Annotated in this window: 61 protein-coding genes, 1 other RNA gene and 1 other annotated feature (2 of these 63 running past the window's edge); of the genes, 12 read left to right on the forward strand and 50 right to left on the reverse strand. The window is 44.5% G+C overall.

All coding sequences use genetic code 11. The features are described from left to right. The 12 genes from QF06_RS11845 to QF06_RS11900 form a co-directional block, all read right to left on the reverse strand. On the reverse strand, positions 1-654 hold the beginning of the coding sequence (locus tag QF06_RS11845) for a peptidoglycan D,D-transpeptidase FtsI family protein (protein ID WP_004398903.1). 1,101 nt of this gene lie to the left of the window's left edge; only the first 654 of its 1,755 coding nucleotides appear in the window; it begins with the start codon at positions 652-654; the stop codon falls past the left edge of the window. Between the two features lie 53 nt (positions 655-707). After that, positions 708-1,181 carry a transcription elongation factor GreA gene (greA, locus tag QF06_RS11850; protein ID WP_004399078.1) on the reverse strand — a complete coding sequence of 158 codons (474 nt, stop codon included), beginning with the start codon at positions 1,179-1,181 and terminating at the stop codon, positions 708-710. Positions 1,182-1,431: 250 nt separating this feature from the next. Beyond that, positions 1,432-2,067 carry a uridine kinase gene (gene udk, locus QF06_RS11855; protein WP_003225916.1) on the reverse strand — a complete coding sequence of 212 codons (636 nt, stop codon included), beginning with the start codon at positions 2,065-2,067 and terminating at the stop codon, positions 1,432-1,434. Between the two features lie 6 nt (positions 2,068-2,073). Further along, on the reverse strand, positions 2,074-3,342 hold the full coding sequence (locus QF06_RS11860; protein WP_003229802.1) for a peptidase U32 family protein: 1,269 nt from the start codon (positions 3,340-3,342) through the stop codon (positions 2,074-2,076). 18 nt (positions 3,343-3,360) lie between these two features. Further along, the gene (locus QF06_RS11865) at positions 3,361-4,290 is read right to left on the reverse strand and encodes a peptidase U32 family protein (RefSeq protein ID WP_004399094.1); all 930 of its coding nucleotides are present in this window, start codon (positions 4,288-4,290) and stop codon (positions 3,361-3,363) included. Between the two features lie 5 nt (positions 4,291-4,295). Then, a complete protein-coding gene (locus QF06_RS11870; RefSeq protein ID WP_003229800.1) occupies positions 4,296-4,949 on the reverse strand; it encodes an O-methyltransferase in 654 nt (217 codons plus the stop codon). A 151-nt stretch (positions 4,950-5,100) separates the two neighbouring features. Further along, on the reverse strand, positions 5,101-6,183 hold the full coding sequence (gene mltG, locus QF06_RS11875) for an endolytic transglycosylase MltG (protein ID WP_003229799.1): 1,083 nt from the start codon (positions 6,181-6,183) through the stop codon (positions 5,101-5,103). Positions 6,184-6,313: 130 nt separating this feature from the next. Further along, complete coding sequence (locus QF06_RS11880) at positions 6,314-6,595, reverse strand: DUF1292 domain-containing protein (protein WP_003246199.1); 282 nt, start codon at positions 6,593-6,595, stop codon at positions 6,314-6,316. Positions 6,596-6,612: 17 nt separating this feature from the next. Continuing rightward, on the reverse strand, positions 6,613-7,029 hold the full coding sequence (gene ruvX, locus QF06_RS11885; RefSeq protein WP_003229795.1) for a Holliday junction resolvase RuvX: 417 nt from the start codon (positions 7,027-7,029) through the stop codon (positions 6,613-6,615). A 7-nt stretch (positions 7,030-7,036) separates the two neighbouring features. After that, entirely contained in the window at positions 7,037-7,303 is a 267-nt protein-coding gene (locus QF06_RS11890) for an IreB family regulatory phosphoprotein (RefSeq protein ID WP_003225903.1), read from the reverse strand. 84 nt (positions 7,304-7,387) lie between these two features. Then, positions 7,388-10,024, reverse strand: a complete 2,637-nt coding sequence (alaS, locus tag QF06_RS11895) for an alanine--tRNA ligase (protein WP_003246158.1) — start codon at positions 10,022-10,024, stop codon at positions 7,388-7,390. A 330-nt stretch (positions 10,025-10,354) separates the two neighbouring features. Beyond that, the gene (locus QF06_RS11900) at positions 10,355-11,416 is read right to left on the reverse strand and encodes an AI-2E family transporter (RefSeq protein ID WP_009967889.1); all 1,062 of its coding nucleotides are present in this window, start codon (positions 11,414-11,416) and stop codon (positions 10,355-10,357) included. 155 nt (positions 11,417-11,571) lie between these two features. Between QF06_RS11900 and QF06_RS11905 the strand changes: the two genes are divergently transcribed. Genes QF06_RS11905 through QF06_RS11920 form a run of 4 tightly spaced genes read left to right on the forward strand, consistent with a single transcriptional unit; the run spans position 11,572 to position 14,527 of the window. After that, a complete protein-coding gene (locus QF06_RS11905; RefSeq protein ID WP_003246180.1) occupies positions 11,572-12,300 on the forward strand; it encodes an amino acid ABC transporter ATP-binding protein in 729 nt (242 codons plus the stop codon). A 21-nt stretch (positions 12,301-12,321) separates the two neighbouring features. After that, positions 12,322-13,143 (forward strand): glutamine ABC transporter substrate-binding protein GlnH, encoded by an 822-nt coding sequence (glnH, locus tag QF06_RS11910; RefSeq protein ID WP_003245954.1) that lies wholly within the window; start codon positions 12,322-12,324, stop codon positions 13,141-13,143. Between the two features lie 60 nt (positions 13,144-13,203). Further along, positions 13,204-13,854, forward strand: coding sequence for an amino acid ABC transporter permease (locus QF06_RS11915; RefSeq protein WP_004398664.1), 651 nt, complete (start codon positions 13,204-13,206; stop codon positions 13,852-13,854). A gap of 16 nt (positions 13,855-13,870) precedes the next feature. Next, positions 13,871-14,527: an amino acid ABC transporter permease gene (locus QF06_RS11920; RefSeq protein WP_003229784.1), complete on the forward strand. Its 657-nt coding sequence runs from the start codon at positions 13,871-13,873 to the stop codon at positions 14,525-14,527. A gap of 34 nt (positions 14,528-14,561) precedes the next feature. On the opposite strand, the gene QF06_RS21360 is transcribed toward QF06_RS11920, so the two are convergent. From QF06_RS21360 to cymR, 8 genes are all read right to left on the reverse strand, one after another. Continuing rightward, complete coding sequence (locus QF06_RS21360) at positions 14,562-14,693, reverse strand: YrzQ family protein (RefSeq protein WP_003229780.1); 132 nt, start codon at positions 14,691-14,693, stop codon at positions 14,562-14,564. Between the two features lie 21 nt (positions 14,694-14,714). Next, a complete protein-coding gene (locus tag QF06_RS11925; protein WP_003225893.1) occupies positions 14,715-14,906 on the reverse strand; it encodes a hypothetical protein in 192 nt (63 codons plus the stop codon). A gap of 11 nt (positions 14,907-14,917) precedes the next feature. Next, entirely contained in the window at positions 14,918-15,442 is a 525-nt protein-coding gene (locus tag QF06_RS11930; RefSeq protein WP_010886583.1) for a PRC-barrel domain-containing protein, read from the reverse strand. Between the two features lie 57 nt (positions 15,443-15,499). Beyond that, positions 15,500-17,896, reverse strand: coding sequence for an SF1B family DNA helicase RecD2 (gene recD2, locus QF06_RS11935; protein WP_004398511.1), 2,397 nt, complete (start codon positions 17,894-17,896; stop codon positions 15,500-15,502). A 24-nt stretch (positions 17,897-17,920) separates the two neighbouring features. Continuing rightward, positions 17,921-18,541, reverse strand: a complete 621-nt coding sequence (locus QF06_RS11940; protein ID WP_010886584.1) for a tetratricopeptide repeat protein — start codon at positions 18,539-18,541, stop codon at positions 17,921-17,923. An 85-nt stretch (positions 18,542-18,626) separates the two neighbouring features. Continuing rightward, positions 18,627-19,742, reverse strand: a complete 1,116-nt coding sequence (gene mnmA / locus QF06_RS11945) for a tRNA 2-thiouridine(34) synthase MnmA (protein ID WP_014480424.1) — start codon at positions 19,740-19,742, stop codon at positions 18,627-18,629. Positions 19,743-19,772: 30 nt separating this feature from the next. Next, the gene (locus QF06_RS11950; RefSeq protein ID WP_041850172.1) at positions 19,773-20,912 is read right to left on the reverse strand and encodes a cysteine desulfurase family protein; all 1,140 of its coding nucleotides are present in this window, start codon (positions 20,910-20,912) and stop codon (positions 19,773-19,775) included. 18 nt (positions 20,913-20,930) lie between these two features. After that, entirely contained in the window at positions 20,931-21,347 is a 417-nt protein-coding gene (cymR, locus tag QF06_RS11955) for a cysteine metabolism transcriptional regulator CymR (protein ID WP_003225879.1), read from the reverse strand. Positions 21,348-21,549: 202 nt separating this feature from the next. Here cymR and QF06_RS11960 point away from each other — a divergent pair, with 202 nt between their 5' ends. Then, the gene (locus QF06_RS11960; protein ID WP_014480427.1) at positions 21,550-22,815 is read left to right on the forward strand and encodes a replication-associated recombination protein A; all 1,266 of its coding nucleotides are present in this window, start codon (positions 21,550-21,552) and stop codon (positions 22,813-22,815) included. A 39-nt stretch (positions 22,816-22,854) separates the two neighbouring features. Here the strand turns inward: QF06_RS11960 and QF06_RS11965 are convergent, their stop codons facing one another. The 5 genes from QF06_RS11965 to QF06_RS21370 all read right to left on the reverse strand — a co-directional run bounded on the left by QF06_RS11965 (position 22,855) and on the right by QF06_RS21370 (position 27,572). Next, positions 22,855-23,619, reverse strand: a complete 765-nt coding sequence (locus QF06_RS11965) for a tRNA threonylcarbamoyladenosine dehydratase (protein WP_014480428.1) — start codon at positions 23,617-23,619, stop codon at positions 22,855-22,857. A gap of 81 nt (positions 23,620-23,700) precedes the next feature. After that, positions 23,701-23,893: non-coding RNA, 6S RNA (gene ssrS, locus QF06_RS21365), on the reverse strand. Positions 23,894-23,953: 60 nt separating this feature from the next. Then, positions 23,954-25,732 carry an aspartate--tRNA ligase gene (gene aspS, locus QF06_RS11970; RefSeq protein WP_015714438.1) on the reverse strand — a complete coding sequence of 593 codons (1,779 nt, stop codon included), beginning with the start codon at positions 25,730-25,732 and terminating at the stop codon, positions 23,954-23,956. 13 nt (positions 25,733-25,745) lie between these two features. Next, on the reverse strand, positions 25,746-27,020 hold the full coding sequence (hisS, locus tag QF06_RS11975; protein WP_014480430.1) for a histidine--tRNA ligase: 1,275 nt from the start codon (positions 27,018-27,020) through the stop codon (positions 25,746-25,748). Between the two features lie 89 nt (positions 27,021-27,109). Further along, positions 27,110-27,342: a binding site (T-box leader), on the reverse strand. Between the two features lie 59 nt (positions 27,343-27,401). Then, on the reverse strand, positions 27,402-27,572 hold the full coding sequence (locus QF06_RS21370; protein WP_004399157.1) for a YrzK family protein: 171 nt from the start codon (positions 27,570-27,572) through the stop codon (positions 27,402-27,404). Between the two features lie 132 nt (positions 27,573-27,704). Here QF06_RS21370 and QF06_RS11980 point away from each other — a divergent pair, with 132 nt between their 5' ends. Next, positions 27,705-29,261, forward strand: coding sequence for an N-acetylmuramoyl-L-alanine amidase family protein (locus QF06_RS11980; protein ID WP_029727135.1), 1,557 nt, complete (start codon positions 27,705-27,707; stop codon positions 29,259-29,261). A 26-nt stretch (positions 29,262-29,287) separates the two neighbouring features. Here the strand turns inward: QF06_RS11980 and dtd are convergent, their stop codons facing one another. From dtd to comN, 8 genes are all read right to left on the reverse strand, one after another. Continuing rightward, on the reverse strand, positions 29,288-29,728 hold the full coding sequence (gene dtd, locus QF06_RS11985) for a D-aminoacyl-tRNA deacylase (RefSeq protein ID WP_004398689.1): 441 nt from the start codon (positions 29,726-29,728) through the stop codon (positions 29,288-29,290). 12 nt (positions 29,729-29,740) lie between these two features. Further along, on the reverse strand, positions 29,741-31,945 hold the full coding sequence (gene relA / locus QF06_RS11990) for a GTP diphosphokinase (RefSeq protein ID WP_003229747.1): 2,205 nt from the start codon (positions 31,943-31,945) through the stop codon (positions 29,741-29,743). A 167-nt stretch (positions 31,946-32,112) separates the two neighbouring features. Continuing rightward, the gene (locus tag QF06_RS11995; protein ID WP_003229745.1) at positions 32,113-32,625 is read right to left on the reverse strand and encodes an adenine phosphoribosyltransferase; all 513 of its coding nucleotides are present in this window, start codon (positions 32,623-32,625) and stop codon (positions 32,113-32,115) included. Positions 32,626-32,630: 5 nt separating this feature from the next. Next, positions 32,631-34,991 (reverse strand): single-stranded-DNA-specific exonuclease RecJ, encoded by a 2,361-nt coding sequence (recJ, locus tag QF06_RS12000; RefSeq protein WP_015714440.1) that lies wholly within the window; start codon positions 34,989-34,991, stop codon positions 32,631-32,633. 66 nt (positions 34,992-35,057) lie between these two features. Next, a complete protein-coding gene (locus QF06_RS12005) occupies positions 35,058-35,381 on the reverse strand; it encodes a LapA family protein (protein ID WP_003229740.1) in 324 nt (107 codons plus the stop codon). Positions 35,382-35,456: 75 nt separating this feature from the next. Next, positions 35,457-35,954, reverse strand: a complete 498-nt coding sequence (locus QF06_RS12010) for a cation:proton antiporter regulatory subunit (RefSeq protein ID WP_003229739.1) — start codon at positions 35,952-35,954, stop codon at positions 35,457-35,459. Between the two features lie 157 nt (positions 35,955-36,111). Next, positions 36,112-38,325: a protein translocase subunit SecDF gene (gene secDF / locus QF06_RS12015; protein WP_015714442.1), complete on the reverse strand. Its 2,214-nt coding sequence runs from the start codon at positions 38,323-38,325 to the stop codon at positions 36,112-36,114. Between the two features lie 38 nt (positions 38,326-38,363). After that, positions 38,364-38,660, reverse strand: a complete 297-nt coding sequence (gene comN / locus QF06_RS12020) for a post-transcriptional regulator ComN (RefSeq protein WP_003229735.1) — start codon at positions 38,658-38,660, stop codon at positions 38,364-38,366. A 115-nt stretch (positions 38,661-38,775) separates the two neighbouring features. On the opposite strand from comN, the gene spoVB reads away from it, so the two are divergent. Further along, positions 38,776-40,332, forward strand: coding sequence for a stage V sporulation protein B (spoVB, locus tag QF06_RS12025; protein WP_015251562.1), 1,557 nt, complete (start codon positions 38,776-38,778; stop codon positions 40,330-40,332). Positions 40,333-40,335: 3 nt separating this feature from the next. On the opposite strand, the gene QF06_RS12030 is transcribed toward spoVB, so the two are convergent. Beyond that, a complete protein-coding gene (locus QF06_RS12030) occupies positions 40,336-40,992 on the reverse strand; it encodes a DUF421 domain-containing protein (protein ID WP_015483509.1) in 657 nt (218 codons plus the stop codon). A gap of 197 nt (positions 40,993-41,189) precedes the next feature. Here QF06_RS12030 and QF06_RS12035 point away from each other — a divergent pair, with 197 nt between their 5' ends. Continuing rightward, entirely contained in the window at positions 41,190-41,579 is a 390-nt protein-coding gene (locus QF06_RS12035; RefSeq protein ID WP_031315243.1) for a TIGR04086 family membrane protein, read from the forward strand. 56 nt (positions 41,580-41,635) lie between these two features. Here QF06_RS12035 and yajC read toward each other — a convergent pair whose 3' ends face one another. The 9 genes from yajC to iolG all read right to left on the reverse strand — a co-directional run bounded on the left by yajC (position 41,636) and on the right by iolG (position 49,084). Then, positions 41,636-41,902, reverse strand: a complete 267-nt coding sequence (gene yajC / locus QF06_RS12040) for a preprotein translocase subunit YajC (RefSeq protein WP_004398708.1) — start codon at positions 41,900-41,902, stop codon at positions 41,636-41,638. Positions 41,903-41,938: 36 nt separating this feature from the next. Beyond that, positions 41,939-43,084 carry a tRNA guanosine(34) transglycosylase Tgt gene (tgt, locus tag QF06_RS12045; RefSeq protein ID WP_003229725.1) on the reverse strand — a complete coding sequence of 382 codons (1,146 nt, stop codon included), beginning with the start codon at positions 43,082-43,084 and terminating at the stop codon, positions 41,939-41,941. 26 nt (positions 43,085-43,110) lie between these two features. Further along, positions 43,111-44,139, reverse strand: a complete 1,029-nt coding sequence (gene queA, locus QF06_RS12050; protein WP_041850173.1) for a tRNA preQ1(34) S-adenosylmethionine ribosyltransferase-isomerase QueA — start codon at positions 44,137-44,139, stop codon at positions 43,111-43,113. 29 nt (positions 44,140-44,168) lie between these two features. Further along, positions 44,169-44,369 carry a DUF2905 domain-containing protein gene (locus QF06_RS12055; RefSeq protein ID WP_003222669.1) on the reverse strand — a complete coding sequence of 67 codons (201 nt, stop codon included), beginning with the start codon at positions 44,367-44,369 and terminating at the stop codon, positions 44,169-44,171. Further along, positions 44,362-45,366 (reverse strand): Holliday junction branch migration DNA helicase RuvB, encoded by a 1,005-nt coding sequence (ruvB, locus tag QF06_RS12060; protein WP_003229718.1) that lies wholly within the window; start codon positions 45,364-45,366, stop codon positions 44,362-44,364. Before ruvB ends, QF06_RS12055 begins: the two co-directional genes overlap by 8 nt. A gap of 10 nt (positions 45,367-45,376) precedes the next feature. Then, positions 45,377-45,982 carry a Holliday junction branch migration protein RuvA gene (gene ruvA, locus QF06_RS12065; protein ID WP_003229717.1) on the reverse strand — a complete coding sequence of 202 codons (606 nt, stop codon included), beginning with the start codon at positions 45,980-45,982 and terminating at the stop codon, positions 45,377-45,379. Between the two features lie 138 nt (positions 45,983-46,120). Further along, the gene (bofC, locus tag QF06_RS12070) at positions 46,121-46,633 is read right to left on the reverse strand and encodes a sporulation cell-cell signaling protein BofC (RefSeq protein ID WP_003229715.1); all 513 of its coding nucleotides are present in this window, start codon (positions 46,631-46,633) and stop codon (positions 46,121-46,123) included. 47 nt (positions 46,634-46,680) lie between these two features. Beyond that, positions 46,681-47,988, reverse strand: coding sequence for an MFS transporter (locus QF06_RS12075; RefSeq protein WP_015483512.1), 1,308 nt, complete (start codon positions 47,986-47,988; stop codon positions 46,681-46,683). 70 nt (positions 47,989-48,058) lie between these two features. Continuing rightward, positions 48,059-49,084 carry an inositol 2-dehydrogenase gene (gene iolG / locus QF06_RS12080; RefSeq protein ID WP_032726305.1) on the reverse strand — a complete coding sequence of 342 codons (1,026 nt, stop codon included), beginning with the start codon at positions 49,082-49,084 and terminating at the stop codon, positions 48,059-48,061. A 237-nt stretch (positions 49,085-49,321) separates the two neighbouring features. On the opposite strand from iolG, the gene QF06_RS12085 reads away from it, so the two are divergent. Then, positions 49,322-49,969: a phosphotransferase gene (locus tag QF06_RS12085; protein WP_003246159.1), complete on the forward strand. Its 648-nt coding sequence runs from the start codon at positions 49,322-49,324 to the stop codon at positions 49,967-49,969. A 45-nt stretch (positions 49,970-50,014) separates the two neighbouring features. Here the strand turns inward: QF06_RS12085 and QF06_RS21870 are convergent, their stop codons facing one another. Further along, complete coding sequence (locus QF06_RS21870) at positions 50,015-50,137, reverse strand: hypothetical protein (protein WP_003229707.1); 123 nt, start codon at positions 50,135-50,137, stop codon at positions 50,015-50,017. A 204-nt stretch (positions 50,138-50,341) separates the two neighbouring features. Here QF06_RS21870 and QF06_RS21875 point away from each other — a divergent pair, with 204 nt between their 5' ends. The 3 genes from QF06_RS21875 to QF06_RS12100 all read left to right on the forward strand — a co-directional run bounded on the left by QF06_RS21875 (position 50,342) and on the right by QF06_RS12100 (position 52,433). Then, positions 50,342-50,668 (forward strand): DUF5412 family protein, encoded by a 327-nt coding sequence (locus QF06_RS21875; protein WP_176217815.1) that lies wholly within the window; start codon positions 50,342-50,344, stop codon positions 50,666-50,668. 6 nt (positions 50,669-50,674) lie between these two features. After that, positions 50,675-50,815 (forward strand): hypothetical protein, encoded by a 141-nt coding sequence (locus QF06_RS21380; protein WP_004398683.1) that lies wholly within the window; start codon positions 50,675-50,677, stop codon positions 50,813-50,815. 163 nt (positions 50,816-50,978) lie between these two features. Further along, positions 50,979-52,433, forward strand: a complete 1,455-nt coding sequence (locus tag QF06_RS12100; RefSeq protein WP_041850175.1) for an alanine/glycine:cation symporter family protein — start codon at positions 50,979-50,981, stop codon at positions 52,431-52,433. A 40-nt stretch (positions 52,434-52,473) separates the two neighbouring features. Here QF06_RS12100 and QF06_RS12105 read toward each other — a convergent pair whose 3' ends face one another. From QF06_RS12105 to nadB, 6 genes are all read right to left on the reverse strand, one after another. Next, the gene (locus QF06_RS12105) at positions 52,474-53,196 is read right to left on the reverse strand and encodes a YebC/PmpR family DNA-binding transcriptional regulator (protein ID WP_041339264.1); all 723 of its coding nucleotides are present in this window, start codon (positions 53,194-53,196) and stop codon (positions 52,474-52,476) included. Positions 53,197-53,298: 102 nt separating this feature from the next. Beyond that, positions 53,299-53,895 carry a spore germination protein SgpA gene (sgpA, locus tag QF06_RS12110; protein ID WP_038829633.1) on the reverse strand — a complete coding sequence of 199 codons (597 nt, stop codon included), beginning with the start codon at positions 53,893-53,895 and terminating at the stop codon, positions 53,299-53,301. Positions 53,896-54,042: 147 nt separating this feature from the next. Further along, positions 54,043-55,206, reverse strand: coding sequence for a spore coat assembly protein SafA (safA, locus tag QF06_RS12115; protein WP_021480233.1), 1,164 nt, complete (start codon positions 55,204-55,206; stop codon positions 54,043-54,045). Between the two features lie 116 nt (positions 55,207-55,322). Next, a complete protein-coding gene (gene nadA, locus QF06_RS12120; protein ID WP_041850176.1) occupies positions 55,323-56,429 on the reverse strand; it encodes a quinolinate synthase NadA in 1,107 nt (368 codons plus the stop codon). Next, the gene (gene nadC, locus QF06_RS12125) at positions 56,416-57,285 is read right to left on the reverse strand and encodes a carboxylating nicotinate-nucleotide diphosphorylase (protein WP_041850177.1); all 870 of its coding nucleotides are present in this window, start codon (positions 57,283-57,285) and stop codon (positions 56,416-56,418) included. Before nadC ends, nadA begins: the two co-directional genes overlap by 14 nt. Then, positions 57,239-57,671 carry the 3' portion of an L-aspartate oxidase gene (gene nadB / locus QF06_RS12130; RefSeq protein WP_041850178.1) on the reverse strand. The gene runs 1,163 nt beyond the window's last position, so the window shows 433 of its 1,596 coding nt (coding positions 1,164-1,596); the start codon falls outside the window, past its right edge — the gene reads right to left on this strand; its stop codon occupies positions 57,239-57,241. Before nadB ends, nadC begins: the two co-directional genes overlap by 47 nt.

A 57,671-nucleotide genomic window follows, 5' to 3' on the forward strand; every position in this document is an offset into this window, starting at 1 on the left:
GTTTCCTTTTCCGTCCACATGATATAAAAGCTTTGTGTCTTGTTCCGGAAGCAAAAACTCGTCAAATGTCCGTTCTAAACCGGTTGTTCCGATTTCTGTTGTAATCGGAAGGCTCTCCTTGTCAGGATATTTCTTGCGAAGCAGCGCCGGATCTTGGTTCGTGCTCCCTATCGTATGTGAAGCAAGGCTGGGCTTGTCTTCATTCTCCATATATACGCCGTAAATGCCGGGATATTTCAAAGAATTGATTTTTGTGATAGATTGTTTTGAAAGTGTTTTGATTTTCTTTTGCTGCAAAATGACCGGTTTTTTTGCCTGACCTAGTGTCTGGCGCAAATCATCTTCAGACATGCCGAGGATGTCCGCAACTTTTTTGATCGGCCAATCCTGCGTCAGCAGAAAAGGGAACAAAACAACCGCAGGCTCGCTTTGTCCTGTCAGCGCCCGCCCGTTTCGATCTAAAAAAGAGCCTCTTCCATCTGAAATGAGCACTTCCTCCGTCCGCTGTTTCACACTTTCTTGAATCAAATTAATTTTCTTTTTAGAAAATGATTCTGTGAAAAACAGCTGGATTTCTGCAAGTCTCAGCAGAAGCAGAAAAAATACAATCAAAAAAGCGATGACTGCCAGCTTCATTCGTTTCGATATCTTCATAAAAAAACACCTCACCCACATTGTGGACGAGGTGTTTCGCTGCTAAACAGATATTATGAAATTTTCACAATTTTCACGAGCATTTCTCCGCCCGGTGTTTGTACTGTGACTTCTTCATCTACTTTTTTGCCCAAGAGGCTTTTTGCGATCGGTGAATCGTTTGAGATTTTCCCTTCAAACGGGTCAGCTTCCGCGCTTCCGACGATCGTATATGATTCTTCATCACCGTCAGGCAGTTCGACGAAAGTGACGGTTTTACCCAAACCGACAACGTTAGAGCCGCCGTCATCTTCAATGATTTTCGCATTGCGAATCATATTTTCAAGAGTCGTCACGCGGCCCTCTACAAATGCCTGCTCTTCTTTCGCTGAATCGTATTCAGAGTTCTCGGAAAGGTCTCCGAAGCTTCTCGCAATTTTGATTCGCTCTACTACTTCTTTTCGTTTAACCGTTTTCAAATATTCTAATTCTTGTTCAAGTTTTTGTTTTCCTTCTGCAGTCATAGGAAAAACTTTCTCTTGTGCCATGTCCCTTCACTCCTTCTGGTTGTCCCTCAACATCTTCGATTATGTATGAGAGCATAAACTAAAAAATACAAGAATGAGAACACAGGGCAGTCCTCGTTCTTCTCTCCCATATAGGTACTGTTTATCTTAAACTGAATCGTGTCGTTCTGCAAATATTTCGCGTTTATAAACAGGGAAAGAAGGGAATTCGCACATTCCCTTCCTGCCTATACATAATATGGTCAGAGTTATTTATGTCTATGCTATGGTATTACAAAATCGCGTTTTGTTCAAGAATGGTTTGAATTTTTGTGACCATCAGATCAATTGCGACGTGATTCTGACCGCCTTCCGGGATAATAATATCAGCGTATCGTTTCGTCGGCTCGACGAATTGGTTATGCATCGGACGGACCACTGACACATATTGTTCAATGACAGAATCAATAGAGCGTCCGCGCTCATTAATATCTCTCATAATCCGTCTGATGATACGCAAGTCAGCGTCCGTATCAACATAAAGCTTGATATCCATCAGATCACGAAGCCTTTTGTCTTCAAGAACAAGAATGCCTTCAAGGATAATAACATCCTTTGGCTCTACGTGAACCGTTTCTTCTGAACGTGTGTGAAGCTTATAGTCATAAATCGGCTTTTCAATCGGGCGGTAATTCAATAGATCTTGAATATGCTCGATTAAATAGTCATTATCAAACGCAAGCGGATGATCATAGTTTGTGTTCAGCCTTTCTTCAAACGGAAGATGGCTTTGGTCTTTATAATAAAGGTCCTGCTGGATCATTAAAATTGAGTGTCCTTTAAACTGTTCATAAATGGACCGTGTGACACTCGTTTTTCCTGAACCGGAACCTCCTGCGATTCCAATGACTACTGGATTCTTACCCATGGGCTGTTACTTCCCCTTTCTCATCATGTTGCTCGGATAAATCTTTTTGTCTAGTTTGAATTTGACAATTTGCAGGGGATGGCGGGCAGCATCTAGCTCATTTCCGTCTTCGTCCCAAATGGTTTCAATCGTATGTGTAAAGTTTTCGATTTCTGGACCGAAAAATTCCACTTCGTCGCCTTTTTTGAAGAAATTGCGCTGCTGAAGCGTGACCATTTGTGTATCTTCATCATAATTCAGCACTAAGCCGACAAAATCATATGTCGTTTTCTTGGCGTGTTCGCCGAACATTTGCTCTTCATAGCCTGGCGTTCCTTCAAAGAAAGCTGTCGCAGTGTCCCTGTTGGCGCACTTATCAAGCTCTTCAAGCCATTCTTTTTGAATCACAAAGTTTTCTGGATCAGCGCAATAAGCATCGATTACTTTGCGGTATACGCTGACAACAGTTGCTACATAGTGAATGGATTTCATGCGGCCTTCAATCTTTAAGCTGTCGATCCCCATTTCAATCATTTTTGGAATGGATTCAATCAGCTTCAAATCTTTCGGGCTCATCGCAAATGGTGCATCTTCTTCACCATACAAAGCAACGGCGTTGGCACCGTCTGTTTGGTAGAGATCATAATCCCAGCGGCATGACTGGCAGCAGCCTCCGCGGTTGGAATCCCGCGCTGTCATGTGATTGCTCAGCACGCAGCGGCCGGAATATGCAATACACATTGCGCCATGAATGAAGGATTCGATTTCGATATCTACCTTTTCTTTCATTTCTCTGATTTCAAGAGCGCTAGTTTCACGTGCCAGCACGACGCGGTCGAGACCTTCTTCCTTCCAGAACTGGACAGCCTTCCAGTTTGAAAGAGACTGCTGTGTGCTCAAGTGAACCTCAACATTCGGCGCCACTCTGCGGCATGTTTCAATAATAAGCGGATCTGCCACAATAATACCGGCAACGTTGGCGTCTCCAAGCGCTTTTAAATAGTCTTCAAGCCCGTCCATGTTTTCATTATGAGCGAAAATATTCGTTGTTACGTAGATCTTCGCGCCATATTTCTTTGCGAATTCAACGCCTTCTGCAATTTCTTCGATCGTAAAGTTATCGGCATTCGAGCGAAGCCCGTATTCCTGTCCCCCGATAAAGACCGCGTCCGCTCCGTAATGAACAGCGATTTTCAGCTTTTCAAGATTACCCGCAGGTGCGAGAAGCTCCGGCTTTTTCGTAATCACACGCTTTCCATTAACGATTGTGGATATTTTATCATTTACGGCAGTCATAGCTTAACCTCCTTTTGATTAATAAACCGTTTCCTTGAAGAAGAATCCGGTATCAATTTTTCTGTTTACTGGCTGGATGCTTTCAATGCGTTCGATCCAGTCTTCTTTTTTCGCTTCGTATTCGTCACGGTTTTCCACGCACAAATCAATTGCTTCTCTGTACATTTTGGTGACTTCTATTAGGTATTCAGGCATTTTCAAAACACCATCGATTTTGAAAGAATCAATTCCGGCATCTATCAATTCCTCGAGCTCATCAATGATGCACACATCGTTCGGGCTCATGATGTGAGTGCCGTTTTCATCTTCGAAAATCGGATATTTATTATCGCGTTCTTTATCGTGTAAAAACATGCCTGATTCTTTTTTCTTTCTTTCAATGTCCATGACTTTGCCCTGATATTCAAAATAGTTTCCAATCAAAGAACGCTTCGATTGGAACATGCACGTCATTCCATGCACCTGGATTTCAATTTCGACTTCAGCATTTTCTTTAATCTCAACAATGCTGTCCATGTTTAATTCTCTGGCAAGCACAGAACGCGCCGCACCCTTGCGTCCCCAGTAGTTGCATGTATAATAGTTGGTGCCTGTCGTTTCTGTGCTCCAATGAAGCTTCAGATCAGGCGCAGATTCACGGGCAGCCATCAGCACGGCAGGATCGCCGAATACCGCTGCATCGACACCGGCTTCTGCTAAGAAAGCCAGATATTCGCCAAGCTCACCCACTTTATCATTATGGAAAATTGCATTTACAGCAACGTATACTTTTGCCCCTTCTTTGTGAGCAATCTCTACGGCTTTTGTTACATCTTCACGAGAAAATTCTCCGGCTAATCTCAAGCCGTATCTCTGTTCCCCAACTAAAAACGCAGTTGCCCCAGCCTGTATGAGCGGCAAAATGTCCGCTGTACTCGTCGGCGTCACTAAGAGCTCTGGTTTTTTCATGACGTTCACCTCTTCTTTTTACTAATCGCAAGTCCGTCCCCGACAGGAATAATCGCAGTTTGATAATCCGGATGATTCATCAGCCAATGATTATATTCATCAATTTTGGCTACAAGCCTGCGCCTTCTCTTCGGTTCTATTTTGCTGTAATCCTCTGCCACCAGACCTTTAAACAGCACGTTGTCTGTTATAATCACCCCGTCCGGTGAAAGCATCGGTTCATATAAATGAAAAAAGTTTTGATACTGACCTTTTGCAGCGTCAATAAAAATGACATCGTAAGGCGCGGTTACATGAACGGCGTCGGCTAATTCAAGCGCATCTCCGTAAAAAACATGAATCCGGTCATCAAGCTGAAATTCCTTGATATTGTTTACCGCTTCTTCATGCCGTTTCTCATTGCGTTCAATTGTATATATTTCAGCAGACGGCAGTTCCAGAGCCATTCGAATGGCTGAATAACCAATGGCCGTTCCGATTTCTAGTATTTTTTTCGGCTGTTTCACAGACAAAATTTGAAGCAGCACCTCCATGCCCGCTTTTTCCATAATCGGGACATGATGTTCTTCTGCATATGCTTCAAGTCTCTTCACGTTATCCGGCCGAGGCTTTAATAATGCTTCTATATAGTCATTTATTTGTTCATACCGGTCAGTCACTACAAACAGCCTCCCGTTCTAAAAAGGAGTGCCCCAGTCTTATGCGCAGGACACTCTCTGAATACATCATGATACATCGGTAAACAACCCGATATATTTTATCATAAAACCTTGCGGAAAGCGAACAAAAGGAGAGCTTTTTGCTCTCCTTTTATTTCTCATTTTTTGAGGAAATGTATTTTTCTTTTGCTTTATTATGCTCTTTTAGCGTTTTTGTAAATACGACCTCACCATTTGATTTGGCCAAGAAATACAGATAGTCCGTTTTATCCGGATGCAGCGCTGCTTCCCATGATGACATGCCGGCATTGGCAATCGGCCCTGGCGTCAGCCCTGTGTTTTTATACGTATTGTATGGTGAATCGATTTCCAGATCCTTATAAAGAACCCGATCTTTATGCTTGCCTGCCGCGTACAGGACGGTCGGATCTGTTTGGAGCGGCATTTTCTTTTTCAGGCGGTTATAAAAGACGCTCGCAATTTTATGGCGGTCGGCTTTTTCAGTCGCTTCTTCTTCTATCAAAGAAGCCATTGTCAGCAGCTTATGCACAGAAACTTTGTTTTTCTTCATTTCTGATTTATATGTTTCCACATAAGAATTTGTCTGCTTAATCATTGCCTTGATAATGTCTTCAAGTGATGTGTCCGGATCGTTAAAAGGGTATGTAGCCGGGAATAGGTACCCTTCAAGCGGGTGCTTAATGTTTTTATTGAAAACATCATTTGTCACAGTGTCCGGGAATTCTTTCTTCAGCTGATTGATAAATGTTTCATCGTCCAGCTTCGCTATGACTTGTTTTTTAGAGTATTTTGTTTCATCAGCAATAGCAGCCGCGATTTGGGTCAGCTGTGCTCCCTCAGTCACTGTGATTTGAAAAGCGTAACCTGTAGCCCCGCTTGTCAGCTTCTGAATAATGGCATCTAAATCCATACCTTTATTCAGATGGTAGAATCCGGCCTGAAACCCGGAAGCACCTTTATATTTCACATAGTACTGAAACGCCTTCTCGCTTTTTATGACATCATTTTTCTTTAATATCGATGCGATGGCTGAAACAGACGAACCGCTCGGAATGTTAATATTAACTGTCGTTTTACTGTCTTTTTCAACAGGTTCAAGCAATGATTTCCCATATAAAAATGCCCCGCCAATGATGAGAAACAGCACAACAATGGAAGACAGTATGATTCTTTTTTTATTAAAAAACGATTTTTTTTGCTGATTGATATACATTAGGTCTCCTCCCATCAGCTCTTATACTACATGATTCATTGTATTTCGGCAATTTATTACAAAAAGAGGCCTGCATAAAGCAGAAAAAAGCCGGAGCAGTATAGCTCCGGCTTTGGTTTGGCGCGATGTTTTACTCTTCGTCTTCGTCCGCTAAGAATGTGTTTAGTGTTTCTTCGATCATATCCCATTCTTCGTCAGTTTCAATCGGGAATAGCTCACCGTTTTCACCGTCTTCGTTTGGCGTGAAGCTGGAAGCAAGAATTTCTACTTCTTCGTCATCTTTTGATTCGATTGGATAGTACAAGACATAAGATTTGCCAAACTCTTCATTTTCAAATGTAAACAGCACTTCACAAAGCTGTTCATTTCCTTGATCGTCAACAATTGTAATATTTTTTTCGCCGTGTTCCATTTTCTTCACCTCTGGCTTTAATTTAAGCTGTCAAGATATCCTTGTAAAATCATAACAGCCGCCATTTTATCAATGACTTTTTTTCGTTTTTGCCTGCTGACGTCAGCTGCAATCAGCATTTTTTCAGCCGCCATTGTGGTAAGACGCTCGTCCCACAGCACAACAGGAACATTGTACGTTGTTTCAAGCACTTTCGCAAATGTTTGGCTGGCTTCGCCTCTCGGGCCGACTGTTCCGTTCATGTTCTTAGGAAAGCCGAGCACGATTTTATCTATAGTATAGTCCTTTATCAGTTCAGATAAACGGGATAAACCATAATCGCCTTCTGCTTCATTTATCTTTATGGTCTCAATGCCTTGAGCAGTCCAGCCCATTTCATCGCTCAGAGCTACACCGAGTGTTTTGGTTCCTAAATCGAGTCCTAATATTCTCATTCTTTATTTACGCCTCTTTATGCTGTTCTAAATAAGACTTTACCAATTCCTCGATTAATTCGTCTCTTTCAAGTTTGCGAATTAAATTGCGAGCGTCACGATGCCTAGGAATATAAGCGGGATCACCTGACAGCAAGTATCCGACAATCTGGTTGATTGGATTGTAGCCCTTTTCCTGAAGCGCGTCATACACTGTAATCAGCACCTCATTTACGTTAGTCTCAGCAGAATCATCGGAGAAATTAAATTTCATCGTTTTATCAAACGAGCTCACCGTTTTGCACCTCTTTCCCAAATTCGCAGGCAAAGTTCAGCCTGGGGTCCTAATCTTACCATCATTCTACACTACATGGGCGAATTATAAAACGGATTTCACCCAATCTTCTACAGAAGCCAAAGCTTCTTCTAATTTTTCCGGCTGTTTACCGCCTGCCTGCGCCATGTCCGGACGGCCTCCGCCGCCTCCGCCGCAAACTTCCGCAGCTTGTTTAACCAGCTTGCCGGCGTGAAGTCCTTTCTCAATGAGGTCCTTTGTGACTCCGGCAGAGATATTAACTTTATCGTTTTGTACCGCACCAAGCACGATCACCGCAGAGCCAAGCTTTGCTTTGAGTTCATCGACCATAGTGCGGAGATGATTCATGTCTTTTGCATTTACTTTTGCCGCAAGCACGTTTACGCCGTCAACTTCTTTTACTTTCGACAGGATTGCTCCTGCTTCCACGTTGCCTAGTTTTGCAAGAAGAGATTCATTTTCTCTTTGTGCATCCTTCAGTTCAGCCTGCAGAGCCGCGACCCGTTTCGGCACTTCTTTGATATTTGTTTTCAGCTCGTCAGCGGTCTGCTTCAATACAGAAATCTGGCTGTTCATTTCGACGTAAGCGCCTTGTCCCGTTACAGCTTCAATCCGTCTTGTGCCTGCTCCGATTCCGGATTCAGAAACGATTTTAAACAAGCCGATTTCTGCTGTATTTCTGACGTGGCAGCCGCCGCACAGCTCTAAGCTGTAATCTCCAACTTGAACGACACGGACAATATCGCCATATTTTTCGCCGAACAGTGCCATCGCACCCATTTCTTTTGCTTCAGCGATCGGTTTCAAATCAATGCTGACCGGGATGCTCGCCCAGATCTTTTCGTTTACGATTCTTTCAATTTGTTCGAGCTCTTCTTTTGTCACTTGGCCAAAGTGCGAGAAGTCAAAACGAAGGCGGTTTTCCGTTACAAGAGAGCCCGCCTGATTGACATGAGTTCCAAGAACATCTTTTAGAGCCTGATGCAATAAATGCGTTGCCGTGTGGTTTTTAATGACGCCGCTTCTCATATGGTCTTCAACTTCAGCCGTAACATGCAGGCCTTTTTGAACAGTACCGCTCTCCACAACACCTTCATGCACATGCTGGCCGTTCGGCGCTTTTTGAACATCTTTAATTCTTACAACTGCCTGCTCGCTTCGGAGATAGCCTTTGTCGCCGATTTGGCCGCCGCTTTCTGCATAGAACGGTGTTTCATCAAGAATGATTTGAACGCTTTCTCCTTCATGAGCCTCTTCGATTAATTGGCCGTCCTGAAGAAGCACAATGATATTGGCATCAGCTTTGGTTTGAGAGTAGCCGACAAATGTGCTTTCAACTGTCACGTCGCGCAGTGCGCCGCCCTGCACCTGCATGCTGCCGACATCCTGGCGGGCGTTTCTTGCCCGTTCACGCTGCTGGTTCATTTCCTCCTCAAAGCCCTCATGGTCAACCGTCATGTTCTCGTCTTCTGCGTATTCTTCAGTCAATTCAACCGGGAATCCATACGTATCATACAGTTTAAACACATCAGCACCTGAGATAACGCTGCTGCCCTTGTCTTTTTCTTTTTTGATCATTTCTGACAGGATCGCAAGCCCTTCATTAAGGGTCTCATGGAAGCGTTCTTCCTCGGTTTTAATGACTTTTGCGATGAAATCCGCTTTCTCTTTCACTTCAGGATAGAAATCAGCCATGATTTCTGCGACAACCGGCACTAAATCAAACATGAACGGACGATGGATGTTGATCGTTTTGGCATAACGCACGGCACGGCGTAATAAGCGTCTTAATACATAGCCGCGGCCTTCATTTGACGGCAGCGCACCGTCACTGACAGCAAAGGCAACCGTTCTGATATGGTCAGCAATCACTTTAAACGCAGTGTCTTTCACATTGTCTTTGCCATATGTTTCACCAGAAATCGATTCTGTTGCTTTAATGATCGGAACAAACAAATCGGTGTCAAAGTTTGTCGGAACATTCTGGATGACAGACACCATTCTTTCAAGACCCATGCCTGTATCAATATTTTTCTTTGGAAGCGGTGTGTACGTGCCGTCAGGGTTATGGTTGAACTCTGAGAACACAAGGTTCCATACTTCCAGGTAACGGTCGTTTTCCCCGCCTGGGTAAAGCTCCGGATCTTCTGGATCATTACCGTATGCTTCACCGCGGTCGTAAAAGATTTCCGTATTCGGTCCGCTCGGCCCTTCACCGATATCCCAGAAGTTCCCTTCCAGACGGATAATTCTTTCTTCAGGAATACCGATTTTTTTCGCCCAAAACTCATATGCCTCTTCATCTTCAGGATGAACCGTAACAGAGAGAAGCTCTTTGTCGAAGCCAATCCACTTGTCGCTCGTTAAAAACTCCCAAGCCCATGTAATGGCTTCTTCTTTGAAATAATCGCCGATGGAAAAGTTTCCGAGCATTTCAAAGAAAGTGTGATGGCGCGCAGTTTTACCTACATTTTCTATATCGTTTGTTCTGATCGCTTTTTGAGCGTTTACGATTCTTGGATTTTCCGGCACGACACGGCCGTCAAAATATTTTTTCAGCGTCGCAACACCGCTGTTGATCCAAAGCAGTGAAGGATCCTCATGAGGCACTAATGACGCGCTTGGCTCTACCGCATGTCCTTTTTCTTTAAAGAAATCCAAAAACATTTGACGCACTTCCGCAGAAGTTAAGTGTTTCATTGTATTTCCTCCTCTATAAAAATCGAAATTCTCTTCAGTGACAGCAAAAAAGCCCTCCCCCTATGCAAACCAACGTTTACACAGGGACGAGAGCTGTCTCGCGGTACCACCCTGATTACGGGCATTCATGCGCCCGTCACCTTTAACCCTGTAACGCAGGATAAGCGGCAGTGATTAACTGCACTCAGGATTAGCTTCCTCCGATCTTCTGATAAAGCTCCTTTCAGCTTATGGAGCTTCTCTCTTTAACAGGGCTTCGGCGTACTCAGATCCGTCACTCGAGATTCGTATGTATTCTACGAGAAATTATAGACAAGCGGCACGCCGATGTCAATGCTCCGTCCTCATCCGCAAAAAATGGATCATCATTACTTTTAAAACAGCCGTCGCAGGAACAGCCAGAATCATCCCGACGATACCCGCAAGCTCCCCTCCGGCAAGGAGTGCAAGCATGATAACGACCGGATGCATTTTAAGGCTTCTGCCGACAATGAACGGACTGAGGATATTTCCTTCCATAAACTGCAGAATAAACACCGTAATCACCACAACAAGAACCGCCTTGACTGAGATCGTCATCGCAATTAACAACGCAGGAACAGCTCCGATGAAAGGGCCAAAATACGGGATGACATTCGTTACCCCAGAGATAAGGCCAAGTATCAGCGGATACGGAAGCCCAAATACCCAGAACGAAATGCCTGCAATCACGCCAAGAATCAAGCAGACCAAAAGCTGGCCGCGGATATAATCGCCAAGCGAATCATCCACATCCCGCAAAAAGGCGCTGCCCCGCTTTCTCCACGACTTCGGAGTCAAGTACCATACTGTCTTTTTCATTAACTCAATGTCCTTCACCATATAAAACACGAGAAAAGGGATTGTTGCAGCAATTAAGAAGTAATCAAGCACATTGCGGATCCCGCTGATCGCACCCTCGATCGTTCCCGCAAAAAACGCCTCCGTCTGGCGGATCATTTTATCTATACGGTGATGCATACCATCAGGCCAGTCATCCGTATGGTTATGCACATGAAGAAGAAGCCCGTTATACGTTTCGGCAAACATGGGTATATTTTCTGACAAATCCGTCAGCTGCACGATTAAAACAGGCACCCCTTTATACAACGCCCAGCCAATCCCGCCAAAAAAAAGAACATAAATGACCAAGATGCTCAAAGTCCTAGGCAATCCTTTGCCATGCAGCCATTCTGTGACCGGAAGCAATAAATAAGATATAAAAATAGAAATGATCAAGGGAATAAAGATCGTTTTTATGACGAGCCAAAAGGGTGACCATAACATATCAAGCATAAAAAAGACATAGACTGTTAACAGAACCAGCAAACAAATAGCCACCCACAACAAAAGCTGCACCGGTTTTTGGAGCATCTGCTTTCACCTCACCTATATCTTTTGAGGTTTACAAGGAATTATTCTTTATGTTTCTTTAGTCAGTCAGAAGTCATGGACATTTTTTCACTTTTAATTTTCAGAAAAGTTTGATCATTTACTTTTTGGTCAAATTTTCTGATAGGAGGATTGCGATGATCACATTTCAAAATGTAAACAAGCATTACGGAGATTTTCACGTGTTAAAACAAATTAATCTTCAAATCGAAAAAGGTGAAGTCGTTGTTATCATCGGCCCATCCGGTTCCGGTAAAAGCACATTGCTCAGATGCATCAACAGACTTGAGTCGATCAATGAGGGAGTGCTTACAGTAAACGGCACCGCCATTAACGACAGAAAAACTGATATCAATCAAGTGCGGCAAAATATCGGGATGGTGTTTCAGCACTTTCATTTATATCCGCATAAAACAGTGCTGCAGAACATCATGCTGGCTCCGGTAAAAGTGCTTAGACAATCACCTGAACAAGCAAAGGAAACGGCGCGGTACTATCTTGAAAAAGTCGGCATCCCAGACAAGGCTGACGCCTATCCTTCCCAGCTTTCCGGCGGGCAGCAGCAGCGTGTTGCCATCGCAAGAGGACTGGCGATGAAGCCGGAGGTCATGCTGTTTGACGAGCCGACATCAGCACTTGATCCTGAAATGATCGGTGAGGTGCTAGATGTCATGAAAACACTCGCCAAAGAAGGCATGACAATGGTTGTCGTGACACACGAAATGGGGTTTGCCAAAGAAGTTGCCGACCGGATTGTCTTCATTGACGAAGGAAAAATTTTAGAAGAAGCAGTGCCGGCTGAATTTTACGCGAACCCGAAGGAAGAACGGGCCCGCTTATTCTTAAGCCGTATTTTAAATCATTAAAACAGAAATGGGGGAGCTTGTATGAAAAAGATTTTTTCTTTAGCATTGATTTCTTTATTCGCTGTCATCTTGCTTGCCGCTTGCGGCAGCAAGGGATCAAACGGAGAAGCCTCAAAGGAGAGCAAAAAAGATACGCTAGCCGCCATTAAAGACAATGACAAAATTGTCTTCGGCGTAAAAACGGACACTCGACTGTTCGGTCTTAAAAATCCAAGCTCAGGTGAGATTGAGGGTTTTGATATTGATATTGCTAAACAAATCGCTAAAGACATTTTAGGTGATGAGAAAAAAGCTCAATTTAAAGAGGTCACCTCAAAAACAAGGATTCCTATGCTGCAAAACGGGGATATCGACGCCATTGTCGCCACAATGACGATCACTGAAGAACGAAAAAAGGAAGTTGACTTTTCTGATGTCTATTTCGAGGCCGGGCAATCGCTTCTCGTGAAAAAAGGCAGCAAAATCAAGAGTGTCGAGAATCTTGGCAAAGGCTCAAAAGTTCTTGCAGTAAAAGGCTCCACCTCCTCTCAAAACATTCGTGAAAAGGCGCCTGAAGCATCTGTTTTAGAATTTGAAAACTACGCAGAAGCCTTTACAGCCCTTAAATCGGGGCAAGGCGATGCCCTCACCACAGATAATGCAATTTTATATGGAATGGCTGATGAAAATAAAAATTATCAATTAACAGGAAAGCCTTTTACAGATGAGCCTTACGGGATCGCCGTGAAAAAAGGGCAATCTGCTCTCGCGAAAGAAATCAACGCTTCACTTAAAAAGATGAAGTCGGATGGCAGATACGATGAAATTTATAAAAAATGGATCAAAGAAGACCCAGCTGAATAACAACCATCCCGGGATGAGCAGGCGATGCTCATCCCAATTTGATAAGGAGTGAATAGGCAGATGAATGTGTCAATTCTTTTCGATAACTTCAGCATGTATATGGACGGTTTTTACCATACCTTGCTCGCAAGTGTTATCGCGCTGGCCGGCAGTTTTGTCCTCGGCGTTGCTGTAGCGGTTATGAGAATAACAGTCTTTAAGCCGCTGCAATGGCTCGGGACCGCATATGTAGAATTCATCCGCAACATCCCTCTTCTTTTAATTACCTTTGTTTTCTATTTCGGACTTCCAAACGCAGGCCTGAGGCTTGACGGTTTTCAAGCGGGAACGGTTGCTCTCACCATTTATACCTCTGCGTTTATCGCTGAAGCCATCAGAGCAGGCATCCAGTCTGTTTCAAAAGGGCAGATGGAAGCGGCACGCTCGTCAGGCTTTACCTACAGCCAAGCCATGCTCCATATCATTTTGCCGCAGGCAATCAAAATCGTCATTCCGCCTTTAGGCAATCAATTTTTAAACTTAGTCAAAAACTCTTCGATTCTTGGGGTTGTGGCCGGATTGGATCTTATGTACCAAGCCGATTTAGTTTCGTCGAGCACACTCGTTGTATTTGATGTTTATATTTTTGTGGCGCTTTTTTACTTAGTGCTGACGATTCCGCTTAGCATCGGTGTTAACTATCTGGAAAAACGGCTGGAAAAAAGCTATTGATAAGGAGTGAGTTACATTGGATTTCATCGGTGCTTATTCACAGGAGCATTTAGCGTTTTTATGGGATGGCTTTCTCGTCACCTTGTACGTTGCTTTCATCTCCATCATTCTGAGCTTTTTCTTCGGTTTAATCGCAGGCACCCTGCGTTATGCGAAAGTTCCCGTTCTTTCTCAATTGATTGCAGTTCTCGTTGAAACGATCAGAAACCTCCCCTTGCTGTTAATTATTTTCTTTACGTTTTTTGCCCTTCCGGAAATTGGGATTAAGCTTGAAATTACAGCTGCTGCAATTACAGCACTAACGATTTTTGAATCCGCTATGCTATCTGAAATTATCCGAAGCGGACTGAAATCAATTGACAAAGGACAAATTGAAGCGGCGCGCTCCTCCGGGCTGAGCTATACACAGACCCTGTTCTTTATCGTTATGCCGCAAGCGCTTCGCCGCATGGTTCCGCCCATCGTAAGCCAGTTTATTTCTTTATTAAAAGATACATCGCTCGCTGTTGTGATCGCCCTGCCTGAACTGATTCACAACGCGCAAATTATTAACGGCCAAAGCGCTGACGGCAGTTATTTTTTCCCGATCTTTTTACTTGCGGCCCTTATGTATTTCGCAGTCAACTACAGCCTTTCACTCGCAGCAAGACGCCTCGAGGTCCGGCAAACATAGAAAAGGATACTCTTTGGAGAGTATCCTTTTTGCATTAAAACATTTTCGTAATTCTTCTTCTCATCCGCTTCATGCTTCGATTATTCAGCATGTCAGATTGAGTCGCCATTCGGTACACGAGAGCTCCGGCTCCCATTGCCAAAAGAGAAGTCATCGTCCGATTCATCCTGCGCATCTCCTTTCATGATTAAAAATTGATGCTGCGTTCATCCTCAGAAAACAAATCATCCAAGCTGCTTAACGTTCCGTCTTCTTCCACCTGATGAGTTGCAATCTTCCCTTTCGCCACTGTCAGTTCAATAAAACAGCCCCAGCAATAATATTGGTTCACGCCGATTTTGCCGATATCCTTACTTTTGCAATTCGGGCATATAAGCATACCTCACACCTCTATCCGTTCAGAACGATCTCGTCTTTCCGCACCTCGACAAGCGAATCCGCTCTTTGGATCTGGCGCTTGCTTCCCGCCAGGTCAGAAAAGAAACCGTCCGAGAGTTCATATGCTACGATTATGCCCCTGTCCAAACAAAAGTATACATCTTCCAGCATCCCCAATATATCCCCCTCTTGCGATTTCACAAGCTTCATCTTCATCTGCTCGTATGTGAAGCATGATTTCGGAAGAGGCAAAAGCTGTTCTGAACTGACCGAAGCCAATATGCGGTCATCAAAAATGGAAGAGATATCACACGCCCGTAATAGCGCATGATGATGATGCAAAAAGCGTTTTTGTGCAAGAATAAACCCAAGACAATCTCCTTTCAGAGAAAAACAAATATCGGAAATTGTCCCGAGATAACTAGAAGTTCGTTCTGAGTATACTGGGAATCCTTCTACTTCATGGCATGTTCTCAAAGTGTGATCAACCACCTTTTGTTGAACAGGCTTAGGTTTTGCTTTGCGCCTTAGACTCATACGATGAAATCAATTCCACTGCAAATGAAAAAAAACTCCCGCTTGCACGGGAGCATTTTATTGCTGTTCTTCTTTCATAAAATCGAATGGTGTAATGCCTTCCATGCCAATGTTGGCGTCGTGTACGCTGAACGGGAGCTCTTTTTGCAAAGCTTCAAGCTCGGCATCCATTTCCTCAACCTGTACGGACAGCCTGTTTTTCAAGGAGGTCTGTCTGACAGTTGCATCATTATTTTTCACGCCCCACTCCAGCGCCTCCTCTTCCCCGCATAAAATGAGAAATTTCTTCGCTCTTGTAATCGCGGTATAAAGAAGGTTTCTTCTGAGCATTCTATAATAGCCTTTCACAACAGGCAAAACCACAATCGGAAATTCACTTCCCTGCGATTTATGAATAGAACAGCAATACGCATGGGTAAATTGATTAAAATCTTTTTTCGTAAATGTCATTTCATTGCCGTCAAAAGAAACGACGGCCATGTCTTCTTTTTCTGTATTTTCCTTTGCATAAAATATCGACGTGATTTCGCCAATATCTCCGTTGAACACATTGTTTTCCGGCTGATTGACAAGCTGCAAAATTTTATCTCCGGTTCTGTAGACAACATCCCCGAACTTCAATTCTCTCCGTTTTTCTTTAGGAGGATTTAAAATGTCCTGCAGCATCACATTCAATTCATTAATGCCGGCTTTTCCTCTGTACATCGGAGCGAGGACCTGAATGTCCTTTGCTGTATAGCCTTTTTTCAATGCATTGGCGACAACCTTCTCAACTACTTCTTTGATTTGCGACCCGCCGCAGCGAATAAAGGAACGGTCCTTTGTCGGGGCAGTCAAATTGTTCGGCAGCAATCCATTTTTCATCTGGTGGGCAAGCTCGACGATTGATGACCCTTCTGCCTGGCGATAGATGTCTGTCAGTCTCACAGTCGGAATCACCTGGGATGCCAGCAGGTCTCTGAGCACTTGTCCCGGACCGACGGAAGGCAGCTGGTCTTCGTCTCCGACAATGATGATTTGTATATGATCAGGGATCGCCTTGAACAAATGATTCGCCAGCCATATATCAAGCATACTGGCTTCATCGATAATTAACAGCTTCCCTTCGATCGGCTGATCCTCTGTATGAGTAAAGCCTTCAGCGCCGTTCCAGCCAAGCAGCCTGTGTATCGTAACTGCAGGGAGTCCCGTTGATTCACTCATCCGTTTTGCTGCTCTCCCTGTCGGAGCGGCCAAAACAATCGGAAAAGCTTCATCCTTTTTATAAGCTGACGGGTCTAGTGACACACCGTGAAGCTCTCCGTAGAGCTCGACAATCCCTCTGATTACCGTCGTTTTTCCTGTTCCCGGGCCGCCTGTTAAAAGAAGCATCGGCGAGGAAAGGGCTTTTTGAATCGCTTCCTTCTGGCTGGGGGCATACTGAACGTCCATCCGTTCTTCCAGTTCTCCCAACGCGAGCAAAAACTCTGATTCGGGAAACTGGTTCTCATATTCGGTTTGGCTAGCGATATGTTTCACACGCTTTGCAACGTTTTGTTCTGCGTAAAACAGCGAAGGAAAATAACAGCGGCCATCTTCTATGACAATGTCTTTATTTTCTCCAAGGGCAATAATTGCGTTAGCGGCATCCATTTCTGTAATGCGCTGCCCTTCCCTTGCTGACTGGTTTAACAGTGATTGAGTGTCGATGATCAGCTGTTCCGTTTCTATGTACGTGTGCCCCTCTGACAGACAAGTCGTTTCAAGCGTGTACAAAATAGCAGCTTTTACCCGCTCAGGATGATTACCCGAAAGACCCATTCTGCTGCCCAGCTCATCCGCTTTTCCAAACCCGATGCCTTCTACATCCTTCACAAGCTGATAAGGATTTTCCTGAATCTTTTCAAGCGTCTCGGATTCATAGGCTTGATAGATTTTCATAGACAGCTGCGGGCCAAAGCCAAACTGATTCAAGGAAATCATGATTTGCTCCAGTCCCTGATGCCGCTGCAATGCGCCAGCCAGCGTGTCTGCTTTCTTTTTTGAGAGTCTGGGAACATCATAAAGCACTGAAGCATCAGCCAATATTTTATTAATGGCGCTGTCGCCCAGCTTTTTCACAATTTCTTCAGCTGTTTTTTTGCCGATCCCCTCGAATAAATCACTCGATAAATATTGAATGATGCCTTCCTTAGTCGTTGGAATCTCCTTTTTGAAATGCTCCGCCTGAAATTGGAGCCCGAATTTTGGATGGGTTACGATCTTTCCGTAAAACGTGTAGGTCTCTTCTTCTTGAAGCGCAGGGAAGTAGCCCGTCACGGATACGGCTTTATCTTCAATGGCTTCGGAGGTCTCTGTGACTTTCACTTTCAGAACCGTATATAAATTGGTGTCATTATGATAGATGACTGTGTTGACTGTCCCTTTTAAATAGGGCTCTTCCTCCAGTTTAAGCTGATCCGGATGCTGCTGCACGAGCTGTCCCTCCTCCTGTGCCTGTTATGATGGATCAATCAGTTTTTTAGCATGAAGCGCAAGCATATGATCTGGCTGGATATCGATTGCCTTGTCCAGCATTTCCAGCGCTTTTTCTCGGTTTTCTTTATAAGCATAAGTGACACCGGCATTATAAAATGCATCTGCATGCCCCGGGTCTTGCTCTGTCACAGCTGCGAATTGGCTGAGCGCTTCGTCCAGCATGCCCTCGTTGGCTAAGCACATCCCGAATTGAAAACGCGCTTCCGTATCGTTTTCATTCAGTTCGACTGCTCTTTGTAAATATGGCAGTGCAAGCTTAGGCTGTTCGAGCTTGACAAGTACCGTTCCGAGCATGTAAAACAGGTCGCCGTTTTCCATCCCCGCACGTAGCGCTTTTTCAAACATGTCTTTCGCTTCTTTGTACATTTCTTTTACAACATAGACATTTCCTGCTCCATAATAAGCAGTGGCTGCGCTACTGTCTAATTCAAGCGCTTTATCATAAAACGCAAGCGCACGTTCCAGCTCGTTTACGGATGAAAGCAGGTTGGCAAAATTGATATACGGAATCGCGTCTTCTTTATTTTCTTCAATCGCTTTTGTAAATGCCTCTGCCGCTTTCTCGTAATCGCCTTCCTGCATCGCCTCTATACCGAGTTGATTATAATCCACCGATCATCTTCCTTTCATTAAAAAACCCCAACTCAGTGTTGAGGTTTTTCATCTTTTATACGTACCACAATTTTGTTCCGTCTTTGTACACATCATCAATTGTCCCGCCGCCAAGGCATTCTTCGCCGTCATAGAAGACAACGGCTTGTCCAGGCGTTACAGCGCGGACTTGTTCATCAAAGATGACTTCCGCTTCACCCTCGCCAGTCATGCGCACCGTTACTTTATGATCCTCTTGGCGGTAACGGAATTTAGCCGTGCAGGAAATCTCTTCGCCCTTCATGATATCCGAACGTACCCAGCTGATATTTGTTGCTGTGATTTTGTCGGAATATAAAAGAGGGTTATGGAACCCTTGATCTACGTAGAGGATGTTCTTTTCAAGATCTTTCCCTACCGCAAACCACGGCTCGCCGCTTCCGCCGATGCCAAGGCCGTGACGCTGTCCGATCGTATAGTACATCAACCCGTCGTGGCGGCCTTTTACTTCGCCGTCCATCGTCATCATATCGCCCGGCTGTGCAGGGAGATATTGGCTGAGAAACGTTTTGAAGTTGCGTTCGCCGATAAAGCAGATGCCTGTACTGTCTTTTTTCGTCGCCGTTGCAAGTTCTGCTTCTTTGGCGATTTCACGCACACGGCTTTTTTGAAGTTCGCCGATCGGGAACATGACTTTGCTCAGCGTATCTTCTGTCAGCTGATTCAAGAAGTACGTTTGATCCTTGTTTTCATCAATGCCGCGCAGCATTCTGACTTTTTCGCCGCTTCTGTCTACTCTTGCATAGTGGCCAGTCGCTAAATAGTCGGCGCCAAGTGACAATGCATGCTCCAAAAAGGCCTTGAATTTAATTTCTTTGTTGCACAGTACATCCGGGTTTGGTGTTCTGCCTGCTTTATATTCATCAAGGAAGTATTGAAATACCTTCTCATAATATTGCTTTTCAAAGTTTACGGCATAATACGGAATTCCGATTTGGTTGCAGACGCGGATCACATCTTCATAATCCTCTGTCGCCGTGCAAAAACCGTTTTCGTCCGTATCATCCCAGTTTTTCATAAAGATTCCGATTACATCATAGCCCTGTTCTTTTAACAGCAGGGCCGCCACAGATGAGTCTACTCCGCCGGACATGCCGACGACGACTCTTGTATCCTCCGGCCGTTTTTCCATTTCATTCACTCCAATTACTAAGCCGCCTTATTATGTCAGCCGTTTGACAACGTCGGCCACATGTTTGGCAGCAGTTTTCACTTGCTCAGCCGTATTGCCGAGGCCGAAGCTGATTCGAATAGAGGACGTCAGCCGGTCACTCTCTTCTCCGAACATAGCAGTCAGAACATGTGACGGCAGGACTGAACCGGCCGTACACGCTGAACCGCTGGAGACAGCGACACCCGCCATATCAAGATTGACCAGCAGAGCTTCCACTGACACACCGGGGAAATAAAGATTCAGAACATGCGGCAGACTATGCTCTTTGTCCCCGTTGATCTCGAATGCCACACCTGCATCTCTAAGCGTGTCGGCAAAGATTGCTTTAAACGATTGATACTTCTCGTTTTTTTCGTCCCGTTCTTCACTTGACAGCTTGATCGCTTCTTTCAGCCCGACAATGCCTGGAACATTTTCGGTTCCGGCACGGCGTTTTCTTTCTTGCTCTCCTCCGAATAAAAGCGGTGAAAGCTTCACATCTTTACTAGCATATAAAAAGCCTGTCCCTTTTGGCCCGTTGAGCTTGTGCCCGGAAACAGACAGAAGGTCAATATGGCTGTTTTTCACGTCAATTGGCAGCAACCCGAATGCCTGAACAGCATCGGTATGAAAATAAGCTTTGTGTTCCTTTAACAGCTCACCGATTTCTTCGATCGGCTGCACTGTTCCAACTTCATTATTTCCATACATCACTGTCACAAGGATTGTATCATCACGCAGTGCTTCTATCACCTGTTTTGCACTGACTCTTCCATTTTGGTCAACGTCCAGATACGTTATGTCAAATCCGTCTTCCTCAAGTTTTTCACATGTGTGAAGCACGGCGTGATGCTCAATTTTTGTTGTGATGATATGTCTGCCAAGATCTTTTCTTGCAAGTGCGGTTCCCATGATCGCCAAGTTATCAGCTTCCGTTCCCCCGCTTGTAAAAATGATCTCCTGCTCTGCCGCTCCGATTTCTGCTGCGATCTGCGCTCTTGCTTCATCCACCCATTTTCGAGATTCTCTGCCAAATGAATGAATACTGGAGGGATTACCGAAACTGCCGGAGAAGTGCGGTATCATTTTTTCCAGCACGCGCTCATCCATCGGAGACGTTGCGGCATGATCTAAATAAATCCGTTCCATTATGTTTACACCTCTGATCTAAATATAGAACATATAAGCTTCTTGCTCTCCGTCTGTATAGCTGGCAAGATCCTCTAATGTTGTACTGTCTAAAACCTCTTTTACAGCATCCCGGATGCGAATCCAGAGCTCACGCTTGGCAGGCTCCTCATCTTCCAGCACTTCAACAGGGCTGATCGGCCCCTCAAGCACACGGATAATATCTCCCGCGGTAATGGCATCCGGCTCACTGCCTAATACATATCCGCCATATGCGCCTCTGATGCTTTTCACTAAACCGGCATTTCTGAGCGGCGATACCAGCTGCTCCAAATAATGCTCGGACAAATTATTCGTCTGTGCGATGCTTTTTAATGAAGTCGGGCCTTCACCGTGCTTTTTTGCAAGCTCGATCATAATGGTGAGCCCGTATCTTCCCTTAGTTGATATTTTCAACATGAACACCTCTGTTATTTCATGATTTTCCACATTTATAATGGTAATTTCTATATGTTTCGTCCGTTTATTATCTTATAGACCAACTGTTATTATAACATACCTTCAGCGAATTTTCATTGAGGCAGAAGGAAAGGGGCCTTTACCCTTTTCTAATGTACGGTTTTCCGTTACCCTGTAATTAAGTAAGGAGAGATGATAGATGAAGCCATTGGCATATCGGATGCGTCCGACAAAAATAGAGGATATTATCGGCCAGCAGCATCTGGTGGCTGAAGATAAAATTATTGGCAGAATGGTCCAGGCAAAACATTTGTCATCCATGATTTTGTACGGGCCGCCCGGAATTGGAAAAACATCAATCGCAACAGCAATCGCCGGTTCAACAAGTATTGCTTTTCGAAAGCTGAATGCTGTCATTAACAATAAAAAAGATATGGAAATCGTAGCTCAGGAAGCCAAGATGTCCGGCCAAGTGATTTTGATTCTGGATGAAGTCCACAGGCTGGATAAAGGAAAACAGGATTTTCTATTACCCTATTTAGAAAACGGGATGATCATTTTGATCGGAGCAACGACGGCTAACCCGTATCATGCCATTAATCCGGCGATCAGAAGCCGGACCCAGATTTTTGAGCTTGAACCGTTAACACCTGATCTGATTAAACAGGCACTGGAACGCGCGCTCCATGATGAGCATCGGGGCCTTGGCACCTATTCTGTATCCATTGATGATCAGGCGATGGAGCATTTTGCCCACGGATGCGGAGGAGATGTCCGCTCCGCTTTAAATGCGCTTGAGCTTGCCGTGTTGTCAACGAAGGAGTCAGCAGACGGTGAAATTCACATTACATTAGAAACCGCGGAAGAATGCTTGCAGAAAAAAAGCTTTTCTCACGATAAAGATGGTGACGCGCATTATGATGTACTGTCCGCTTTTCAAAAATCGATCCGCGGCTCTGATGCCAACGCTGCTCTTCACTATTTGGCTAGATTAATTGAAGCCGGTGATCTGGAGAGCATCGCAAGACGATTGCTTGTTATCGCCTATGAAGATATCGGTTTAGCAAGCCCGCAAGCCGGCCCTAGAGTGCTGAACGCTATTCAGACCGCTGAGCGAGTCGGGTTTCCTGAAGCGCGAATCCCGCTGGCCAACGCAGTTATTGAGCTTTGCCTCTCACCGAAATCAAACTCTGCCATTCTGGCAATCGATGAGGCCCTGGCAGATATCAGAGCCGGAAAAATTGGTGATGTCCCGAAGCATTTAAAAGACGCGCATTATAAAGGAGCTCAGGAATTAGGAAGAGGAATCGACTATAAATACCCGCACAATTACGACAGCGGTTGGGTCGAACAACAATACCTCCCTGATTCTCTGAAAAATAAGCAATACTATAAGCCGAAACAGACAGGAAAATTCGAATCCGCCTTAAAGCAGGTGTATGATAAATTAATGAAAAGAAAATAAAACAAAAACAGCCTTGATCATCAAGGCTGTTTTTATACATTATTTATCCTTCACACGTTTGATTTCTATGTCTTTCAAAAGATCCATGACAACATGTCCGCCCATAATCAAACCTGCAACTGACGGCACAAAAGCATTAGAGGAAGGCGGCATTTTTGCTTTACGAATTTTCGCTTCGTCATTTCCCACTTCTTTTCTGACATCTTCCCGAATGACAATCGGGCTTTCATCAGAGAAAATCACTTGGACGCCTTTTTTGATCCCCTCTTTGCGTAATTTCGTACGGACGACCTTCGCAATTGGATCAGTGTGCGTTTTTGAGATATCAGCGATTTGGAAGCGTGTCGGATCCGTTTTATTTGCAGCACCCATGCTGGAGATGAGCGGAATATCCCGTTTTAGACATTCTTTCATTAAATGAATTTTATAACAAATGGTGTCTGACGCATCAATGACATAGTCAAGATCATAGTCAAAAAACTGCTCATACGTTTCCTCCGTATAGAACATTTTTAACGAGATTACTTCACACTCCGGGTTAATGTCTGCGATCCGCGCCTTCATTAAATCAACTTTCGGCTGTCCGACAGTTGAAAGCAGCGCGTGAAGCTGACGGTTTACATTTGTAATGTCGACATCATCTTTGTCGACAAGCAGAATGCGGCCGACGCCTGACCGCGCGAGCGCTTCCGCCGCGAACGACCCAACTCCTCCGACTCCAAGCACAGCAACTGTGCTGTTTTTCAGCGTTTCAAGGCCTTCTTTTCCGATAGCTAATTCATTGCGTGAAAACTGGTGTAACAAGAACCTCACTCCACATTCGTATTCTGGTTTCATCTATAAAATGGCTGATCCATGAGCAGCCGTTTTTCTGCGCACAAAAAATAAAGTCCCAATAGTGCCGTTGCAGCTTTCCTTTGTTTTGAACCCGCTCTCAGCAGGTGGGTGCCCTCTTTTAAATCTTGTAAGTCCTCTTTACCGAATGAAAAGAGGCATGTACGCCATTTAAAAATGCGGGCTCCCAAATCAAAAAAATGTTCGGTCAAAACTAGGTGTACAACTAACACATCAGGACTTTATTTAACTTGTCAAAATCATATCACAGACGATTTTGATTTTCAAGAATCGAACTGCACATTCAGTTCTTAACTTTTTTCTTGATAGAAAGATGAAGCTCGTCAAGCTGAGCGTCACTTACTTCTCCAGGCGCCTCTGTCATCAGGCAGCTTGCACTTGCCGTTTTCGGGAATGCAATCGTATCTCTCAGGTTCGTACGTCCTGCGAGAAGCATAACGAGACGGTCTAAGCCAAGTGCGATTCCGCCGTGCGGAGGAGCGCCGTATTCAAATGCTTCCAGCAGGAATCCGAACTGTTCAGCCGCTTCTTCTGGTGAGAAGCCGAGAAGCGCAAACATTTTTTCCTGAATATCCTTTTCGAAAATACGGATTGAACCGCCGCCAAGCTCATAGCCGTTTAAGACGAGGTCATAAGCTTGTGCTTTCATGTCTTCAGGCGCTGTTTCAATCAGCTCAAGGTCTTCCCGGACAGGCATTGTGAACGGATGGTGCGCTGCGTAGAAACGGCCTTCTTCCGGATCATGCTCTAATAGCGGCCAGTCAATGACCCATAAGAAATTGAACAGGTTTTCGTCAATCAGCCCACGCTCTTTCCCAAGCTTTAAACGCAGCGCGCCGAGTGATGCGGCCACAACTTCAAATTGATCCGCTCCGAACAGCAACAAATCACCTTCAGCAGCATCAAGTGCTTCAATCAGCTTAGACTGCTTTTCTTCATCAAAGAATTTAGCGATCGGTCCTTTCACTCCGTCTGCTTCAACTTTCACCCAGGCAAGTCCTTTCGCCCCATAGTTTGCAGCAAAAGCGCCAAGAGCATCGATGTCTTTTCTGGAGTAATCTCCGGCACCGCCTTTTACGTTGATGGCTTTGACCACACCGCCGTTTGCTACAGCTGATGAGAATACTTTAAATTCCGTATCCTTCACAATGTCAGACACATCTGTCAAAAGCATGTCAAAACGCGTATCCGGTTTATCAGAACCGTACTTGTTCATTGCTTCGTCATACGTCATTCGAGGAAGAGGAAGCTTAATTTCCACGCCTTTTGTTTCACGCATAATCTTTGCCATCATATCCTCAGCCAATGACATAATGTCTTCCTGGCTCATAAAGGACATTTCAATATCAATTTGCGTGAACTCAGGCTGGCGGTCCGCACGCAAGTCTTCATCACGGAAACAGCGGGCAATCTGATAATACCGTTCAATGCCTGATACCATCAGAAGCTGTTTAAATAGCTGCGGAGACTGCGGCAGCGCGTAGAACTCACCTTCGTGCACACGGCTCGGCACCAAGTAGTCACGTGCGCCTTCAGGCGTGCTTTTTGTTAAAATCGGCGTTTCAATATCAAGAAACCCGTTTTCATCTAAAAAGCTGCGGACAGCTTTCGTCACATTATGACGCATCTGCATCGTTTGAAACATAGCCGGTCTGCGCAAATCTAAGTAACGGTGTTTTAAACGAACGTCCTCTGACACTTCTTCTGCTTGATCAGAAATCGCAAATGGAGGCGTCTTTGCAGCACTTAGTACTGTCACTCCGTCAGCGTGAATTTCGATCGCACCTGTCTTCAAATTCGGATTGACTGTTCCTTCTTCCCGCGCCACTACTTTTCCTTGAACATCAAGCACGTATTCATTTCTGATGCCTTCCGCAACAGCAAGCGCTTCTTTTGACACATCGGGGTTGAAAACGACTTGAACAATTCCCGTACGGTCACGCAAGTCAATAAAAATCAATCCGCCGAGGTCTCGTCTTTTTTGGACCCAGCCTTTCAGCGTTACAGATTCGCCAATTGCTTTTTCAGTTATATCACCGCAATAATATGTTCTTCCAAACAATGCGTTTCACTCCTTATCCCTTTTGGTTTGCCTTCATCACATGTATAAATTCATCAAGTGCCACTTCAATCTGTTCGCCCGTCTGTGCATCCTTTACATTGATTTTGTTTTGGGCAAGCTCATCTTCACCCAAAATCGCAATAAATCTGGCATTTAAGCGATCAGCTGTTTTAAACTGGCCTTTCATTTTCTTATTTTCATAATCGATTTCACTGGAAATGCCTGCTTCTCTCAGTTTGTACACCAATGAAACAGAATAATCCTTTGCTTTTTCGCCGAGTGTGACGATATAGCAGTCGATTCCCTTATCAACAGGCAGCTCTCTTTTTTCAGCATCAATTGCGGCAAGCAAGCGTTCGATGCTCATCGCAAATCCGATGCCCGGTGCTTCAGGTCCGCCGATCTGTTCGACAAGCCCGTCGTAGCGTCCGCCGCCGGCAAGTGTCGTAATCGCGCCAAAGCCTTCCGCATTGCTCATAATTTCAAATGCGGTGTGGTTGTAATAATCCAGCCCTCTCACAAGGTTCGGATCGATTTCATACGAAATGCCAAGATCATTTAAGTATTGTTTCACTTTGTCAAAATAAGCGGCTGATTCTTCATTTAAATATGTCAAAATCGAAGGTGCCGATTTCATCAGCTCATGATCTCGGTCTTTTTTGCAGTCCAAGATTCTAAGCGGGTTCGTGTGCAGACGGGACTGGCAGTCTGAACAAAATTCTTCGATGCGAGGCTCGAAGTGTTTCACGAGCGCTTCTCTGTAGCTTTTGCGGCTATCTTGATCGCCGAGACTGTTTATGACAAGCTTAACGTTTTCTAAACCTGCTTTTTCATAAATACTCATCGCAAGCGCCATTACTTCAGCGTCGATTGCAGGGTCTTTCGAACCAATCGCTTCAATTCCAAACTGATAAAACTGGCGGTAACGGCCCGTCTGAGGACGTTCATAACGGAACATCGGCCCGACATAATAAAGCTTTGTCGGCTGTACAGGATTTGCGAACAGCTTGTTTTCATTAAAAGCGCGAACCGCAGCAGCTGTTCCCTCCGGACGAAGCGTCAGGCTTCTGCCTTTGCGGTCCTCGAAGGTATACATTTCTTTTTGTACGATATCCGTTGATTCTCCGACGCCTCTGGCAAACAGTTCTGTATGCTCAAAAATCGGTGTGCGGATTTCTTTATATTGATAAGTGCGGCAAGTGTCTCTCATAATTTGTTCAACATACTGCCAGCGATCTGATTCTCCAGGCAGAATATCCTGTGTTCCTCTCGGAATGTTATATCCCATAGGTAGACCTCCTTATGTATTCCTTATAAAATATCCAATGATCGTTAATGATGAAAATGAAAAAAACTCTCGCCCCTACTATACATGATAGTAGGGACGAGAGTTATACCCGTGGTGCCACCCTAGTTGGAATACGTTCATATTCCCGCTCGATCCTTTAACGCAGGTTCACGTTCACTGCCTAATGGCGTTATTCACGCGTTCAGCAGGAAACCTCCGGAGTGTTGTTTCGAGAAAGACGCAATGGGATCCGCTTTCAGCCTGGGGCGGGTTCCTCTCTAATCATGCAATCTGACCTACTCTTCTCCATTATTGGTTCAAATCTTTCATCATTTGCTATGTACTCAATTTCTATTATAATAATGGGATTGGGGTTCTCTGTCAAGCTTTATTCCGGTTGTTTTTCCTCAGCGCTGCTTCTTTGGACATAAGACCAAATTCAGATGCTGTTTCCGTAAGATAACCAGTCGTATCGGGATCTGCGTGATCGCTGTAATGCAGATTCGCTTCACCGTCGTGAAATGCACGTCCCATTTTTGGATGATATTTCATGATTTGCACACCTTTTTGATTGTATTTACGCTTAGTATAAACAAATCATTTTATTTTTATTTAAAAATCAGAAAGGACTTTACGATATTAAACAAGAATGCTTTTTTAATGATCATCAGAAAGGAGGACACAATGAACAAGAAATACTTTGTCCTTATTGTATGTATTATTTTCACCGCAGCGCTATTCCCGACCTTTTCATCCGTTACAGCTGCTCAAGGAGAAGCGGTCATCGCAACAGATGAAATGAACGTCAGAAGCGGCCCTGGGCTTAGCTACGGCATTACAGCGGAAGTAAAAAAGGGAGAACGCTATCCGATTTTAAAGGAAGATGGAGACTGGGTGCAGATACAGCTTGGTTCCGGAGAAAAGGGCTGGGTAGTCTCCTGGCTTATTACAAAGGAAGACCAGGCCAGCACAAGCTCCTCAGGAAGCAGTGACACTGTGACATCAACAGACCCCGATCTGCGGATGAGAAGCGGCCCGGGCACTTCCTACGAAGTCATCGGCAAATTCCCGCAAGGCAGCCAAGCATCTGTCATTGATAAAGATTCGGGCTGGATCAAGATATCCTATCACAGTGCCACCGGGTGGGTATCATCTGAATATGTCACATCAGGAGGCAGCAGTTCAGCGTCTGATGAGAGTGACCAAACCGAGGATTCCGGTGCGTCAACGACGGGCACAGTCGGTGTTTCTTCGCTAAATGTAAGAGCCTCCGCCTCACATGACGCGGCAATTATAACAAAACTTGATCGCGGAACGAAACTGACGGTTCTCAACGAGAAAAATGGCTGGGCTCACATTGAGGTGAACGGGCTAAAAGGCTGGGTTGCAAGCCATTACCTTTTGACTAGTTCTGTTCCAGCTGATGATTCAGCAAATGCCGGCAGTTCATCCTCCGCTAAAAAAGCCTATATCATGTACGGAGGAACGAATCTAAGAAGTGATGCGTCAACATCAGCTTCAATCGTTGAGCGTGCTGCCAAAGGAGATTCATACACCATTACCGGTTCAAAGGGAAGCTGGTATGAAATAAAGCTTGATAACGGGCAAACTGCTTATGTAGCCAATTGGGTGGTCCAAACGTCTAAAAGCGCAGAAGAAGCAGGTGAACCGCCAGTCTCTGATTCCCCGTCTGGAAACGGCTCTCTAAACAATAAAACGATTATTGTTGACCCGGGACATGGAGGAAAAGACAGCGGAACGATCGGGTATTCGGGGAAATTCGAGAAAAACCTGACGATCAAAACGGCAAAACTGCTCGCCAGCAAACTTAGATCGGCTGGAGCGGATGTATATGTGACACGCCAGGATGATACCTTTGTCAGCCTGCAGTCACGGGTCTCTACCTCTCACTACCGTAACGCTGACGCCTTTATCAGCATTCATTATGACAGCTATGCGGATACCTCTACAAGAGGCAGTACAGCATATTACTACAGTCCTGCCAAAGATCAGGAACTCGCATCAGATGTCCACTCAGAAGTGGTGAAGCGTTCTTCCATTCCAGACCGCGGCGTATTATTCGGAGATTATTATGTGCTCCGGGAAAACAGACAGCCCGCTATGCTGTACGAGCTGGGATATGTAAGCCATCCGCAGGAAGAAGCCATTGTACATAGCAATTCATACCAAGAAAAAGTAACAGATGGGATCGAAAGCGGATTAGAGAAATACTTCCAATAAAAAAAGCTGCCTTTTGGCAGCTTTTTTTATTTTGAATCCATAATGAGCGTAACCGGTCCGGAGTTTGTAAGCTGAACATCCATCATTGCTCCAAACGTTCCGGTCTCCACTTTGATTCCTTTTTCACGAAGCAGGTCATTCCATTTTTCATAAAGACCTAAAGCTTTATCAGGTTTGGCCGCGTTCATGTAGTTCGGCCGGCGCCCTTTTTTCGTATCTCCATAAAGCGTAAACTGTGAGACGGATAAAATCTCTCCTCCTATATCTACAAGAGACAGATTCATTTTTCCTTCACTGTCATCGAAAATACGGAGATTGACAACTTTATCGGCTAAATAAGCTGCATCATCTTCTGTATCATCATGAGTGATGCCGACCAGCACCATGAGGCCTTGTCCAATTTGGCCGACGACCTCTTCGTCCACTGTAACGCTTGCTTCTGTTACTCGCTGAACAACTAATCTCATTTTCTAACCCCTTTAGTTCATGACGCGGCGCACAGAGTAGATATCTCTAATCTGTTTAATACGCTCGACGACTTTGTGCAAGTGATTGATATTCTGAATAAAAATCGCCATATGAATGGTTGCCACTTTATTGCGATCCGATTTGCCAGAGACAGATGAAATATTTGTTTTCGTTTCATTCACTGCCTGCAGCACCTCGTTCAGCAATCCGCGGCGGTCATACCCAAGAATCTCTATCTCAACATTGTATTCCTTGCGCTTTTGAACCTGTGACTCATGCTCCCACTCTACCGGGATCAGCCGCTCTTGGGCTTCATTCGTTTTGACATTCGGACAGTCTTCGCGATGGACCGAAACCCCTCTGCCTTTTGTGATAAAGCCGACAATATCATCACCTGGCACAGGATTGCAGCATTTTGATAAACGGACAAGGAGGTTGTCGATGCCCTTGACACGAACGCCAGCTTCCCGTTTTCTTCCTTGCGGGTATGGCTTAGGTTCCCCAGTAACTTCCTGAACGATCTTTTCCTGTTCTTCCTGATCGCGCTGCTTTCTCTCTTTTTCTGTTAGGCGGTTCGCCACCTGCAGAGCTGTGATGCCGTTGTAACCGACCGCCGCGTACATATCCTCTTCATTTGAGAAATTAAATTTGTCAGCAACCTTTTGAATATTCTCCGGCGTTAAAACATCCTTCAATTCAAAATCCAAGTTTTTAATTTCTTTTTCGACCAGCTCACGGCCTTTTTCGACATTTTCTTCACGCCGCTGTTTCTTAAAGAATTGACGGATTTTATGCTTCGCTTGGGATGTTTGGGCAAGCTTCACCCAATCCTGGCTCGGGCCGTAGGAATGCTTAGAGGTGAGAATTTCAACGATATCACCTGTCCGAAGCTTATGGTCAAGCGTAACCATTTTTCCGTTTACTTTGGCACCGATTGTTTTATTGCCGATTTCAGAGTGAATCCGGTAAGAAAAGTCAATCGGAACCGAACCGGACGGAAGCTCGATTACATCTCCTTTTGGCGTAAAGACATACACCATATCAGAGAACAAATCAATTTTGAGCGATTCCATAAATTCTTCTGCATCTGTCGATTCATTTTGAAATTCTAAAATTTCACGGAACCAAGAAAGCTTTTTCTCAAAGGTTGCACCTTCATTGGCTGCTTTCCCTTCTTTATAAGCCCAGTGAGCCGCAACCCCGTATTCCGCTATTTCATGCATTTCAAAGGTGCGGATCTGCACTTCAAGCGGATCGCCTTTAGGCCCAATAACCGTTGTATGAAGCGATTGATACATATTCGGCTTCGGCATTGCGATATAATCTTTGAATCTGCCGGGCATCGGTTTCCAGCATGTGTGAATGATGCCAAGCACCGCGTAGCAGTCCTTTATGCTATTCACAAGAATACGGACAGCCAGCAAATCGTAAATTTCATTGAATTGCTTATTTTGCAGCACCATTTTTCGATAAATACTGTAAATATGTTTCGGGCGTCCCGAGAAGTCAGCCTTGATATTTACTTCTTCGACACGTTTCTTCACTTCATTAACAACCTCATCGACATAAAGCTCACGTTCTGCACGTTTCTTCTTCATGAGGTTGACAATTCTGTAATATTGCTGAGGGTTCAAATAACGGAGCGCCGTATCTTCCAATTCCCACTTAATTTTTGAAATCCCGAGACGATGCGCCAAAGGAGCAAAAATTTCCAGCGTTTCATTGGAGATTCTCCGCTGTTTTTCCTGAGGCAGATGTTTCAGTGTCCGCATATTGTGAAGACGATCCGCCAGCTTGATCAATATGACCCTGATATCTTGAGCCATAGCGACAAACATTTTGCGATGATTTTCCGCCTGCTGTTCCTCTTGAGATTTATATTTAATTTTGCCGAGTTTCGTTACGCCGTCTACAAGCATTGCCACTTCTTCGGAAAATGCTTCTTTCAGGTCATCGAGCGTCACATCTGTATCTTCCACGACATCGTGCAAAAATCCGCCCGCGATTGTGGAAGGGTCCATTTCAAGATCGACGAGAATCCCCGCAACCTGAATCGGATGAATAATATATGGCTCGCCCGATTTGCGGTATTGCTCGCGATGAGCATCTTCAGCGTACAGATATGCTTTTTCGACAAATGCGATATGCTCATCAGATAGATAGCTGCGCGCTTTATCTATAACTTGCTCGGCAGTCAATACTTGTTCGTTCGCCATGGAATCACCTTTTTTAAAATGTAAACTGTATTGTAGTTTATTATCAAGAAAAAAACGAAAGATGTAAAGAGCAGAAGTTCAAATAGCCAAATATTATATAAAATAAATGCAAAACAATAGGAAAAAAGCACCCTGACATGGAGTGCTTTTTCGTTATGCGGTTATCCTTAGTATTTCATCAATGTTAAGATGTCGTAATCTTCGAGCTTATTTCTGCCGTCAAGGTAAGAAAGCTCGATTAAGAAAGCGATACCAGCAACAACGCCGCCAAGTTCTTCAACAAGTTTGATTGTCGCTTCAATTGTGCCGCCTGTCGCAAGCAGGTCATCTGTAATAAGCACACGCTGACCAGGCTTAATCGCATCTTTGTGGATCGTTAATACGTCTTTTCCGTATTCCAAGCCATAATCCACTTTGATTACTTCACGAGGCAACTTGCCTTCTTTGCGGACCGGCGCAAAACCTACGCCAAGCGCGTAAGCAACGGGACAGCCGATAATAAAGCCGCGCGCTTCAGGGCCAACGACCAAATCAATTTGCTTTTCTTTCGCATATTCAACAATTTGATCTGTGGCATAGCGGTATACATCGCCTTTATCCATCAGTGTCGTAATATCTTTAAATTGCACGCCCTCTTTCGGGTAATCCGGTACAATTGTTACGTATTGTTTTAAATCCATCTGTTTTATGTCCTCCTCGTACTTTCATAAGCCTCTGAATCTTGTTTCATCAGCTTATTCAGCCATTCCTTCAGCTCTTCAGCAGAAGAATAATTCAGCTTTTGATCCAGTTCCATCAGCTGCTGTTTCGCCTGATATGTTTGTGAGTCTGTTAAGTCGCGTTTCTTTGCTCCGCTCACAACAGACAGCACACCATTCTCTATTTTAACAAAACCGAGATCAAAAAACACCTTTGTCATGAAATTGATTGTTTCAACGGACCAGCCTTTATGTTTTGCAAGCTCTGAACCGTGTTTTTTCACGTCAAAAGCGCCTCTTTTCAGCAAGAACGCATAATACCATTTAAAGTGGTCTCTTGCGGGAAAAGTTGATAAAAAGTGGTCCTCATGATTGAGAAAAATAAAATATATCCGCTCAGGCGCCTTGCCTTCCAGCAAACGGGCGAGCATGTCCAGCGAAGGCGGCGGATCCAGTAATACAATATATGCACCATCGAGGTCAAACGCCTTTGCTTGATCTTTAGAACTGATGACGTGCACTTCTCGGCGAAGGTCTTCAGTTTGAAGTAATGTTGTTGAGTCTTCTTTGAAAGAGACAATGGCCCGTTTAGCAGATGGAAGGGCGGAAACTGTGTCTTCCCACGTCCGTTTTCCCCTTAAATCAAACAGCTGCCATTCAGAAACAGCGGCATCCTTTATCATAAGCTGCGGCTTTTTTCGATTGTTCCATTCGTTGATTGACATCTCACCGACAATGGAAATTCTTGAACCCGGTACGATGCCTTCTTGAAGCTCGCCTTTATTAAAACCGACGCAATCAAGCTGGGACGACTCGTTTCTGATCGTCATTTTGACATGAGTTTTATTTGCCCCTATCTTGCGGACATCTTCCAGTACTGCGTTTTCTACGAGAACGTGCGGTTTCGGGTTAAGCATGCCAAAAGGAGACAGCATGTTCATTTCTGCGATGCTTTCAACTGTAATGTCTTCGACGCTGCAGACAAGGTCGACTTCCTGTACGGGAATAAAATCCTCTTCCGTAAGCGTATTGTCCGCTATTTCGTTCAGCCTGCTTCGCAAATCCGGCACATCTTCAGCTTTCAGCGTCATCCCCGCAGCCATTGGATGGCCGCCGAAATGAGGAAGAATATCTCTGCATTCAGAAAGGCTCTCAAATAAATTAAAGCCTCTGATGCTTCGGGCCGAACCTTTAGCGATTCCCTTTTCTTCATCAATGCCAAGAACAATGGCCGGTCGGTAGAAGCGGTCCACAAGCTTTGAAGCCACAATCCCGACGACTCCCGGGTTCCATCCGGCTTTGGCCACGACAATTGCAGTTTGATCGAGCCCTTGCTGTTCAACCATTTCAATCGCTTCATCCGTCATTTTGCTGACCATTTTTTGGCGCTCTTTGTTCAGCTGGTCAATTTCTGCGGCAAGCTCTTCCGCTTCAAACGAATCCTCTGACATAAGCAAATGAACAGCTGGATCCGCCTGTTCGATTCTTCCGACGGCATTCAGCCTTGGTGCGAGCTGAAATCCGACTGTTTCTTCGTTCGCTTCTCCGATGTCTCCGCCTGACAGCTTAATCAGCTCTTTTAAGCCGAGCCGATTTGTCCGTCGAAGCCTTTCAAGTCCTAGTGTTGCAATTAATCTGTTTTCGTCATGCAGCGGGACTAGATCGGCAATGGTGCCGATAGCCGCCAGGTCAAGCAGTTCATCAGGAAGTTCACCCAATAAAGCGTGGGCAAGCTTAAACGCGACTCCAACCCCGGCAAGCTCTTTAAACGGGTAAGTGCAGCCAGGCTGCTTCGGGTGGACGATCGCATGGACATCCGGAAGCTCCGGTCCCGGTTCATGATGATCGGTAATGATGACATCCAGTCCGAGTTCCTTTGCCACCTTCGCTTCATGCACAGCGGCAATTCCTGTATCAACCGTAATGATCAAAGAGAAGCCCCGATCTTTAATCGAACGAAACGCCTGTTCATTAGGTCCATATCCTTCTTTAAAACGGTCAGGTATATAAAAATCAACTTGAGCCGACAGTTTTTGCAGCGTGTGAAGCATCACTGACGTACTTGTAACCCCATCGGCGTCATAATCGCCATATATCATAATCTTTTCTTGTTGTGAAATCGCCTGTTTTATTCGATCTGCCGCTTCTTTCATGCCTTTCATTTCAAAAGGATCATAAAAATCGGCATCCTTTGTATGTAAAAACAGCCTAGCGCTTTCTGCCGTATCAAAGCCTCTTTTTACAAGCAGGGACGCAACAAGAGGTGTTATATGCAATTGTTCTGTGAGTGATTTGACCTTATCCTGATCTGGTCGCTGGATTTCCCATCGCATTTTTGACGCTAACATAAATTCACCCCTCAACCACCCTATTATACTAGAGCAGGCTGAGGGGTTTCAAATAATATTCGAAAACTAGTCTTTTTTCTCAATCATGGCTGATGCATCCTGTGTGTCAGTCTGATCAGCAAGATGAGTATCCTCTTGTTTATGTATTGCTGTTCTATTTTCTTTCCGCAAGGTTTTTATTTCCCGCTTCAATTTCATTACCTGAAAAATGCCGACAGAAAATACGATCAGCGCTCCCATTAAAACTGAGCCCAAAATAACAAGAATGAGCGGCCATTCTGATCTTCCAAACAGGTAATCAACTTCTACGGATCGAACATTAATGACTGCGAAAATAGCGACAATTAAGGTGAAAATAAGTGCGAAAATAATGGTCCATTGTTTATTCATTCTCTTTTCCCCCAAACTTCTTATTGAGGTAACTTTCCCCATCAAGACTGGTTTTAAACATGGCTTAACACTAGGTTAAGCTCCCTTTGCTGTTAATTTTTCCCGGATCAGCCTCTTCAGTCCGGTTCCCTCACCGGAAATCACAAGTGTATCGCCTTCGTCAATGACTGTTTCAGAGCTCGGATTCAGTTGTTTATCCTGATTCTTTTTTACAATTGCAATGACCGTTACATGATATTCCTGACCCACATTCAAATCACCAATCGTCTGATGAATGGCAGGCGCTCCCGCCTCTGCTTTACACCACTCTATAATCAAATCATCAAGGGCTGACTCGACCTGTTCTAACGCTTTCGGTTTATATGCCATTCCGCCAAGAATTGCAGACATTTGCCTTGCTTCAGCGTCATCAAACTGCACGGAGGCAACACATTCCTCATGGTCGTTTTCGTCAAAATAGTAAAGCTCTCTTCGTCCGTCATGATGAATGATAATTGAAATTTTATCACGGTTTCTAGTAATCATTTCAACTTTTTGTCCTATGCCCGGCAGCTCTGATTCGCGAACCCTCATATATAAACCCTCCTACATATCTGAAAACCAGTCATAAACACTTTTAACACCATATATATGTTTAAATGTAAGCGTATGTCATTATAGCAAATGTCTATTTTAAGTTCAATGAAACTTCAAAAAACAGGCTGCCCTGCAGAGGACAGCCTGATATTTTTTATTGCGCCGAATCTTTTTTCAGTTCTCTTCCTTTCCATGCAAGCCAAATTTGTGCGGCAATGTATAGAGAAGAATAAACGCCTGTTAACAGCCCGACCAATAAAGCAATTGAGAAGTTAGTAATAGAAGATGCTCCAAAGATCAGCAATGTCACAACAACAATCACAACAGTTAATACAGTGTTAATTGAACGTGTAAAGGTTTGCTGCAGGCTCAGGTTTACAATATGGTTCAGATCGGCAAATGTTTTCGGCTTGCGCTTTTTCATATGCTCGCGGACCCTGTCAAATGTAACGATTGTATCGTTAATGGAATACCCGATTATCGTCAAGATGGCCGCGATGAACGTAACATCTACCTCAAGCCTTGTAATACTGAAGAACGTGACGATAAAGAATGCGTCATATAGCAATGAGGCGATGGCAGCAATCGCCATTTTGTATTCGAATCGGATTGAAACGTAAATAATGATGCCAATAGAAGCTATAGCAACTGCGTACAGCGCATTTCTTGCCAGCTCCTTACCGACTGTCGGTGAAACTGTGCTGACATTTGGCTCTGATCCGTATTTGTCTTTAAAATACGTTTTTACTTTTGCTATGGTTTCTTTATCTGGCACCCCGACAAAACGGGCAACACCGATATTGCTCTTTTCGCCTGACAGAACTACAGTATCAGGGTCCATACCCAGAGATTCAAAATCCTTCTCAACTTGCTCTGTTGTCAGCTTATGGTCGCTTTGCACTTCAATCCGTGCACCGCTAGCAAAGTCAATGCCAAGATTCAGCCTGAACACAAGCAGGATAATAATCCCGGCAACCGTGACTGCACTGGAGAAAATAAAGAAGTATTTGCGTTTGCTCGTGAAATCCCATTTTTGGAATGGCGTATGCGGCTCTGTATTTTCATCCGTATCCTGAATATCCATGATATGTTTCTTATTGACACCAAACCAGCCTTTTTTCCGATCAAGCCATCTGCTTTCCACAAGGAGAGCGAGGAGAAATCTCGATAAGAAAACGGCAGTGATAAAGCTTGTCAAAATCGATAGGATCAGCATTGTCGCAAACCCTTTAACAGAGCTTGTCCCAAAGATAAAGAGCACAACCGCTGCAATAATGGTTGTAATATTCGCATCAAAAATCGTCGCAAATGACCGTCTGTTTCCTGAACGGAAGGCAGAGCGGACTGACTTTCCTAGCTTGAGCTCTTCTTTAATCCGCTCATAGGTAATAATGTTGGCGTCAACAGCCATCCCGACACCTAAAATGAGAGCGGCAATTCCCGGAAGCGTGAGTACGGCATTCATCCAGTCAAAGATCTGGAGTGTAATGTAGATATAAACAGATAGCGTAATCACCGCGATTAATCCCGGCAGACGGTAATAGAAAAGCATAAATAAGAAAATAATTGCGATACCGACAATACCGGCAAACACCGTATCATGGAGAGCCTGCTGGCCGAATTGTGCGCCTACTGATGTTGAATATTTTTCAGTCAGTTTCACAGGAAGTGCGCCTGCGTTTAAAATGCTGGCTAAATCTTTTGCTTCTTGAACCGTAAATTGCCCTTCAATTGTAACGTCAGTTGTGTTTAATTCCTGACTTACATTTGGGGCGGATACATATTTAGGGTGCTCTTTTTGAACCTCTTTTTTAAAGGAATCCCCTTTTTCATAATCCATCCAAATAACAAGCTGGTTGTTCGGCGCCATTTTCATGACCTTTTTGGTCACTTCGCCGAATTTATCAGCATCTTTTAGTTTAATGCTGACAATCGGTTCATTTGTTTTGGCGTCATACGTTTGTTTAGCTCCGTTTTCGACGAGGTCAGAGCCATTCAGCAATTCTTTGTCATTCGTATCTCTGAAAGAAAGCTGCGCTTCAGTCGCCAAAATTTCACGCGCTCTGTTTTGGTTTGTCACACCAGCGAGCTGAACGCGAATCCGGTTATTCCCTTCAATTTGGATGTTCGGTTCGCTGACACCGAGAACATTGGCCCGGCGGTTCAATGCCTCTACTGTGCTGACCAGAACGTCTTTTGTGATTTTGTCACCTTTTTTTACAGGCTGTACATCATACAGCACCTCAAATCCGCCTTGCAAATCCAATCCTAACGTAATATTGTTAGCGGCAGGCTTCGTAAAGTAGCCCAAGCCCGTGCCGATCAATAGAACGAAAAGGAAAAACGCAATCAAGCGTCCTTTTTTCATTATGTATATCCTCCCTTAAACCTGTGCGAATCAACCTGCTATCTCAGCAGTTCTTCCAATGCTTCCTGGCCCTCTTCACTGCCCAGCCAATTAGACGTTTTAAATGACTCAACGGTTGCATAGTTCATAAATTCGCCAATTTTCACTGATAAAATATCACTCGCCAGTTCATAAATGTTCAGTTCCGTTTTCTTTTTCCACTTCTTATCTGTTAAGTATGACCACAAACTTTCGAGTTCAACATCATCATACCCGAGAATCTTAAACTCTTCCAGTTTGCTGTAAAGAAACGGCCTGACGTGGTCTTTATATAGATCGGCTGGATGCTTCTCCACGAATTCCACGCTCCTTTTTTATTGTTTTTCAAGAAGACTTGTCATGCTTGGACGATATATACGCATATCTTTATTGTATATGATTCCAGGTAGTTTGAGAAGGCAGGGGGTAAAAATGGCGAAACAGACGTTTTTAAAGGGCACTCTTATCCTTATCGCAGCAGGAATGGTTACAAGAATGCTCGGGTTTGTCAACCGGGTGGTTATCGCCCGTTTTATCGGTGAAGAAGGAGTCGGGCTTTACATGATGGCGGCGCCTACCTTCTTCTTGGCCACTACATTAACTCAATTCGGTCTGCCGGTCGCGATCAGCAAGCTAGTCGCTGAAGCCAGTGCGCGCGGAGATCATCAAAAAACGAAAAATATTTTAGTCATGTCTCTGACCATCACGGGAGTGCTCAGCCTCATCTTTACACCGCTGTTTCTGTTTTTCGCCCCGGTTATGGCTGAAACGATGCTGACAGATAAGCGAACACTGTATCCGCTCTTGGCCATTACGCCGGTTGTGCCGATTATTGCTATATCGAGTGTGCTAAGGGGATACTTTCAAGGAAAGCAGAATATGAACCCGCTTGCTATGTCACAAGTCCTTGAACAGGTCGTCCGGATTTCACTCGTGGCTGTCTGCACAACGATTTTTCTCCCTTACGGAATTGAATATGCTGCAGCGGGAGCAATGCTATCCTCAGTGGCAGGGGAGCTGGCATCACTTCTTTATTTATTCGTTTGCTTTAAGTATAAAAAGACAATTAAAATCAGAAAGCATTTTTTCCAGTCAATTAAAAACGGAAAACAAACCTTTACCCAATTAATGAGCGTGTCCCTTCCAACAACCGGGAGCCGCTTTATCGGAAACCTCTCTTGGTTTTTCGAGCCAATCGTCGTCGCTCAAAGCCTTGCCATCGCCGGTGTGGCAACAGTTGCCGCAACAAAGCAATACGGGGAACTGACCGGCTTTGCCATGACGCTGCTGACTCTGCCCAGCTTTATTACATATTCTTTGTCGACCGCGCTTGTTCCTGCGATCAGTGAAGGAATGGAGCAGAAAAAATTGCAGGTGGTGGAATACCGCTTGGAACAGGCGATGCGTCTCTGTCTGCTCAGCGGAGGCATTTCAGTTGTTATTTTATTTGTATTTGCAGATGAGCTGATGAGAGTGATGTACGGTTCCTCAGGCGCAGCTGTATTTATAAAAGTAATGGCCCCGTTTTTTCTGCTTTATTATTTCCAAGGCCCGCTTCAAGCTGTGCTGCAGGCGCTTAATTTGGCTGGAGCTGCGATGATGAACAGCTTAATCGGAGCGCTTGTCAAAACAGGCCTTATTTTTGTCCTTGCCACAAGGCCTTCTCTTGGCATTATGGGCGCGGCATTAGCCATTGTGACAGGCATGGTGCTCGTCACGCTATTGCACGCAGCAACCGTAAGCAAAGTGCTGCCGATCAGCATCAAAATCAAGGAGTATGCGCTCAGCTTCGCTGTTATTGTAATTTGCGGATTTATCAGCTCCGCCATCAAACAATATATAAGCTTTGGAGCATCTGAGGCTGTCAATCTAGCCGGATGGATTGCGGTGAGCGCCGCCATTTATATAATCCTCCTGCTCGTTTTCCGTTTAATTAAAAAAGATGAGCTTCGCCGCATTCCCATTATCGGACGTCTAATCGTCCGATAACGGTCACGGGCGGTGCCCATCTTTTTCATCAATAAATAATTCTCCGTCTGTAAACGAGCAAAAAGAAATATCTGAAGGGTTTGTGTATCCGTGTTTTTGCAAACTTTCGAGCAGCCATTTTTTATCTTTACTGATTCTGGACAGGTTTTCTGTTTGAATGAAGCCGTCTATAATGAGCGGCATTTCGAGCTGTCGATGCTCTCCGCTGTTTTCTTTCTTAACAATAGTCAGTTTGCCCGACGGCTCTAAAATAGCAAATGATACGTCAGCTACTCTGTCGATGCTATTTTCTCTGAGCTGAACCATTAAATCATCAAAATTATAACGCTGTGATTTCATGGCGTCTTCGTCAATTTTTCCATATTTGATAATTATGGTCGGCTTACCGTCAAGAAGCTGGCGGACTTTTCGGTTTTTTAAAGAAAAGTATGCCAAAGTCACTTGAATGATCATTAATACAAGCATTGGCAAAATGGTATGAAATAGATGATCGTCTACGTTTTCTATGGCTAAAACGGCAATTTCAGCCATCATGATAAAGACAACGAGATCTAATATACTAAGCTCTCCGATCTCCCGTTTGCCCATGAGACGAAAAATGATCAATATCACAAAATACAATACGACTGTGCGAAACGCAATAGTGAGAAGCTCTTCCATCATGCACCTCCAACTCATTATAGGTTGCAACAAAATGATCAATTTATGTAAGAAAAACCGATTGCATTTCACAAAGCTTTTACGTCTAATTCATGGGATAAGGGAATACATTTTTACAAAGACGAGCCATCAGCATGTCTGACGGCTTTGTGCAAAAAGAACAGAAGCCTTTTAATACAGGCAGAAAGGAGACAATCATGGAGGAGACGAAACAAGTTGGAAAAGGCATTCTTTACGGCTTAATCGCCATATTTGCAGCCATGCTCCTGACAAGTTTGGCGGTTTCACTTTTATTGACCGCAACCTCGCTGGAAGAATCATCATTTAACTGGCTGATCACAGCTATCTCATTTCTCTCTTTATTTATCGGCGGGTTCATTTCAGGCGGGAAAGGCAAGGAAAGAGGCTGGATGATTGGAGCATTGACTGCCTTAAGTTTTTCTCTGATTATCTTATTGTTTCAGTATTTAGGATTCGGAAAGACATTTACAGCAGAACAGCTGATCTTCCATCTGGGATTTTTAGGGGTTTGCATGCTGGGCGGGATTTTCGGCGTGAACATGAGGGGAAACAGGTCTTCCACATAAAAAAGAGCGGGCTCACTTGCCCGCTCTTTTTTGTTTGCTATGTATAGCTCCTGCTGTTATTCAGCAGCAGAAACTTCTCTAATCGCGCGGCGGTCGAACGTAAGACGTGTGTTATCACCAGTCTTAATTACGACTTTGCTTTCGTCGATAGAGTCAACAGTACCGTGCAATCCCCCGATTGTCACTACTGAATCGCCTTTTTTCAGTTCCTCTTGCATTTGGCGTACAGCCTTTTGCTGCTTTTGCTGAGGACGAATCAGCAAGAAGTAAAGGACCGCAAACATTAAAATAATAGGAACCAATGTACCTAAAGTGCCAGTCATCATTTTCACCCCTTTCTGTAAGCCTGTTATGTTTATTTAGAAGCTTTTCGCATTTGGCTTGTTATAGCCGTAACGCTCAAAGAACTCTTCTCTGAAATCACCCAGACGATCCTCGCGAATAGCCTGTCTTACCTGCTCCATTAAGTGTAACAGAAAATGAAGGTTATGGTAAGTTGTTAATCGAAGGCCGAATGTTTCATTACAGCGAATCAAGTGCCTAATGTACGCGCGAGTGTAGTTTTTACATGTATAGCAATCACACTCTTCATCAATCGGACGGAAGTCTCTTTCAAATTTCGCATTTTTCATATTGAGTCGTCCTTCAGCAGTAAACACTGTGCCGTTTCTTGCAATCCGTGTAGGCAGCACACAGTCAAACATATCGACCCCGCGGATCGCTCCGTCGATCAGTGCATCCGGAGAACCTACTCCCATCAGATATCTCGGTTTATCCTTCGGCAAGAGCGGTGTTGTAAATTCGAGTACACGGTTCATGACATCCTTCGGTTCACCTACAGACAATCCGCCTATAGCATATCCCGGAAAATCCAGGGAAATCAAGTCCTTCGCACTTTGTGTCCGCAGATCTTCATATTCTCCGCCTTGTACAATACCAAACAGCCCTTGTTCATCCTGACGATTGTGGGCATTCAGGCAACGTTCCGCCCAACGGCTTGTCCGTTCAACAGACCTCTTCATGTAGTCGTACTCCGCCGGGTATGGCGGGCATTCATCAAACGCCATCATAATATCAGAGCCGAGTGCGTTTTGGATCTCCATCGCTTTTTCCGGAGATAAAAACAGCTTGTCTCCGTTTAGATGATTGCGGAAATGGACACCCTCTTCCTCTATATTACGAAACTTGCTTAAAGAAAAGACCTGAAAACCGCCTGAATCTGTTAAAATTGCGCGGTCCCAGTTCATAAATTTATGGAGCCCGCCCGCTTCTTTGACAATGTCTTGGCCCGGACGAAGCCATAGATGATAAGTGTTGCTCAAAATGATGCCTGCATCCATCGCTTTCAGCTCTTCAGGCGACATTGTTTTGACTGTCGCCAGTGTGCCGACCGGCATAAAAACCGGCGTTTCGAAGGAGCCGTGAGGCGTATGCACTTTGCCCAGCCGCGCTCCTGTTTGTTTGCATTCTTTTATAAATTCATAGCGTATTGGTTGTTCAGCCACTTTTGATGAGGCCTCCTGTTCTCAAATTATATAATCAGCATCGCGTCTCCGAAGCTGAAGAAACGGTATTCCTCTTCGACTGCATGGTTATAGGCACGCAGAATGTTTTCTCTTCCAGCAAGCGCGCTGACCAGCATAATCAATGACGATTTCGGCAAATGGAAGTTTGTAATCATTCCGTCAATGGCTTTAAATTCATAGCCCGGATAAATAAAAATAGATGTCCAGCCGCTTGATGTTTTAAATTGCCCGTCATGTTCCCCGGCAATCGTCTCAAGCGTGCGTGTCGAGGTCGTGCCGACAGAAATGATCCGACCGCCATTTTCTCTTACTTTGTTTAAGGCTGCAGCCGTTTCTTCTGACATTTGATAAAACTCTGCATGCATATTATGCTCTTCCACTTCATCGGCACTCACAGGGCGAAACGTTCCAAGGCCTACGTGCAGTGTGATGAACTCAATTTGCACGCCTTTGTCTTTCAGCTGCTGTAAGATTTCTTCCGTGAAATGAAGGCCAGCTGTAGGCGCAGCAGCAGAGCCGATTTCTTTTGAATATACTGTCTGGTAGCGCTCTTTGTCATCAAGCTGTTCTTTGATATATGGAGGGAGCGGCATCTCTCCAAGGGATTCAAGCACCTCGTAGAAAATACCGTCATATTGAAATTCCATCTTTCTGCCGCCGTGCTCAAGCTCTTCCGTGCAGATTGCCTTCAATCTTCCGTCTCCAAATGTGACAACAGTTCCTTTTTTCACCCGTTTCGCCGGTTTGGCAAGTGTTTCCCATTTATCACCGGTTTCCTGTTTCAACAAAAGAAGTTCCACTTTCGCGCCGGTATCCTCTTTTGTGCCGAATAACCGCGCAGGCAGTACCCGGGTATTGTTCAGGACTAGACAATCGCCTTCGTTAAAGAAGCTGATAATGTGTTTAAACGAGCTGTCAGTAAGCTCTCCTGTATGTTTATCGAGCACCATCAGCCTTGAAGCATCACGCTGCTCCAACGGTACTTGTGCAATTAAACGTTCTGGTAGTTCAAAATCAAATAAATCGACTTTCATGATGATTTCACCTTTATTCTAGTCTTTTGTTATTTCATTCTGCCAAAAAGATTAAGCAAAATTGATAATACCACACTTATAATAATACAAGTGACAACCGGGAAGAAAAACGTGACATTTCCTTTTTTTACAAAAATATCTCCCGGCATCTTGCCGACAAAATGCAAAACTGCTCCGATAATAAGCAAAACAGCACCAAGAATCATAATGATCTTAGGAAATTCAGTCATATCGGGGAGCCTCCATTTGGAAATGATGATAAACGGCCGGTGTCACGATCCTTCCACGCGGCGTTCTTTGTATAAATCCAATTTGCAGCAGATATGGTTCATATACGTCTTCAATCGTATGCGATTCCTCGCCGATGGTAGCTGAAATCGTATCAAGGCCTACTGGGCCGCCGTTGAATTTTTCGATCATGCCCATCAGCAGCTTATGATCAATATGATCCAAACCGAGGCGGTCAACCTGAAGCCGCTCCAGCGCATTCTGAGAAATGTCTTCCGTAATCCTGCTGTCACCCAGCACTTGGGCGAAATCGCGCACCCTTCTCAGCAGGCGGTTCGCCACGCGGGGCGTCCCTCTCGATCTTCTTGCAATTTCAAGCGCCGATGGTTTATCAATCTCAACCTCGAATACATCAGCGGTTCTTGTGACAATATCCGCCAGTTCTTCTTGTGTATAGTACTCAAGGCGAGACATGACGCCGAATCTGTCTCTTAAAGGAGCCGTCAAAAGCCCCACCCTCGTCGTGGCTCCTACCAGCGTAAAAGGCGGAAGGTCGAGCCGAACCGAGCGGGCAGATGGGCCTTTGCCAATCACAATGTCCAGGCAAAAGTCTTCCATTGCAGGATAAAGCACCTCTTCGATCGATCTGTGCAGCCTATGTATTTCATCAATAAATAATACATCTCCCGGTTCCAGCGCCGTTAATATAGCAGCCAAATCACCAGGCCTTTCAATCGCAGGCCCTGATGTCGTCCGCAATTCCACTCCCATTTCATTAGCAACAATCGAAGCAAGCGTTGTTTTTCCGAGTCCGGGCGGCCCGTACAGAAGAACATGATCCAGCGTCTCCTGTCTCATTTTCGCCGCATCTATAAACACGCGCAAATTTTCTTTTACCTTATGCTGCCCGATATACTGTGCCAGATTTTGCGGCCTCAGGCTTTGCTCTATCACTGATTCATGGTTGTCTGCTTCACTTGAGACGAGCCGTTCATCCATGAACATCACCTTACTTTAATAGTTTTTGTAATGCTTTTTTCACATATTGGTCTGTTGTCAGCCCAATTTCTTCTTTAAGGTGAGGAAGCACCTTTTTGATTTCTTTTTCAGCATATCCGAGAACCCTGAGGGCTTCAAGTGCTTCTTCAAGAGCCGTTTCCGCTGTTTGCTTTTCAAGCCTTTCTTCATGATTAAACAGATTTTCAATCATTTCAGGCACAACATCTGCCAGCTTTCCTTTTAAATCTAGAATTATCTGGCGTGCGGTTTTCTTTCCTACTCCAGGAAACTTGACCAAAAAAGCTTCATCTTCATTTTCAATTGCTTGGATGACCGCTCCGGGATCACCCGAGCCCAAGATGGCAAGTGCTCCTTTCGGGCCAATTCCGGTCACGTTTAACAGCTTTGTAAAGAGCGCCTTCTCCTCTCTTGTTGAAAAACCGTAAAGCGAAAAAGCATCCTCTCTGATATGATGGTATGTAAAAATCGTTTCCTGGCTTCTCTCCTTATATATAAACGGATTCGGCGTGAAAATCTGATAGCCGATGCCGCCGTTCTCTATGACAATATATTGGGGAGATACATAATCAATCGTCCCTTTAACAAATTCAATCACGCAAATTCACCTCTTTGACTGTTCTTCATTGTACCATAAAAACAGCCAAAGTCTTATAGAAAAGTTAACATATGTTCGCTTCTCTCTCATTCTTTCACGAAAAAAAAGACATGAATACATGTCTTCAATCAGCGGACGTTACCCGCTGTATGTCTTCATATGTTCGATGACATCCTCAAACTCCGCTTTTGTCCGAAATGGAATGCCTTTCAGCAGATTTTTTTGCATATGGCTTTCCAGCCTTTCTAAATCAATTTGAAAAAAAGACTGAATTGGTTCGGAAGCTGGCTCAGGCCGCCCATGAAAAGTGGAAATCACTCCATTATCCGATACACCGATATACCCGTTGACCTTGCTGAGCGGAGATATATCGTCCATTTGCTTCCGGAAGAGCACATATCCCTTTTTTTGTTCCACAAGCGTCCATCCGGCATAAGCTGCCCAAAAATCATCCATAGAAAACACTTTTTCATGCTTATGCTCAATGCTGACATCGCCGTCCAAATACACCTTTTCAAGCTGCACATGCACCTGCAGCGGCTCATAGTGCTCCACTTCCGCGCCAAGTGCGCGGGAAGGAGCTCCTATTAAAAATACTGCCGCTGAGCAAAGAATGCCCAGCAAAAGATACGCCGTGCTGAATCGTTTCACCCTCTACACCTCTTTGCACACGTTTATGATTAGTTTGACCAAAGAGGCTACTGCTTAACCGTTTTATCAAAATTTGTCTGCACATTTTCCCTGACAAACCGTTCCTCCGTATACACACCTGTGCTTTGCTCAGAAATTGTCAAGAATCGCGTCAGAAAGGCACTGAAAAAATACAATGCCGCAAAGATCCAAATCACGCCGCCTGCACCGAGCGGCCCAATGAAAAGACTCACGATGCCCGGCGCGATAAACGCACATAAACCAGATCCCAAATTCAACACTGACATGGCAGCACCTTTATTATCAGGTGCAAGCGTCGGCAAAAGCGCGCTTAATGGAACGTACCCTGCTAAAGCCGCGCCGTAGCAGCAGGCGATAATCATGAGCACCCAATACTGATGCCCGATCAGCTGAGGCGTGTAATACAGCGCCAGCGTAAAAATACCGCATCCGACACCGCCAAACCACATGACCGTATTGCGCCAGCCAAGTCTATCTCCGACTGCACCGAAAATGATATTAAACACAATATTCACAAAAAACAGCGTCCCCCATATTTGCAGCCATTCCGAAACCGAATACCCGTATCGTGCTAAATAAGTAGGAAGAAAGATGGCAAATCCAAATTGTCCTATCGCATTAATCGTCTTGACCACTCCGCCGATGCCTACCTTTGGGTTTTCAAACATAATCGTAAATGCCTTCGACAGTTCTTTCCATTTCGGCTGATCTTGTTTTTGTATCGGAGTAAATTTATCTTTGTTAAAAAATAAGGCAAGAATTCCGCCTGCCGCCACAAACAGTAAAGCGCTCCAAAGCGTATTGATTTCTCCAAAGGCCGGAACTGCATAGCTGGAATAGAACGGGCCGAGCACGTTAAGGCCGCACGTAAACATAAACCAAAACCAGCCGACGGCTTTGCCGAGAATATTTTGAGAGGTGCTGTATGACACCCATACGAGAAAAGAGTATGCAAACAGCGGATATCCCAAGCCTCTAAGAGCATAGCTGCCCAAGAGAGCCGGATAATACATATGAGGAATCGCCCAGCCGATAAAAGCGGCCGAACCGAGGATAAATGCAAGCAATCCGACAGTCATCGTTTTTCTCGGCCCCCAAGTTTGGACAAACGTTCCTGAAAGCCAAGCTGAGATGGTGACAGCAATGCCGTACATGGTAAATAACGATGCGGATTGCTGCATACTGAGACCATGATCAACGAGAAAAGGAGACAGCCAGCCTTGTTCGAGGCCGTCTCCAACCATAAAGATGACAACGCCAATATAACCCCAAACCATGTGAGAAGGAATTCCGATTTTGTTCAAAACATTTCCTTTAGCATGTACTGTATTCATTTTCTCCACCGCCTACTTAAAGTATCAATGGAGTATATACCCAAGCTTGCTGAATTGTAATCCTGTTAGATTAAAAAGCGATTTTTTCAGTGTGCTCAATGCTGACAGGCATGCCAAAAGCAAGCGATTGCTGTGCTGCTCTGGCGATCCTTCCGGCCTGTAAACCGTCATTGCCGGTGCAGGGAGTCTCCTGGTTTGTGCCGATCGCTTCTGCAAAACGGAGAATCTCCTCCTCATATGAATCCTTATAGCGTTCAAGGAAAAAGAAATGCGGTTTATCCTTCATCACAAAATCAGCTGTTGACACCTCAACCGTTGTCGGCCTGCTATTGTCAGCCGCTGCAGAGCCTTTCGTCCCGAAAACCTCAACCCGCTGGTCATATCCGTACACAGCTTGGCGGCTGTTATCAATCACAGCCATGGCACCGTTTTCAAAAGTCAGTGTAATAACAGCTGTATCAATATCACCCAGCTCCGCAAAAGAAGGATTCACCAAAGCCGCCCCTTTGGCATACACTTCCGTCACTTCGCTTCCCATAATATATCTGGCCATATCAAAATCATGGATCGACATATCCATAAACAATCCGCCTGACGTACGGACATAATCTATATTCGGGGGTTCTGGGTCCCGGGACGTGATTTTTAATAAATGAGGTGTACCGATTTCACCATTTTCAACAATCGTTTTGATTTTCTTAAAATGAGGATCAAAGCGGCGGTTAAATCCGACTTGAAGTGTTACCCCGTGTTTCCGGACAGCCGCAAGCGCTTCACTCGTTTCGTCCAGAGAGAAACTAACGGGCTTCTCACAAAATATATGCTTTTTCGCCTCGGCTGCTTCTTTGATCATCTGTGCATGTACGGCTGTAGGAGAGCAAATAAAAATAGCATCAATATCAGGATCATGTAATAAATCACGATAATCAGAGGTTATGTATTCAATCTGATGACTGTCGGCCCAGCTTTTTATACGGCTTGCCTGAATGTCAGAGACTGCTTTTATTTTCATGTGAGGAATCCGGCTTATATTTTGAACATGAAGTTTGCCGATGCGGCCTGCACCGATAATCCCTGTCACAATCTGTTTTGTCATGGCTTCTTCCCCCTTGATCATTCACGAAAGCGCTTTATTTAAAATTAATACTATCCCATTTGTAAGCGCTTTTCAAGAATGGAAATTAAACGTTCTATGTCTCTTTTATCACAATTCATGCTTATAAGTAGCCTTCTTCTTCAAGACCAGATACACTAGCATTAGGCTCTTTTTCCTGAACAGTTTATGATTTTCCTATAAACAGCTGCATAAAATAGAGCAAAGAAGGTGAATGAAATGCTGACAAAAGCAGAGGCACTGGCCCATACCGTCATATACCGCAAGAACAGCAGATTTGATAAAGTCAAAGAGAAATCCGAGGAATTAACACTAATCGGCAAGGGAAGAAGCGCCTATGTGTTTGCCTTAACAGAAGGCGGTCGAAAAATGGCGCTGAAAGTATTTTTTCCGGAATATCAAGCGACAGCAGTCAAAGAAGCAGCGATCTATGAAAAATTAGCCGGGTCCGCATTCTATCCTGACATTTACGAAACTGGCGATTCATTTATTCTCATGGAATATATTAAAGGTGAAACCTTTTATAACTGTCTGAAGAAAGGCATTGCAATCAGTGATGACATGATTCAGCAGGTTGAAGAAGCGCTTTCTGACGCCCGGGCAGCCGGACTGAACCCGTCAGATATTCATTTGCGGAATCTGATATTGACAGAAACCGGGGCGGTGCGGGTGATTGATGTTGCGAGATTTGAGCAGACAAAAACATGCACGCAGTGGGACGACTTAAAATCCGCATATCATGCACTCTACAAAAAACCGATATTCCCCAAAAAGATTCCGGGTTTTTGGCTGGAGATCATCGCATTTTTATATAAGAAAGATTGGTTTCAAAAGCATTTCGCACAGCGGAAAAGAAAATATTCTTAAATCAAAAAGGCAGCCGCACAAGCGGCTGCCTTTATCATGTATTTTTTACTTTCTGACGGCAGAAATCAGTTTCATTTGTTCAGGCGACAGCTTAATTCGATAGCCTCTCACAGTTAAGTAGACCGCTTCTGGGTCCTTCTCGCCGGAATGACAATACGTTTTTTCCATTTCTGTCTCCCCTCACCCTTTATTGGCTTTATTTCATCTTATCATTGCTTTATTAAGGTAATTTTAAAGAAATGTAAAGATCATATGAATCCGATATATAGTAAAATGAAAGAAAAAAAGGGAGAGAGTCACATTAAGACACGCAGCAACATCCCGCTTATTATGTTTGCCCTGCTGGTCTTCTTCGGCGGCGCCATTTATTGGATGTTATTTTCACTAAAAAACGTTCCGAAAGGCAATCTCGTCCAATCTGTTGAATCGCCGGACGGCAGCTATACGTTAAACACTTATGTATCCGAAAACACCTTGAGCTTAGATGCAGCCAGAGGTGAACTTGTAAATGAAAAAACACTTGTCAAGAGAACAATCTACTGGAATTACCCGGACAGCCGCCCAGCAGTGACGTGGATCAATTACAATACAGTGAAAATCGGCAATCAGACTTTACATCTCGATACTGATGAAACGTATGATTGGCGAAAAGATGATCATTGGATCCGTGAAGAACCGCCGCAGGCGTCAGTGAGGTGATGAAACATGAATAAGATGAACGGAACAAATGATGAAAAGCATTTCAATCATTTTGTGATTGCTTTATCCTTTATATACGGTTTGACTGAACTAGGCTATTTGTTGCTGAAGGATTTTATAACAATTGCCATAAGTTTACCTCTGTAGAAAAACGCAGCGTAGTCGATACGCCGCGTTTTTTCTTTTTCCCTTCCTCTTCTTATTGATAATTACAGGTCATATAATGTGACAAATCGATTGTAGAAATAGTTCGATTAGACCAAAATCCTTTTTATACATGTATTCGAATTTGAAGTGAGGGGGAAGCTTGATGGCAGATTTTGTTGCTAGTTTGAATGCGGTCTTATGGAGTACGCCCGTCATTTATATTTTATTGGGAATTGGATTCGCCTTTTCAATTATGACCCGTTTTTTACAAGTCCGACATTTAAAAGAAATGATTGTTCAGATGTTCAAAGGCAAGAGCTCTGAAGCCGGCGTTTCATCTTTCCAAGCGTTATCGATTGCGCTGTCCGGCCGTGTGGGCACAGGAAACATCGCGGGAGTGGCGACAGCAATTGCATTCGGCGGACCCGGTGCGGTGTTCTGGATGTGGGCGATTGCCTTTATCGGGGCGGCGAGTGCCTTTGTAGAATCAACGCTTGCTCAAATTTACAAAGTGAAACAAGACGGTCAATATCGGGGCGGCCCTGCTTATTATATAGAAAAAGGCTTAGGCATTAAGTGGTTTGCCGTCTTATTTGCCGCTGCTGCCCTTATTGCAATGGCCTTTCTAATGCCGGGCGTACAGTCCAACTCCATTGCGGCTGGGATCCAAAATGCATTCGGCATCTCTCCTTTCGTCACAGGGTGTGGTCTGGTTTTATTATTAGGGTTCATTATTTTTGGCGGCGTCAAACGAATTGCCAATGCGGCGCAAATGATTGTTCCATTTATGGCAATTGGATATATCCTGCTGTCTTTGATTATTATTGTCATGAATGTGTCTGAATTGCCTGCTGTGATCTCATTAATATTCAAAAGCGCCTTTGCATTGGATTCCGCTTTTGGCGGCTTGATCGGCATGGCGATTTCCTGGGGCGTTAAACGTGGCATTTATTCAAACGAAGCCGGCCAGGGAACAGGCCCGCATCCGGCAGCTGCTGCAGAGGTTTCTCATCCGGTCAAGCAGGGACTGGTTCAGGCATTTTCTGTTTATATTGACACCTTGTTTGTATGTTCCGCTACAGCTTTCATGATCTTGTTTACCGGCATGTACAATACCCAGGCTGCAGATGGTTCCTTTATCGTTCACCAGCTTAAAGGCGTAGAAGCAGGACCTGGTTTCACACAAGCGGCAATTGACAGTGTTCTGCCCGGATTCGGTGCAGGCTTTGTTGCCATCGCTTTATTCTTCTTCGCTTTTACAACAATTATGGCGTATTACTACATCGCAGAAACAAATATCGCCTATTTAGCACGAGGCAGAGAAAGCAAATGGGCGATGCTTGGCTTAAAACTGATTATTTTAGCCGCCACGTTCTATGGTACTGTGAAAACAGCTTCACTTGCTTGGGCATTAGGGGATGCAGGGCTTGGCATTATGGTATGGCTGAACGTCATTGCCATTGTGCTGCTGGCCAAGCCGGCGCTTCTTGCTTTAAAGGATTATGAGCGCCAAAAGAAGCAGGGCTTAGACCCGGTCTTTGATCCAAAAGCGCTGGGTATCAAAAACGCTGATTTCTGGGAGAAAGAATACACTCATGATAGTGAACGTGTCTCCTGAACATACTAAAACCGGCCCGATATGACATCGTGCCGGTTTTTTATGAGCGATAGTTTGTATACACTTCTTGAACATCATCGTCATCTTCAAGGATGTCTATTAATGTTTCCAGCTTCTCAACAGCCTGATCATCGGCATCTGCATAGGTATTGGGAAGCATGGTCACCTCCGCCGAAGAAATTGGATATTTCGATTCGAGGGCTGTTTTCACCTCTTCAAAATGCTCAGGCTCTGTGAAAACCTCATATAGGTCTTCTTCAATTCGCAGCTCTTCTCCTCCTGCTTCAAGCACATCAAGCATGAGCTCATCTTCTTCTATTTGCCGTTCAGTACGGTCTATCGTAATGAACCCCTTTCGTTCAAATAAAAAGGCTACACATCCGCTTTCTCCCAGACTTCCGCCATTTTTATTAAAGGCTGTCCGCACATTTGACGCCGTTCGGTTTTTATTATCTGTTACGCATTCAACCATGACGGCAATCCCTGAAGGGCCGTAGCCTTCATAGGTGATTTCTTCATAGCTGCTTCCGTCTTGGCCTCCCGCAGCTTTTTTAATGGCCCGATCTATATTTTCATTCGGCATATTGGCGCCTTTTGCTTTTTCGATGACAAGACGCAATGCTGAATTTGCTTCTGGATCCGCTCCGCCTTCTTTCGCTGCCACATAGATTTCTTTTGCAAGCTTCATAAATATTTTGCCGCGCTTTGCATCCTGTGCATTTTTTCTTTTTTGAATGTTTTTCCACTTGGAATGGCCTGCCATGTTTTCACCTTCTTTTACATTTTCTATGTACACTTTAATGGGAATTGTTCGCTGATGCAAAGAAAAAGGCTGCCGAATATCACTTCCGGCAGCCCTTCCTTCCTAGCGGTTGTTCATTTTATGAAGTTTTCTGAACAGCCCTTTATCTGTTGATACCTGGACATCACGGCCATTTGCATAATTGCGCGCTGCTTTTACGACATTATCTCTGTCAGACTTTGTGAACTCTCTATGGCTTCTGACTGCGATAACTACTCGATCATCCGATACCATAACTTGTGTGTCATTGACGTTTTTCACTTGTTTCACACGGTTGGCAATTTTTGCAGCCAGTCTTCTGTTTTCTTGGTTGTCATACCCGTTGTTCGCTGCATTCCGATTCATGTTTCGGTTATTCGTGTTGTTATATGTTCCGTCAGTTGCCAAAGGAACACGATCGTCAGCAGTAACACGGTCACGGTTATTTACATTCGTGGTGTTTCGGTTACCGTCGTTCTGATCCTCCATTAATTCAGAAACAGGACCATCGTGGTCGATTCCGTCTCCCTGTCTATCGGCGTCATTTTCATTTGTATAATATCCGATTGGACGGGTATTGCCGTTATTGCGCGTATCATTCATAGCATTATCGTTTGCTCCGCATGCTGTTAAGCCGGCTGTCATTAGAATCAGGCTAGCGATCGTCATTTTTTTACCCAATGGAAAAACCCCCCGTGGACGAATTGAGCATGTTTGCTCGCTTTTATCATGTGCGTATGGGGGGCATGTTAAGCGTGTCAGTTCTCTCCATTTGGCAGTGATCTGCTTAAAAACAAAAAAAGGAACGATTTACATCGTTCCGAACGATCACTCATTTTCTTCTTCCGGCCGGCCAAACATTTGGTTTACAGAAGGCTGGTTCGTCATTGGCATAGAAACTCCTGCCGAATATGGGTTTGGATTTGGGTTAGCTGTGCCATATGGCATATTAGGGCTTCCGTAAGCTCCCATTCCCGAATGGCCAGGCGCAGAGAAATATGGCTGATGATCACCGTCACAGCCGCAGTCGTCATGATCTTTGTATGGCATGTAACCATGAGCCGCAGCAGGCTGGTATGCTCCCATTACTTGGGGAGTGCCGTAATAAGGACCATACGGCATATGTCCATACGGAGATCCATAAGCCGGAGATGCGTATTGCGGCGCACCGTATGAACCGTAATGTCCGTGATGGCTGTTTTCATGATGCTGGTTTTCATAACCCGGGTCATACTGAGGCGATACAAAGCCTGGCTGGTATCCATGCATCGGATGCATTGGATAAGCTTGTGCCGGATAGTACGGATAGCATAATCCTGATCCTGGAAGAATTGGCGAAACAGGCACCGGACACGGTACGAAATGAGCCGGATAATGATAATAAGGCTGAACAGCCGGCATCGGCATATTCGGAACTGTGTGATGAACGTTTTCCTCTTCTACACCGCCTACCTCTGGCGCCTTTGGCATATTAGGCATATTCGGATAATTTGCATTTTCCATATTACTCATAGCCTCCTGTTGTGGAAATTGGTCTTGCATATGATACATATGATCCATATTTCCGTCATGATGTTTTTTCGGCTCCTCCGGTTTAGGAGGCGACCAAGGCTGGAAAAGCTGTTTCATATCATAATAATCGTTCACATCAGCTTCAGGGTACACATTTTCCTGCAAATTAGGCATCGGCGGGACATACGGCATGGACTTTTTTTCTTTCGGCTTTGTGTCTTCTACATCGACAACGGATTTAGGCTTCTCTTTCGCATATGGATGTTCTTGCTTCACACTCCCGGCCGCAGGACTTTTGCCCGCTTTTGGCTCTTTTCTGACCGGCACTCCTTCTGACGGCACTTTTATTTTCATTCCAGGCATGATTAAGTCTGGATTGCTAAGCTGTGTATTGAGTTTTTTCACTTCCTCAACATCGACTCCGTACTTTTCAGCTATTTTCCAGAGCGAATCACCTTTTTGAACGATATGGATTTTCAACGTTTTCCCCTCCTATGCAAAACGTGAACAGTTCAGCTGTGATTACAATATGTTTCTTCACAACATATGCCTGAACAAAAGAAGTTATGAGTAAAGGAAGGGAAAATATTTCTGATCTACGTGATCGAGAGCATTCGATTCAGGGCAAGGAGTGCATCTTCCTGAATGGCTTTTGGCACTTTGATGACGCCTGAAGGTTCTCCTTTTTCAATTTGTTCCAGCGACCACAACAAATGCGGCAAATCAATTCGGTTCATTGTCAGGCAAGGGCACATGTCAGGGTTAAGTGATTCGATTTGTTTATCTGGATGCTCGTGAATGATCCGCTGAACAAGATTCATTTCTGTCCCGATTGCCCACTTGCTTCCCGCCGGAGCCTGGTTGATTGTGTCGATAATATATTTCGTTGATCCGTTATCATCGCTTAGTGTCACGACTTCGTGTGAACATTCCGGGTGCACAATGATCTGAATGTCGGGGTCTCGCTCTCTCATATCATTGATATTTTTAGTGGTGAATTTCTCGTGAACAGAGCAATGCCCTTTCCACAAAATCACTTTCACATTCGTATGCCCGGATTCAGCTACTAATTCATCTTTCATCGGATCCCACACAGCCATATCTTCAAGCGCAATGCCCAGATCATAAGCCGTATTTCTCCCTAAATGCTGATCAGGCAAAAATAAAATTCTTTTTTTCTGTGTAAACGCCCATTCAAGCACTTTTTTCGCATTCGAAGAAGTCACAGTTGCTCCGCCATGCTTTCCGACGAATGCCTTGATCTCCGCAGTGGAGTTCACATAAGTTAAAGGTATGATCGTATCTCCAAATATATGCTGAAGCTTCTTCCATGCCCTATTGGTCTGCTGCATGTCAGCCATGTCAGCCATAGAACATCCAGCTCTCATATCTGGAAGGACGACCGTTTGCCGCTCACTTGTCAGCATATCGGCGGTTTCTGCCATAAAGTGAACGCCGCAAAATACGATATAATCCGCTTCTTTGTTTTTTTCCGCTACTTGGGCCAATTGCAGGGAGTCGCCTGTTTGGTCAGCAAATTGTATCACTTCATCCTTTTGATAATGATGGCCTGGTATAAAGAGCCTGCTGCCGAACTTTTTTTTAATGGCGGCAACGCGCGTTTCCATATCCTTTCTCGATAGTTCTTTATAACTTTCGGGCATCATATCATTCGATTGTTTGATCACATCAAGAATTGACATAACGGCATTCCTCCACAGATTCATTTGATAACGTAACATCCATGCTGATATCTAAACTTTTGACGGAATGAGTCAGAAATCCTAATGAAATATAATTCACACCCGTCCCTTTAAAAGCAGGCAAAGATTCTAACGTAATCCCGCCGGAGGCTTCAGTTTTTATATGATCCGGTGTGAGCTTTGCAAAATGACGGACCGTATCAGGCGGACAGTTGTCAAACATAATAACATCCGCTCCAGCTGCAATTGCTTCCCGCAGCTGTCCCTCCGTTTCAATTTCCACCTCGATATTTACCATGTGCCCTGCGGCCTGACGGGCTTTTTTGCACGCCTCTAAAATAGAGCCGCATGCTGCGATATGATTATCTTTAATCATGATGCCGTCATACAAACCGAATCGATGATTATACCCACCGCCGGCTCTGACAGCATATTTCTCCAGCATTCTGAGCCCCGGTGTTGTTTTTCTCGTGTCACAAATTTTAATCTGTTCATCATCCAGACACCGAACAGCCTCTCTTGTCATTGTCGCAATTCCTGACAGCCTCTGAATAAGATTTAATACGACCCGCTCTCCTGAAAGGAGCGCAGCTGCGGGACCGTGTAACTCGGCAATCACTTCACCTTTATGCAACATGTCCCCATCTTTTTTGTGCAAAATGATTTGAGCATTTTCGTCCAATAACGAAAAGCCTTCTTTTATGATCGCTGCTCCTGCAAAAATACCCTCTGACTTTGCAACAATCTCCGCTTCACAGCTCTGTTCTCCAAAAATAGACTGCGATGTAAGATCCCCTGTCCCAATATCCTCAAGAAAAAAGTGATTCAGTAATTTTTTCAGCTGTAAATGATTCATTGTTCCAAATCCCCTCGTTTTTTCTGATCTTCGTTCCTTTTTTTGTATGAACAATTTGTCTTCCTTGCCAGCTCACCTCAGCATGAGGAAAATCGGTGCGGAAGTGAGCCCCTCTGCTTTCCTCCCGCAAAAGCGCAGAAAACGTCATCAGCTTTGCAGTTTGCCATAGATGAGAAAGTTCCATCTGCCGAATTGTGATATCCTTCACATTTACTTCCTGAAAAGGCAGCGTATGAAGCCAGATGCTAAGCTCAATCAAACTGCTTTGTTCCCGCAGAATAGACATGTGGCTTGTCATTTTGCTTTGCAGTTCATGCACCTCTATATCCGGCACCTCGTAGACGACACTGGTTTCTAACCTTGATTGATATTGCCTGTTATAAACC

Source organism: Bacillus sp. YP1, from assembly GCF_000877815.1.
Classification (GTDB): domain Bacteria; phylum Bacillota; class Bacilli; order Bacillales; family Bacillaceae; genus Bacillus; species Bacillus subtilis.

Coding starts and splice junctions, on each gene's coding strand:
- greA (WP_004399078.1), bottom strand. CDS start 1,181: ATGGCACAAGAGAAAGTTTTTCCTATGACTGCAGAAGGAAAACAAAAA.
- udk (WP_003225916.1), bottom strand. CDS start 2,067: ATGGGTAAGAATCCAGTAGTCATTGGAATCGCAGGAGGTTCCGGTTCA.
- QF06_RS11860 (WP_003229802.1), bottom strand. CDS start 3,342: ATGACTGCCGTAAATGATAAAATATCCACAATCGTTAATGGAAAGCGT.
- QF06_RS11865 (WP_004399094.1), bottom strand. CDS start 4,290: ATGAAAAAACCAGAGCTCTTAGTGACGCCGACGAGTACAGCGGACATT.
- mltG (WP_003229799.1), bottom strand. CDS start 6,183: ATGTATATCAATCAGCAAAAAAAATCGTTTTTTAATAAAAAAAGAATC.
- QF06_RS11880 (WP_003246199.1), bottom strand. CDS start 6,595: ATGGAACACGGCGAAAAAAATATTACAATTGTTGACGATCAAGGAAAT.
- ruvX (WP_003229795.1), bottom strand. CDS start 7,029: ATGAGAATATTAGGACTCGATTTAGGAACCAAAACACTCGGTGTAGCT.
- alaS (WP_003246158.1), bottom strand. CDS start 10,024: ATGAAACACTTAACTTCTGCGGAAGTGCGTCAAATGTTTTTGGATTTC.
- QF06_RS11900 (WP_009967889.1), bottom strand. CDS start 11,416: ATGCTCCAAAAACCGGTGCAGCTTTTGTTGTGGGTGGCTATTTGTTTG.
- QF06_RS11905 (WP_003246180.1), top strand. CDS start 11,572: ATGATCACATTTCAAAATGTAAACAAGCATTACGGAGATTTTCACGTG.
- glnH (WP_003245954.1), top strand. CDS start 12,322: ATGAAAAAGATTTTTTCTTTAGCATTGATTTCTTTATTCGCTGTCATC.
- QF06_RS11915 (WP_004398664.1), top strand. CDS start 13,204: ATGAATGTGTCAATTCTTTTCGATAACTTCAGCATGTATATGGACGGT.
- QF06_RS21360 (WP_003229780.1), bottom strand. CDS start 14,693: ATGAATCGGACGATGACTTCTCTTTTGGCAATGGGAGCCGGAGCTCTC.
- QF06_RS11925 (WP_003225893.1), bottom strand. CDS start 14,906: ATGCTTATATGCCCGAATTGCAAAAGTAAGGATATCGGCAAAATCGGC.
- QF06_RS11930 (WP_010886583.1), bottom strand. CDS start 15,442: ATGAGTCTAAGGCGCAAAGCAAAACCTAAGCCTGTTCAACAAAAGGTG.
- QF06_RS11940 (WP_010886584.1), bottom strand. CDS start 18,541: ATGCAGGAAGGCGATTACGAGAAAGCGGCAGAGGCATTTACAAAAGCG.
- mnmA (WP_014480424.1), bottom strand. CDS start 19,742: ATGGAAAAACGGCCGGAGGATACAAGAGTCGTCGTCGGCATGTCCGGC.
- QF06_RS11950 (WP_041850172.1), bottom strand. CDS start 20,912: ATGGAACGGATTTATTTAGATCATGCCGCAACGTCTCCGATGGATGAG.
- QF06_RS11960 (WP_014480427.1), top strand. CDS start 21,550: ATGAAGCCATTGGCATATCGGATGCGTCCGACAAAAATAGAGGATATT.
- hisS (WP_014480430.1), bottom strand. CDS start 27,020: ATGGGATATAACATTCCGAGAGGAACACAGGATATTCTGCCTGGAGAA.
- QF06_RS21370 (WP_004399157.1), bottom strand. CDS start 27,572: ATGAAATATCATCCAAAAATGGGACGTGCATTTCACGACGGTGAAGCG.
- QF06_RS11980 (WP_029727135.1), top strand. CDS start 27,705: ATGAACAAGAAATACTTTGTCCTTATTGTATGTATTATTTTCACCGCA.
- dtd (WP_004398689.1), bottom strand. CDS start 29,728: ATGAGATTAGTTGTTCAGCGAGTAACAGAAGCAAGCGTTACAGTGGAC.
- relA (WP_003229747.1), bottom strand. CDS start 31,945: ATGGCGAACGAACAAGTATTGACTGCCGAGCAAGTTATAGATAAAGCG.
- QF06_RS11995 (WP_003229745.1), bottom strand. CDS start 32,625: ATGGATTTAAAACAATACGTAACAATTGTACCGGATTACCCGAAAGAG.
- recJ (WP_015714440.1), bottom strand. CDS start 34,991: ATGTTAGCGTCAAAAATGCGATGGGAAATCCAGCGACCAGATCAGGAT.
- QF06_RS12005 (WP_003229740.1), bottom strand. CDS start 35,381: ATGAATAAACAATGGACCATTATTTTCGCACTTATTTTCACCTTAATT.
- QF06_RS12010 (WP_003229739.1), bottom strand. CDS start 35,954: ATGAGGGTTCGCGAATCAGAGCTGCCGGGCATAGGACAAAAAGTTGAA.
- secDF (WP_015714442.1), bottom strand. CDS start 38,325: ATGAAAAAAGGACGCTTGATTGCGTTTTTCCTTTTCGTTCTATTGATC.
- spoVB (WP_015251562.1), top strand. CDS start 38,776: ATGGCGAAACAGACGTTTTTAAAGGGCACTCTTATCCTTATCGCAGCA.
- QF06_RS12030 (WP_015483509.1), bottom strand. CDS start 40,992: ATGGAAGAGCTTCTCACTATTGCGTTTCGCACAGTCGTATTGTATTTT.
- QF06_RS12035 (WP_031315243.1), top strand. CDS start 41,190: ATGGAGGAGACGAAACAAGTTGGAAAAGGCATTCTTTACGGCTTAATC.
- yajC (WP_004398708.1), bottom strand. CDS start 41,902: ATGACTGGCACTTTAGGTACATTGGTTCCTATTATTTTAATGTTTGCG.
- queA (WP_041850173.1), bottom strand. CDS start 44,139: ATGAAAGTCGATTTATTTGATTTTGAACTACCAGAACGTTTAATTGCA.
- QF06_RS12055 (WP_003222669.1), bottom strand. CDS start 44,369: ATGACTGAATTTCCTAAGATCATTATGATTCTTGGTGCTGTTTTGCTT.
- ruvB (WP_003229718.1), bottom strand. CDS start 45,366: ATGGATGAACGGCTCGTCTCAAGTGAAGCAGACAACCATGAATCAGTG.
- QF06_RS12075 (WP_015483512.1), bottom strand. CDS start 47,988: ATGAATACAGTACATGCTAAAGGAAATGTTTTGAACAAAATCGGAATT.
- iolG (WP_032726305.1), bottom strand. CDS start 49,084: ATGACAAAACAGATTGTGACAGGGATTATCGGTGCAGGCCGCATCGGC.
- QF06_RS12085 (WP_003246159.1), top strand. CDS start 49,322: ATGCTGACAAAAGCAGAGGCACTGGCCCATACCGTCATATACCGCAAG.
- QF06_RS21870 (WP_003229707.1), bottom strand. CDS start 50,137: ATGGAAAAAACGTATTGTCATTCCGGCGAGAAGGACCCAGAAGCGGTC.
- QF06_RS21875 (WP_176217815.1), top strand. CDS start 50,342: ATGTTATTTTCACTAAAAAACGTTCCGAAAGGCAATCTCGTCCAATCT.
- QF06_RS21380 (WP_004398683.1), top strand. CDS start 50,675: ATGAATAAGATGAACGGAACAAATGATGAAAAGCATTTCAATCATTTT.
- QF06_RS12100 (WP_041850175.1), top strand. CDS start 50,979: ATGGCAGATTTTGTTGCTAGTTTGAATGCGGTCTTATGGAGTACGCCC.
- QF06_RS12105 (WP_041339264.1), bottom strand. CDS start 53,196: ATGGCAGGCCATTCCAAGTGGAAAAACATTCAAAAAAGAAAAAATGCA.
- nadA (WP_041850176.1), bottom strand. CDS start 56,429: ATGTCAATTCTTGATGTGATCAAACAATCGAATGATATGATGCCCGAA.
- nadC (WP_041850177.1), bottom strand. CDS start 57,285: ATGAATCATTTACAGCTGAAAAAATTACTGAATCACTTTTTTCTTGAG.